Annotated in this window: 60 protein-coding genes, 1 tRNA gene and 1 pseudogene (1 of these 62 running past the window's edge); 29 read left to right on the top strand and 33 right to left on the bottom strand. The window is 33.3% G+C overall.

Translation table 11 applies throughout. From position 1 onward, the window contains the following. The 7 genes from Q0K76_RS04375 to hinT all read right to left on the bottom strand — a co-directional run. On the bottom strand, positions 1 to 295 hold the start of the coding sequence (locus tag Q0K76_RS04375; protein WP_294611999.1) for a glycosyltransferase family 2 protein. It extends 455 nt beyond the left edge of the window; only the first 295 of its 750 coding nucleotides appear in the window; its start codon is at positions 293 to 295; its stop codon lies beyond the left edge, outside the window. A 63-nt stretch (positions 296 to 358) separates the two neighbouring features. After that, complete coding sequence (locus Q0K76_RS04370) at positions 359 to 1,357, bottom strand: WavE lipopolysaccharide synthesis family protein (protein WP_294611996.1); 999 nt, start codon at positions 1,355 to 1,357, stop codon at positions 359 to 361. Positions 1,358 to 1,423: 66 nt separating this feature from the next. Next, positions 1,424 to 2,434, bottom strand: a complete 1,011-nt coding sequence (gene rfbB / locus Q0K76_RS04365; protein WP_294611993.1) for a dTDP-glucose 4,6-dehydratase — start codon at positions 2,432 to 2,434, stop codon at positions 1,424 to 1,426. A 17-nt stretch (positions 2,435 to 2,451) separates the two neighbouring features. Beyond that, the gene (locus tag Q0K76_RS04360) at positions 2,452 to 3,693 is read right to left on the bottom strand and encodes a sigma 54-interacting transcriptional regulator (protein WP_294611990.1); all 1,242 of its coding nucleotides are present in this window, start codon (positions 3,691 to 3,693) and stop codon (positions 2,452 to 2,454) included. Further along, entirely contained in the window at positions 3,674 to 4,717 is a 1,044-nt protein-coding gene (gene nagZ, locus Q0K76_RS04355; RefSeq protein WP_294611987.1) for a beta-N-acetylhexosaminidase, read from the bottom strand. The genes Q0K76_RS04360 and nagZ overlap by 20 nt, the downstream gene beginning before the upstream one ends. After that, complete coding sequence (locus Q0K76_RS04350; RefSeq protein WP_294611984.1) at positions 4,717 to 5,343, bottom strand: hypothetical protein; 627 nt, start codon at positions 5,341 to 5,343, stop codon at positions 4,717 to 4,719. The genes nagZ and Q0K76_RS04350 overlap by 1 nt, the downstream gene beginning before the upstream one ends. An 8-nt stretch (positions 5,344 to 5,351) precedes the next feature. Next, positions 5,352 to 5,699 carry a purine nucleoside phosphoramidase gene (hinT, locus tag Q0K76_RS04345; protein WP_294611982.1) on the bottom strand — a complete coding sequence of 116 codons (348 nt, stop codon included), beginning with the start codon at positions 5,697 to 5,699 and terminating at the stop codon, positions 5,352 to 5,354. Positions 5,700 to 6,018: 319 nt separating this feature from the next. On the opposite strand from hinT, the gene rpsF reads away from it, so the two are divergent. Genes rpsF through rplI form a run of 4 tightly spaced genes read left to right on the top strand, consistent with a single transcriptional unit; the run spans position 6,019 to position 7,401 of the window. Continuing rightward, positions 6,019 to 6,402, top strand: coding sequence for a 30S ribosomal protein S6 (gene rpsF / locus Q0K76_RS04340; protein ID WP_294611979.1), 384 nt, complete (start codon positions 6,019 to 6,021; stop codon positions 6,400 to 6,402). Then, positions 6,386 to 6,697, top strand: a complete 312-nt coding sequence (gene priB / locus Q0K76_RS04335) for a primosomal replication protein N (RefSeq protein ID WP_294611976.1) — start codon at positions 6,386 to 6,388, stop codon at positions 6,695 to 6,697. Before rpsF ends, priB begins: the two co-directional genes overlap by 17 nt. A gap of 4 nt (positions 6,698 to 6,701) precedes the next feature. After that, on the top strand, positions 6,702 to 6,929 hold the full coding sequence (gene rpsR, locus Q0K76_RS04330) for a 30S ribosomal protein S18 (protein WP_025314965.1): 228 nt from the start codon (positions 6,702 to 6,704) through the stop codon (positions 6,927 to 6,929). 22 nt (positions 6,930 to 6,951) lie between these two features. Then, positions 6,952 to 7,401 carry a 50S ribosomal protein L9 gene (gene rplI / locus Q0K76_RS04325; RefSeq protein ID WP_065564695.1) on the top strand — a complete coding sequence of 150 codons (450 nt, stop codon included), beginning with the start codon at positions 6,952 to 6,954 and terminating at the stop codon, positions 7,399 to 7,401. Positions 7,402 to 7,557: 156 nt separating this feature from the next. On the opposite strand, the gene ggt is transcribed toward rplI, so the two are convergent. The 9 genes from ggt to Q0K76_RS04280 form a co-directional block, all read right to left on the bottom strand. Then, entirely contained in the window at positions 7,558 to 9,207 is a 1,650-nt protein-coding gene (ggt, locus tag Q0K76_RS04320; RefSeq protein WP_363322397.1) for a gamma-glutamyltransferase, read from the bottom strand. Positions 9,208 to 9,567: 360 nt separating this feature from the next. Then, complete coding sequence (gene celB, locus Q0K76_RS04315) at positions 9,568 to 10,917, bottom strand: PTS cellobiose transporter subunit IIC (protein WP_294611908.1); 1,350 nt, start codon at positions 10,915 to 10,917, stop codon at positions 9,568 to 9,570. Between the two features lie 14 nt (positions 10,918 to 10,931). Then, the gene (locus tag Q0K76_RS04310; RefSeq protein ID WP_294611880.1) at positions 10,932 to 11,399 is read right to left on the bottom strand and encodes a hypothetical protein; all 468 of its coding nucleotides are present in this window, start codon (positions 11,397 to 11,399) and stop codon (positions 10,932 to 10,934) included. A 28-nt stretch (positions 11,400 to 11,427) separates the two neighbouring features. Continuing rightward, positions 11,428 to 11,778: a PTS cellobiose transporter subunit IIA gene (locus Q0K76_RS04305; protein ID WP_294611878.1), complete on the bottom strand. Its 351-nt coding sequence runs from the start codon at positions 11,776 to 11,778 to the stop codon at positions 11,428 to 11,430. Between the two features lie 2 nt (positions 11,779 to 11,780). Beyond that, entirely contained in the window at positions 11,781 to 13,793 is a 2,013-nt protein-coding gene (locus Q0K76_RS04300; protein ID WP_294611876.1) for a PRD domain-containing protein, read from the bottom strand. A 165-nt stretch (positions 13,794 to 13,958) separates the two neighbouring features. Then, positions 13,959 to 14,276: a PTS cellobiose transporter subunit IIB gene (locus Q0K76_RS04295; RefSeq protein ID WP_294611874.1), complete on the bottom strand. Its 318-nt coding sequence runs from the start codon at positions 14,274 to 14,276 to the stop codon at positions 13,959 to 13,961. A 24-nt stretch (positions 14,277 to 14,300) separates the two neighbouring features. Then, positions 14,301 to 15,737, bottom strand: a complete 1,437-nt coding sequence (locus Q0K76_RS04290) for a 6-phospho-beta-glucosidase (RefSeq protein ID WP_294611872.1) — start codon at positions 15,735 to 15,737, stop codon at positions 14,301 to 14,303. A gap of 254 nt (positions 15,738 to 15,991) precedes the next feature. Continuing rightward, a complete protein-coding gene (locus Q0K76_RS04285) occupies positions 15,992 to 16,219 on the bottom strand; it encodes a ChaB family protein (protein ID WP_294611870.1) in 228 nt (75 codons plus the stop codon). Between the two features lie 305 nt (positions 16,220 to 16,524). Further along, positions 16,525 to 17,331, bottom strand: a complete 807-nt coding sequence (locus Q0K76_RS04280; protein WP_294611868.1) for a hypothetical protein — start codon at positions 17,329 to 17,331, stop codon at positions 16,525 to 16,527. 404 nt (positions 17,332 to 17,735) lie between these two features. Between Q0K76_RS04280 and Q0K76_RS04275 the strand changes: the two genes are divergently transcribed. Next, a complete protein-coding gene (locus tag Q0K76_RS04275; protein WP_294611866.1) occupies positions 17,736 to 18,722 on the top strand; it encodes a prolyl oligopeptidase family serine peptidase in 987 nt (328 codons plus the stop codon). Between the two features lie 114 nt (positions 18,723 to 18,836). On the opposite strand, the gene Q0K76_RS04270 is transcribed toward Q0K76_RS04275, so the two are convergent. Beyond that, positions 18,837 to 19,826 (bottom strand): MDR family oxidoreductase, encoded by a 990-nt coding sequence (locus tag Q0K76_RS04270; RefSeq protein WP_294611864.1) that lies wholly within the window; start codon positions 19,824 to 19,826, stop codon positions 18,837 to 18,839. A gap of 204 nt (positions 19,827 to 20,030) precedes the next feature. Further along, positions 20,031 to 20,654: a TetR/AcrR family transcriptional regulator gene (locus tag Q0K76_RS04265; RefSeq protein WP_294611862.1), complete on the bottom strand. Its 624-nt coding sequence runs from the start codon at positions 20,652 to 20,654 to the stop codon at positions 20,031 to 20,033. Between the two features lie 550 nt (positions 20,655 to 21,204). Here Q0K76_RS04265 and Q0K76_RS04260 point away from each other — a divergent pair. Both Q0K76_RS04260 and Q0K76_RS04255 read left to right on the top strand, forming a co-directional pair. Continuing rightward, the gene (locus tag Q0K76_RS04260) at positions 21,205 to 22,122 is read left to right on the top strand and encodes an SPFH domain-containing protein (protein WP_294611860.1); all 918 of its coding nucleotides are present in this window, start codon (positions 21,205 to 21,207) and stop codon (positions 22,120 to 22,122) included. Between the two features lie 97 nt (positions 22,123 to 22,219). Next, complete coding sequence (locus Q0K76_RS04255; protein WP_294611858.1) at positions 22,220 to 22,696, top strand: NfeD family protein; 477 nt, start codon at positions 22,220 to 22,222, stop codon at positions 22,694 to 22,696. Between the two features lie 66 nt (positions 22,697 to 22,762). Here the strand turns inward: Q0K76_RS04255 and yqfB are convergent, their stop codons facing one another. The 3 genes from yqfB to bglX all read right to left on the bottom strand — a co-directional run bounded on the left by yqfB (position 22,763) and on the right by bglX (position 27,723). Continuing rightward, positions 22,763 to 23,080, bottom strand: a complete 318-nt coding sequence (gene yqfB / locus Q0K76_RS04250) for a N(4)-acetylcytidine aminohydrolase (RefSeq protein WP_294612172.1) — start codon at positions 23,078 to 23,080, stop codon at positions 22,763 to 22,765. Between the two features lie 74 nt (positions 23,081 to 23,154). Continuing rightward, a complete protein-coding gene (locus tag Q0K76_RS04245; RefSeq protein WP_294611856.1) occupies positions 23,155 to 24,822 on the bottom strand; it encodes a bifunctional UDP-sugar hydrolase/5'-nucleotidase in 1,668 nt (555 codons plus the stop codon). A gap of 624 nt (positions 24,823 to 25,446) precedes the next feature. Further along, positions 25,447 to 27,723, bottom strand: coding sequence for a beta-glucosidase BglX (gene bglX, locus Q0K76_RS04240; protein ID WP_294611854.1), 2,277 nt, complete (start codon positions 27,721 to 27,723; stop codon positions 25,447 to 25,449). A gap of 251 nt (positions 27,724 to 27,974) precedes the next feature. Between bglX and rsfS the strand changes: the two genes are divergently transcribed. The 10 genes from rsfS (at position 27,975) to Q0K76_RS04190 (ending at position 35,513) form a co-directional block, all read left to right on the top strand. Further along, entirely contained in the window at positions 27,975 to 28,292 is a 318-nt protein-coding gene (rsfS, locus tag Q0K76_RS04235) for a ribosome silencing factor (protein WP_294612168.1), read from the top strand. Between the two features lie 4 nt (positions 28,293 to 28,296). Then, entirely contained in the window at positions 28,297 to 28,767 is a 471-nt protein-coding gene (gene rlmH, locus Q0K76_RS04230; protein ID WP_294611852.1) for a 23S rRNA (pseudouridine(1915)-N(3))-methyltransferase RlmH, read from the top strand. Positions 28,768 to 28,773: 6 nt separating this feature from the next. Next, positions 28,774 to 29,238 carry an rRNA maturation RNase YbeY gene (gene ybeY, locus Q0K76_RS04225; RefSeq protein WP_294611849.1) on the top strand — a complete coding sequence of 155 codons (465 nt, stop codon included), beginning with the start codon at positions 28,774 to 28,776 and terminating at the stop codon, positions 29,236 to 29,238. A 113-nt stretch (positions 29,239 to 29,351) separates the two neighbouring features. Continuing rightward, positions 29,352 to 30,224: a CNNM family magnesium/cobalt transport protein CorC gene (gene corC, locus Q0K76_RS04220; protein ID WP_294611847.1), complete on the top strand. Its 873-nt coding sequence runs from the start codon at positions 29,352 to 29,354 to the stop codon at positions 30,222 to 30,224. Continuing rightward, positions 30,217 to 31,758 carry an apolipoprotein N-acyltransferase gene (gene lnt / locus Q0K76_RS04215; RefSeq protein ID WP_294611845.1) on the top strand — a complete coding sequence of 514 codons (1,542 nt, stop codon included), beginning with the start codon at positions 30,217 to 30,219 and terminating at the stop codon, positions 31,756 to 31,758. Before corC ends, lnt begins: the two co-directional genes overlap by 8 nt. 223 nt (positions 31,759 to 31,981) lie before the next feature. After that, positions 31,982 to 32,890, top strand: coding sequence for a glutamate/aspartate ABC transporter substrate-binding protein (locus Q0K76_RS04210; protein ID WP_294611843.1), 909 nt, complete (start codon positions 31,982 to 31,984; stop codon positions 32,888 to 32,890). 83 nt (positions 32,891 to 32,973) lie between these two features. Next, the gene (locus tag Q0K76_RS04205) at positions 32,974 to 33,708 is read left to right on the top strand and encodes an amino acid ABC transporter permease (protein ID WP_294611841.1); all 735 of its coding nucleotides are present in this window, start codon (positions 32,974 to 32,976) and stop codon (positions 33,706 to 33,708) included. Position 33,709: 1 nt separating this feature from the next. After that, positions 33,710 to 34,411, top strand: coding sequence for an ABC transporter permease subunit (locus tag Q0K76_RS04200; RefSeq protein ID WP_294611839.1), 702 nt, complete (start codon positions 33,710 to 33,712; stop codon positions 34,409 to 34,411). Continuing rightward, positions 34,408 to 35,133, top strand: a complete 726-nt coding sequence (locus Q0K76_RS04195) for an amino acid ABC transporter ATP-binding protein (RefSeq protein WP_294611837.1) — start codon at positions 34,408 to 34,410, stop codon at positions 35,131 to 35,133. Before Q0K76_RS04200 ends, Q0K76_RS04195 begins: the two co-directional genes overlap by 4 nt. A gap of 86 nt (positions 35,134 to 35,219) precedes the next feature. Further along, positions 35,220 to 35,513 (top strand): hypothetical protein, encoded by a 294-nt coding sequence (locus tag Q0K76_RS04190; protein WP_294611835.1) that lies wholly within the window; start codon positions 35,220 to 35,222, stop codon positions 35,511 to 35,513. A gap of 66 nt (positions 35,514 to 35,579) precedes the next feature. Here the strand turns inward: Q0K76_RS04190 and recD are convergent, their stop codons facing one another. The 3 genes from recD to Q0K76_RS04175 all read right to left on the bottom strand — a co-directional run bounded on the left by recD (position 35,580) and on the right by Q0K76_RS04175 (position 41,022). Next, entirely contained in the window at positions 35,580 to 37,436 is a 1,857-nt protein-coding gene (gene recD / locus Q0K76_RS04185; RefSeq protein ID WP_294611831.1) for an exodeoxyribonuclease V subunit alpha, read from the bottom strand. A gap of 25 nt (positions 37,437 to 37,461) precedes the next feature. Then, positions 37,462 to 39,075: a mucoidy inhibitor MuiA family protein gene (locus tag Q0K76_RS04180; protein ID WP_294611828.1), complete on the bottom strand. Its 1,614-nt coding sequence runs from the start codon at positions 39,073 to 39,075 to the stop codon at positions 37,462 to 37,464. A gap of 372 nt (positions 39,076 to 39,447) precedes the next feature. Then, positions 39,448 to 41,022 (bottom strand): DUF4139 domain-containing protein, encoded by a 1,575-nt coding sequence (locus Q0K76_RS04175; RefSeq protein ID WP_294611825.1) that lies wholly within the window; start codon positions 41,020 to 41,022, stop codon positions 39,448 to 39,450. A gap of 230 nt (positions 41,023 to 41,252) precedes the next feature. On the opposite strand from Q0K76_RS04175, the gene nadR reads away from it, so the two are divergent. From nadR to Q0K76_RS04145, 6 genes are all read left to right on the top strand, one after another. Next, the gene (nadR, locus tag Q0K76_RS04170; protein ID WP_294611822.1) at positions 41,253 to 42,488 is read left to right on the top strand and encodes a multifunctional transcriptional regulator/nicotinamide-nucleotide adenylyltransferase/ribosylnicotinamide kinase NadR; all 1,236 of its coding nucleotides are present in this window, start codon (positions 41,253 to 41,255) and stop codon (positions 42,486 to 42,488) included. A gap of 2 nt (positions 42,489 to 42,490) precedes the next feature. Further along, complete coding sequence (gene pnuC / locus Q0K76_RS04165) at positions 42,491 to 43,180, top strand: nicotinamide riboside transporter PnuC (protein ID WP_294611818.1); 690 nt, start codon at positions 42,491 to 42,493, stop codon at positions 43,178 to 43,180. A 694-nt stretch (positions 43,181 to 43,874) separates the two neighbouring features. Continuing rightward, on the top strand, positions 43,875 to 44,567 hold the full coding sequence (locus Q0K76_RS04160; RefSeq protein WP_294611816.1) for a TetR/AcrR family transcriptional regulator: 693 nt from the start codon (positions 43,875 to 43,877) through the stop codon (positions 44,565 to 44,567). A gap of 202 nt (positions 44,568 to 44,769) precedes the next feature. Continuing rightward, positions 44,770 to 45,537, top strand: coding sequence for a cyclase family protein (locus Q0K76_RS04155; protein ID WP_294611813.1), 768 nt, complete (start codon positions 44,770 to 44,772; stop codon positions 45,535 to 45,537). A gap of 17 nt (positions 45,538 to 45,554) precedes the next feature. Next, positions 45,555 to 46,751: an MFS transporter gene (locus Q0K76_RS04150; RefSeq protein ID WP_294611809.1), complete on the top strand. Its 1,197-nt coding sequence runs from the start codon at positions 45,555 to 45,557 to the stop codon at positions 46,749 to 46,751. Positions 46,752 to 46,765: 14 nt separating this feature from the next. Further along, positions 46,766 to 47,590: a 3-keto-5-aminohexanoate cleavage protein gene (locus tag Q0K76_RS04145; RefSeq protein ID WP_294611806.1), complete on the top strand. Its 825-nt coding sequence runs from the start codon at positions 46,766 to 46,768 to the stop codon at positions 47,588 to 47,590. A 39-nt stretch (positions 47,591 to 47,629) separates the two neighbouring features. Here the strand turns inward: Q0K76_RS04145 and Q0K76_RS04140 are convergent, their stop codons facing one another. From Q0K76_RS04140 to Q0K76_RS04115, 6 genes are read right to left on the bottom strand one after another with little or no spacing between them, the layout of a single operon-like run. Further along, positions 47,630 to 48,256, bottom strand: coding sequence for a protein-L-isoaspartate(D-aspartate) O-methyltransferase (locus Q0K76_RS04140; RefSeq protein WP_294611803.1), 627 nt, complete (start codon positions 48,254 to 48,256; stop codon positions 47,630 to 47,632). 5 nt (positions 48,257 to 48,261) lie between these two features. Beyond that, a complete protein-coding gene (gene truD / locus Q0K76_RS04135; RefSeq protein WP_294611799.1) occupies positions 48,262 to 49,287 on the bottom strand; it encodes a tRNA pseudouridine(13) synthase TruD in 1,026 nt (341 codons plus the stop codon). Between the two features lie 11 nt (positions 49,288 to 49,298). Further along, a complete protein-coding gene (gene ispF / locus Q0K76_RS04130; protein WP_294611797.1) occupies positions 49,299 to 49,793 on the bottom strand; it encodes a 2-C-methyl-D-erythritol 2,4-cyclodiphosphate synthase in 495 nt (164 codons plus the stop codon). A gap of 6 nt (positions 49,794 to 49,799) precedes the next feature. Then, positions 49,800 to 50,504: a 2-C-methyl-D-erythritol 4-phosphate cytidylyltransferase gene (gene ispD, locus Q0K76_RS04125; RefSeq protein WP_294611793.1), complete on the bottom strand. Its 705-nt coding sequence runs from the start codon at positions 50,502 to 50,504 to the stop codon at positions 49,800 to 49,802. 8 nt (positions 50,505 to 50,512) lie between these two features. Next, a complete protein-coding gene (gene ftsB / locus Q0K76_RS04120) occupies positions 50,513 to 50,809 on the bottom strand; it encodes a cell division protein FtsB (protein WP_294611790.1) in 297 nt (98 codons plus the stop codon). Between the two features lie 21 nt (positions 50,810 to 50,830). After that, a complete protein-coding gene (locus Q0K76_RS04115) occupies positions 50,831 to 51,148 on the bottom strand; it encodes a TusE/DsrC/DsvC family sulfur relay protein (protein ID WP_363322396.1) in 318 nt (105 codons plus the stop codon). Between the two features lie 196 nt (positions 51,149 to 51,344). Here Q0K76_RS04115 and Q0K76_RS04110 point away from each other — a divergent pair. The 6 genes and pseudogenes from Q0K76_RS04110 to Q0K76_RS04095 all read left to right on the top strand — a co-directional run bounded on the left by Q0K76_RS04110 (position 51,345) and on the right by Q0K76_RS04095 (position 54,666). Further along, positions 51,345 to 51,432: transfer RNA gene (locus tag Q0K76_RS04110), tRNA-Ser, on the top strand. A 211-nt stretch (positions 51,433 to 51,643) separates the two neighbouring features. Beyond that, positions 51,644 to 51,805 (top strand): RepB family plasmid replication initiator protein, encoded by a 162-nt coding sequence (locus tag Q0K76_RS04105; RefSeq protein WP_294611784.1) that lies wholly within the window; start codon positions 51,644 to 51,646, stop codon positions 51,803 to 51,805. Beyond that, positions 51,789 to 52,046: a replication initiation protein gene (locus Q0K76_RS13005; protein ID WP_363322395.1), complete on the top strand. Its 258-nt coding sequence runs from the start codon at positions 51,789 to 51,791 to the stop codon at positions 52,044 to 52,046. Before Q0K76_RS04105 ends, Q0K76_RS13005 begins: the two co-directional genes overlap by 17 nt. A gap of 37 nt (positions 52,047 to 52,083) precedes the next feature. Continuing rightward, positions 52,084 to 52,149: pseudogene (locus Q0K76_RS13000) on the top strand (hypothetical protein); the annotation flags it as partial. Between the two features lie 462 nt (positions 52,150 to 52,611). Continuing rightward, positions 52,612 to 53,658, top strand: a complete 1,047-nt coding sequence (locus Q0K76_RS04100; RefSeq protein ID WP_294611781.1) for an AEC family transporter — start codon at positions 52,612 to 52,614, stop codon at positions 53,656 to 53,658. A 9-nt stretch (positions 53,659 to 53,667) separates the two neighbouring features. Next, complete coding sequence (locus Q0K76_RS04095) at positions 53,668 to 54,666, top strand: NAD(P)-dependent oxidoreductase (protein WP_294611778.1); 999 nt, start codon at positions 53,668 to 53,670, stop codon at positions 54,664 to 54,666. 292 nt (positions 54,667 to 54,958) lie between these two features. Here Q0K76_RS04095 and Q0K76_RS04090 read toward each other — a convergent pair whose 3' ends face one another. The 3 genes from Q0K76_RS04090 to Q0K76_RS04080 all read right to left on the bottom strand — a co-directional run bounded on the left by Q0K76_RS04090 (position 54,959) and on the right by Q0K76_RS04080 (position 57,416). Continuing rightward, the gene (locus tag Q0K76_RS04090) at positions 54,959 to 55,441 is read right to left on the bottom strand and encodes a hypothetical protein (RefSeq protein ID WP_294611775.1); all 483 of its coding nucleotides are present in this window, start codon (positions 55,439 to 55,441) and stop codon (positions 54,959 to 54,961) included. A 61-nt stretch (positions 55,442 to 55,502) separates the two neighbouring features. Beyond that, positions 55,503 to 55,685, bottom strand: coding sequence for a hypothetical protein (locus tag Q0K76_RS04085; RefSeq protein WP_294611772.1), 183 nt, complete (start codon positions 55,683 to 55,685; stop codon positions 55,503 to 55,505). A 348-nt stretch (positions 55,686 to 56,033) separates the two neighbouring features. Continuing rightward, a complete protein-coding gene (locus tag Q0K76_RS04080) occupies positions 56,034 to 57,416 on the bottom strand; it encodes a hypothetical protein (RefSeq protein ID WP_294611769.1) in 1,383 nt (460 codons plus the stop codon). Positions 57,417 to 57,671: the final 255 nt, after the last annotated feature.

Raw genomic sequence — 57,671 nt, 5'->3', positions numbered from 1 at the left:
CAAAAAATCTCTTAGCAAGTAATGCCGTACAAACCTGGCCTTCAGTAATTCCATCAATACCAATAATTTCAACATGTTTTGAGTACGATTTTAATTTAGGTATCAAATCATATTCATCAATATGTCGTTTTTGACAAATAAAAATAAATCGATGTTCACATTTAGGAGATAAATTATCTACAACAACTTTTATCATTGGTACATCATGAATAGGAATAAATGGTTTTGGTATTGAATAACCAGCATCGGTAAATCTACTTCCTCTACCTGCCATAGGTAATACGATATTTAGCATATATATCTCTTTTTTAATTAATTGAAATTAAATACTAGCTATTTATTTTATCAAATAATAGTGTCAAATTCTTGATATTTTATTTCTAATTTTTTTTCTCAATTTTTTATTTTTTTTCCCGACAATCGGTAATGTAACTAATTTTGCAATTATTTTTAACAAACGATAATAAAGTAAAATTGAATTTAATTTCAACCTTTCCATATTCATCCCCGCAAACTTATTAGGCGTTAGCGTCACATATTTATAATATAATCTTTTCCATTCAATATGAGTTATACATGAAAAATGATCTAATTTACGAAAATTATTTAATTTAGCAGGAGGTATTAAATTAAATAATTTCCAATCTAAAAAAATAAAATTAGAAGTAAAATAACGTTCTGTTTGCATTATATTGTTTTCACTTGCCGGCTCATAATTACTACATGAAACGTTTTTATTGTTTTTTTGTAAAAATGTAATAAAGATATATTGCTCAGGGGCATATTTTCTATCCCATTTACCATCTTTTTTAATATAAAACTCATCTGACTTACTCATTAAAGCAATATCAAATAAATTGAATAAATCATCTTTTAAACCAAAAAAAGCAATATCTGAAGGATGAAACATCAAATTAACTTTTCTAGGGTTTCGTGAAAAATAACTACATGCTAGAATTTTATGCTTGAATATAACGAAATCTGGTTCAACGAGGTCATATCTATCAAAAAACTTTAAAAAAGAACTTCCTTTGAGTATAAAATCACTCCGTATTTTTAAAACATATTTATTTTTTGCAGCTGCAATTCCATTTCTGCTTGAAACAATTAATCGATTAATATTATTAGTTTTTAACTGATTACATTTATGCGTAAATCCCCCAGGGTCATCATTAAGTATCAATTTATCATAATTTAAGCTGTAAACATTAGAACCATGCCATGTTGATAATATAATTTCAGCATTCGGAAGAAAATTCCTAATACTTAACAAATTATGTTCCGTTAAATTTGGATAAATAGGTCCCTGAACAACAACCGATATCTCGTCAGTTCTAATCATTTTATCACCACTCATAATTCATCTTTAATATCACTTAAGTAAAATTTTAACGAAAAACTTAACTATTATATAGATTATTAATTATAAATTGCGTGTTTTTACTATTAATTCAACAGTTTTTCTTAGTCCACTAATAAAATTTTCTTGTGGCATCCAGCCTAATTCCTTTTTAATTTTTGACGAATCAATGGCATATCGATAATCATGTCCAAGACGATCTGGTACAAACTGAATAAGATCTTTATATTGCTTAATACCTACTGGATGATTAGGAACTAATTCCTCTAGAATTGAGCATATTGTAAATATTAAATCAATATTTTTATATTCATTATTACAACCAATATTATATGTTTCACCCATTTTACCTTTTTCTAACACTTTATATAAAGCCTTAACATGATCTTCAACATAAAGCCAATCGCGAACTTGTGAACCATCACCATAAATGGGCAATGGCTTACCATTAATTGCATTATATATAACTAATGGAATCAGTTTCTCGGCATGCTGAAATGGTCCATAATTATTAGTACTGTGAGTAATAATAGTTGGCAAACCGTAAGTTTGATGCCAAGCACTAACTAAATGATCGCTTGACGCTTTTGAAGCGGAATAAGGATTGCTGGGAGCATAAGGCATTGATTCGGTGAAAAATAATTCAGTATTTTCTAAATCACCATAAACTTCATCCGTTGAAACATGAATAAAACGAAAATTATTTTTTGACTTTTCAGATAAAGAGCTCCAATAATATCGAGTTGCTTCAAGCAGAGTGTAAGTTCCTGTAATATTTGTTTCAATAAAATTAGCCGAGCTATTAATTGATTTATCTACATGACTTTCTGCCGCTAAATGAAACACAGCATCAGGTTGATATTGTCTAAAAATACGATTTAACTCTTGCCCATTACAAATATCAATTTGTTCAAAATGATATCTCTCATTATTCGATACCATTTCGAGTGATTTCAAGTTTGCCGCATAAGTTAACTTATCAATATTAATAACATGATTATGTGTAAAGTTAATCAAATAACGCACAACAGCTGAGCCTATAAAACCAGCTCCACCGGTTACTAAAATTTTCATAGCTCTATCTGGCAAAACTACCGCCCTATCCCATAATCTCTTAACTTATTAGCAATGGCGGTATGTGATACGCCTAGCCTTTTGGCGAGTTTTCGGGAGCTTGGGTATTTGTCATATAATTGTAATAAGATCTCTTTTTCAAATTGTTTGGTCATTTCATCAAGAGTTTTATTTTCGATATTTTCTATCCATGATAATTGCGATACGGTAGGTATTGGTAACACAATATCTTTTACAGTTAATACGTTTGCAGTCAATTGTGCTAGTGCAGAATAAAGTACGTTTTTGAGTTGTCTTACATTGCCTGGCCATGAGTAATGCGATAAGTAATCAACCACCGCATTGTCAATTGTTGGTGGCGTAATTCCTTGTTTGCTTGCAAATTCATTGACAAACATAGTAGTAAGTGGAGCAATATCATCTTTACGTTCTTGCAGTGAAGGTAAATTTAATGATAATACATTAAGTCGGTAATAAAGATCTTTTCTGAATTTACCTTGTTCAACCAGCAGTGCCAAATCGACTTTTGTGGCACAGATAATTCGCACATCGACATACACTTCGTTATCATCGCCCACACGGCGGAAATAACCATCATTGATAAACCTGAGTAGTTTAGTTTGCATTTGAAAGGACATTTCATCAATGCCATCAAGTAAAACTGAACCTCCATTGGCTTGTTCAAAAAAACCTTTTTTACTTTCAACTGCACCAAGGTAAGCACCAGCAGCATGACCATACAGTTCACTTTCAACAACATCATCAGGCATAGCGGCACAATTTAAACCTAAAAAAGTTTGATCCCCCCGTGGACTATATTGATGGCACGCATTAGCGAGTAAATCCTTACCCGTTCCGGTTTCGCCTGAAATCAATAATGGTTCTCGTTGCATTGAGAAGGCTTTTGCTTGAGCAATTAATTTTTGCATTGCTTGACTTTGAGTGGCAAAAATATCAAATGCATGACTCCCTACCACATTAATTTTCGATAGGCGTTTTTTTAGGTATTCAATGGGTTGTAAAATAAAAATTGTTTTGGATGATTCAATAACTTTTTGTAATAAAAAATACTGAGCATTTAAAACAATGATTGTATCATCTTGTTTTTCTAGATTAACGTTATTATCCAAATTAAAAAAATTATAATAATCAAAATGATGATTTAACTTTAGCCAATCAGAAGAGAACAACGCTTTCGCTGCATTATTATATGCAACTAGCTGTTGATTAAGATCGATTTCAATGATTGCTGCTTGCATATTTAATCCATTTATCATTTAGTTTGGTTAAATTATTGTGACGACACTGCCAATCATGGTTTTGAGTTAATTCAGTATAAGTAATGTGTGTATTTTTCAATAATCGCTTAGCTTTGTTGGTGGCTAAAGATTGCTGTTTATTTAAAATAACCAACTGTTCTAATATGGCTAAAGTACCTTGCCTATTGTTACAAGCTAATAGCAAATCACAACCCGCGGCTAATGCTGCCTGAGCTCGTTGGGCATGATCACCTAATACGGCTGCGCCTTCCATGGATAAATCATCAGAGAATATAATGCCATCAAACTGTAACTGCTGACGAAGTATTGTTTTAAGCCAGTACGGGGAAGCACTAGCCGGTTTATCATCAAAAGCTGGATAAATAACATGAGCTGGCATAACAGCATCAAGTTTATTGCTTTTAATTAGTTTGGCAAAAATTTGCATATCTTGCTCAATTAGCGATTTATCGCGATGATCTATCGGCGTTTCTTGGTGTGAATCAGCGATAACATGACCATGACCTGGAAAGTGTTTACCTGTGGTTTTCATTCCAGCAGTATGCATGCCATCAATCATTGATGTAGCAACTTGCAAAGCAATATCGGCATTTTCATGAAAGGAACGGGTACCTATGGCCAAACATTCATGACCTAAATCCAAAACAGGGGCATAACTGATATCAATATCAAAGGCAATAAGTTCCATGGCTAATAACCAGCCAGCGTCAAAAGCTAATGCTTTGGCTTGCTCTAGGTCATTTAGTGCTGCAAATGATTGAGCAGGAGGAATAAGAGTAAACCCTTGTTTAAACCGCTGAACTCGTCCGCCTTCATGATCAACTGAAATTAGTAATCGCTCAGTTGATATAGAGCGAATCTCTTTAATTAGTTCGCTTAATTGCGTTTGATTTTCAAAATTACGACTAAACAAAATAACGCCAGCAATTAATGGGTTTTGCAAAAGTTTTTTATCATCATTAGTTAATGATGTTCCTTCAACATCAATCAATAATGGTCCCATTATTCAGTAACCTCTTTAACATTTTCAGCATTTTGATTAACAGCTTTGGTTAATTCTTGCGAGGTTACTCGTTGCAAAATTTCTCCAGTTTGGGTAGATAGTAATTCCATCGCTAAATTAGCATCATGATTTTCACTTGGTAGTTGGTAAAGTGTTGTAAAAAGGACATAACCAGCATTTATCGATTTAGCAATTCCAATCATTTTACCGCGGGAAACGAGTTTGTCGTCAGATGAAATACCTAATGCTTGTTTAGCTTGATTTATTGATTGTCTATCAGCCACAGAAAAAATATTTTGATTTGCCATTAATTGATGCAAAACTTCATCAACTTGGCTTGTTACTACATAGTCACCACTGCGATTTTGAATATCGCTAATTAAAACTACTTTATTACCATCGTAGACCGATGATGGCTGTAATATTTTATTTACAAATGGTGATAAAATCGAATTCCAATCAGTTTTTTTGACTATAGGTGGTGGTGTTTCAATCACGCCATCAGTGGGTTTTATTATATCAACAGGCTCTTCATTTCCTTTATTTTCATGTCTAGTTAGCATCGGACAACCCGTTAATAAAAAAATCATCGTAATAGTCAGTAATATTTTTTTTGTCTGTTTCATAATATTGATTAACCTAATAATCGGCCTAAGTTTTTGCCACCTAATAAATGCATATGAATATGAAAGACTTCTTGTCCTGCATCTTTATTGCAATTCATAATTAAGCGATAACCATTAGCGTCAATACCCTCTTGTTTTGCTATTTTCGCTGCCACGGTTATCATGTGACCAAGCATGGCTTCATCTTGTTCGGTCACATCATTAATAGTTGGAATTAATTTATTCGGAATAATTAAAATATGGGTTGGTGCTTGAGGAGAGATATCTCGAAAAGCAGTAACCTTATCATCTTGAAAAACAATATCTGCTGCGATTTCACGTCGAATAATTTTGCTAAAAATAGTTTCCTCTGCCATTATCTTTCTCCTTATTTTTATATTCACGTAATAAAAAATATATTACAGCAAGCATAACATATTTTTAAAATAAAAATGTATAGATATCGTTACATTTGACAGATGATAATATTTTTTGTTAAAAAGTTTCAGGTTAGCTATACGTTTTAGTATAAAACGTCACCGACAATCATTAAATAAACTTAATATATTCATTTGTTAATTACTTTAGGTTGATATATAATGCCCCGTCGATTTCAACCGCCTATTTTCATGTTCCTTGCTTTCAATGGGTTGCGGTTGCCCCGACAGAAAGCTGATTAATCCGTAGGGAGCGATAATGCGTCATTACGAAATAATATTTATGGTTCACCCTGACCAGAGTGAACAAGTACCTGGTATGATTGAACGTTATACTGGTACCTTAACTACTGATGGAGGTAAAATCCATCGTTTAGAAGATTGGGGTCGTCGTCAATTAGCCTATCCTATCGAAAAACTGCATAAAGCACATTATGTGCTAATGAACGTTGAAGCAACTCAAGAAGCTGTTAATGAACTTGAAGATAATTTCCGTTTTAATGATGCGGTGATTCGCAGTTTAATTATGCGCACTAAACATGCTGTAACTGAAACTTCACCTATGTTAAAAGCGAAGGATGAACGTCGAAATCCTGAAGAAGATTTTAACGAACTAAATTTGGACGATGATTCCGACGAATAATCGTTTAATATTATCGGGTGTGGTGTCCAAAAATCCGATACGCAAAATTAGTCCCAGTGGAATTTCACATTGTCAATTTTATTTAGAACATGTTTCTAAGCAAATTGAAGCTGAACTCACAAGACAAGCATGGTGCATTATGCCTGTAATTGTCAGCGGACAAAAAGAATTAAGTTACAGTATAAAAAAAGGCAGCAAAGTTTTAGTTAGTGGTTTTATTAGCACACATACTAAACGTAATCAAACAAGCCAACTTGTGTTACATGCTGACCAAATTAAACTATTAGGAGAATAGCCAAATGGCACGTTATTTCCGTCGTCGCAAATTCTGCCGTTTTACAGCAGAAGGCGTTAAAGAAATTGATTATAAAGATGTTTCTTTATTAAAAAGTTATATCACAGAAAGTGGTAAAATCGTACCAAGCCGTATTACTGGTACTAGCGCAAAATATCAACGTCAACTAGCTCGCGCAATCAAACGCGCTCGTTACTTGGCATTATTACCATATACTGACAACCATCAGTAATTAGCAACAGAGGGAACATATAATGCAAATTATTCTACTCGATAAAGTTGCTAATTTAGGCAGCTTAGGTGATCAAGTTAATGTTAAAGCAGGCTATGCACGTAACTTTTTGATCCCACAAGGTAAAGCAGTACCTGCGACTAAAAAGAATGTTGAATTCTTTGAAGCTCGTCGTGCTGAATTAGAAGCTAAACTTGCTGAAACATTAAAAGCCGCTGAAGAACGCGTTGCTGAAATTAATGCACTTGGTAAAGTAACCATTACTTCTAAAGCGGGTGACGAAGGTAGATTGTTTGGTTCAATTGGTACTCGTGACATTGCAGATGCAGTTAAAGCACACGGTGTTCAAGTATCGAAAAGCGAAGTTCGTTTACCAAACGGTGTATTACGTACAACTGGCGAACACGAAGTGTTATTCCAAGTACACAGTGAAGCTTTTGCCAAAGTTATTGTTGATATTATTCCTGAATAATAAACTAAACAATAATACCAATAAAAAACCCGTCAATTTTTGTACGGGTTTTTTTATTAATCAACTTGCTACAGTAAAACTAACTATTTAATTTATTTAAAAAATAGCCATTAGCCAGTTTTAGAATTGATAGAAACTTCTATCAATCAATTTCACCTATTGAATAATAATTGATTTTCCTCTACCTCGAATATCAGAGACTGCTTCAGGTTTGTTATTAGTCATTTTTATAGCTTGAATATCACCACTAAAATCTTGTTGGTAAAAACTATAACCCATTTTTTCAAGTTTATTTTTTAAATCTACAGGTACATTTTTTTGAAAACTTTCGATATAGATAAGGTTAATTGGTAACAACTGATGGTGATAACGTGGCGCATTAACTGCATCTTTTAATGACATATGATTATCAAAAACATTTGCCACCACCTGAAATATTGAAGTGAATATTCTTGAACCACCTGGCGTTCCAATAACCATTTTAACAGTATTATCTTTAATAAAAATACTCGGTGACATAGAAGATAAAGGACGTTTATTTGGCTCAATAGCATTAGCATCTTTACCCACTACACCAAATTGGTTAGCTACACCAGGCTTACTACTAAAATCATCCATTTCGTTATTAAGTAATATACCTGTGCCATCAATCACTACTGCTGAACCAAACCAGCCATTAAGTGTGTAAGTGTTAGATACCGCATTACCCCATTTATCGACAATAGAAAAATGTGTAGTTTGTAATTTCTCGCGATCATTATCTAAACCAGGTTTTACTTGTTCAGTAACGGAAATCGATTGTGGACTGACTTGTTTGGCTCGCTTTGCTAAATATTTTTCATCTATCAATTTTGCTACAGGCACGGTTACAAAATCTGGATCACCCATATATTCCGCTCGATCAGCAAAAACACGTTTTTCAATTTCGGCAAGTAAATGGATATATTGTGGCGAATTAGCTTTAATTCCGGCAAAATCCTTAGCTAGATTTTGTTTCATTAATAATAATTGAATTAAACCAATACCACCTGAACTAGGCGGTGGAGCCGTCACAATCTGCATTCCTTGCCAATTAGCAATTAAAGGATCTCGCCATTTAATTTGATAATTAGCTAAATCAGTTTCAGTGATTAAACCATCATTTTTTGCCATCTGTTGAGCAATTAATTTAGCAATTTCACCTTTATAAAAACCATCTTTACCTTGATTAGCAATACATTCTAATACGTTACCTAAATCAGGTTGCTTAAATACTTTGCCTTCTTGCATCGTGCTAAAATACTTTTTAAAGTTACCGTTACTCGGCGCTAACGCTTCTACTTCTTGATAACGTGTCACTAATGGTTTTTCAACCTTGAAGCCTTCCTTAGCGAATCGAATAGCTGGAGCCATAACATCTTGCCAAGTTAGCTTACCAAATCGTTGATGAACTGCCCACATACCGGCAACAGTTCCGGGAACACCCGAAGCTTTGTGAGAATATAAGCTCAAATCAGGAATAACATTTTTATTATCATCAAGATACATATCTTTATCAGCTTTTTGAGGAGCAACCTCTCGATAATCAATAAAATAGGGTTTGCTATCCATCCAAAGGGTCATAAATCCACCACCACCAATATTACCAGCTTCAGGATAAGTAACAGCAAGTGTAAATGCAGTAGCCACTGCAGCATCAACTGCATTACCACCTTTTTCTAACATCTCTTGAGCAGCTATTGCACCATAATAGTCGGGTGATGCCACCGCACCTGCCACAAATTTCTGTTTTAAATTTTCAACGGCAAGTATTTGTTGGCTTATCATTAAAAACAAAATAAAGCAGCAATACTTCATCAATTTATGTTTAAGATATAACATTTTGTACCTCCTAATTAATATATGATTATCTTCTTTCTTTTCCTTAACATAAAAATATGCAAAATTTAGACCACAATGATGTTAACGTTGTAAAAAGGAGGAAGTGATGAATATATCATCGCAACTTTTGATTTTGAGCGAATAATATCTAATAAGAATTAAAATACTCAACCTTGACAGCAAGGTTCAATCACACATTATTCTTATAATTGAAAAAAAGAGAGTTTTGATTTCTTCAATACTCTCTTTTTTTGAAATGATTATTCTAATTGATGATTATAAATTTTAACGTTTCAATCTTATTGACTAAGCTGTTTGAACTTGACTATCTGCTTTCCCTTGTTCTTCTTTATAAAGCTTATTGTCATAGAATTTGACAAATGGTAGATAAATTAATAGTGCTAAAATTGCTGACAGTATCGCAACAATTGCGGCTTTATAATCACCACCAGTACCAATAAATGCACCTAATCCCATTGGTGATGGCCATGGAATTAATGCAATAATTGGACTAATGATGCCCGTATTAATAGCAAAATAACCCAATGTACCACACGCCATAGGTGCTAAAAAGAAAGGTAATGCTAAATAAGGATTATAAACGATCGGCATACCAAAAATAATTGGTTCATTAATATTAAAGATGGCCGGCACTGCGGATGCACGACCCAATATTTTTAATTGACTCGATTTAGCAAAAAACGCTATAAAAAAGGTCATAAGCAAGGTTGAGCCAGAACCGCCTAAAATTACCAGTGAATTATTAAATTCCCCCGCAAAAGGAATATGCGCGCCGGCGGCGTTTTCAGTCATATTGGCTAACATAATTGGGGTTATAAAGGCACCAATAATACTTGCACCATGGATACCAACTACCCAAAGGGCATGAATTAAAAATAAGATAACCATGATCCCTAACCAACTTTTCGTTAAATTGGTGACAAAAGTAAAAGGTATGCTGACAATATCAAAAATGTCAGTGCCGAAAAAGACTAGCACACCGTTAAGAATAATGACAAAGAAAGCAATAACAAAAGTAGGAATTAAAGCAGTGAAGGATCGAGAAACGCCTAAAGGAACGGTTTCAGGCATTTTTACCACCCAATTACGTCTGACACATAAAAAATACAGATGAGTCGCCAAAATTGCCATCACTATTGCAATGAAAATACCTGAAGTACCTAAACGAAAGATAAACGGTTTTAAACGTAGACCATTGAATACTAAATTACTTTGATCACTAAGTAACATAATAGCATCGTTTTGTATAATCAATTCAGGTAACGTCATGAAAAAAGCAAAAACAGACAACATTGCACCATTTAGTGCATTCACTTTAAGTCCTGTTTCTTCAGCTTCAATTTTGGTAAGTTCATAGCCAACCACAAAATTAAAATAGAGAGCTAAAATACCGATTGTGGCACTATTAGCAACCATATAGAGATCACTTACCCTAAAAAAGGTATGTTCAAAAAATCCTTCTAAACCAGTAAACGTCAATGGTAGCGTATTGAAAACCAAAAACATTGAACCAACAATTGAAAAAGGCACTGATGCCATCCCAGCGGCCATTACAGCTCGTACAATCTTGAATTGGGATATTTTGGCCATTGGGGTCATCAAAAACTTTTGTAAAAACACAAATCCGGTATTCATTTTGTTTTCCTCATTTATTTATTGATTTCTTCGTAAGCACAGATTCTTTGAAAATGTTTATCCGCATTACATTGAATTCTTTTTAATTTCTTCAGCATCAAAAAAGCAATTAATAAACACCCTATCAATAATCCCATAATTGTATTTAAAACCTCTTGAGTATCTTTCAAAAAAGGAAAGAAGAAATGAAACCAAGACGTATACAGCAAAATAATCACTATGCTATAACTTATTAAAATAGTTTGATAAAAAAGCTTGGCATAAGGTAGATAGTTATTATGATTACGATAAAGTTTTATTTGTTCAAACGATGTCAAAATAGCTAATACAAATATAACAATTGGTAAACTAGCCACAAAAGAGTTTGAACCAATCAAAAATACGGCCCAATAAAGATTCAAAAATAAGAAAAAAGCCGTACTATAACGAATTGCTAAAAACCGATTAAAATAGAGATTAGTCAAACTAATTTTTTTATGCATTTTTAATTGTTTTGTCATCATAGATTAATTAGCCAATTATTTTTTTAGATAATTCATGATTTTTTTCGTATAGATATGACATTTCGATAGCCATCTCGCTCATTGTCATAGTTGTCATTAAATGATCTTGCGCATGTACCATAATGATTTCCATCTCGATTTTAGTCCCATTGGCATAAGATTGTAGTAGTTCGGTTTGCGATTTATGTGCTTCTAAAATCTCTTGATTAGCTTCTTCTAGATGTTGATTAGCTAATGTAAAATTGGCCTGTCTCATGGATTTAAATGCTTCATGAATTTTGGTTTTAGCGTTGCCGCTATGCAAAATAATATTAAAAGCAACAAGCTGAATATCTTCTGAGCTCATTTTTTCATTCATTGTTACACTCCTTTTTCAATAAGGTGGATAAAAAGTGATTTAAATTCGGCAAAAGTTTGGCAATGCAGTAATTGGTTTTGCAGATCCAAATCGTCAATTAATGTGACGATTGCTTTTGTCATCAAGGTTAAAGTCGGGTTTTGATAAATAGAGGGGGAAATCATAAAAATAAATTTGATGTGAGGGTAGTTTTCATCCCAAAATAAGCCATCGGGAATAATCGCAATACCAATTTTAGATAATTTCCCCACTGGTATTGAAGGATGTGGCACAACTATCGTATGACTAAAGAAAATATCACCTAACATCATGCGATTTTCCATTTGCTTTATCATTTCTTGTTTATAACCGTCCGCTTCGTTTATAGCCAAACGGTCAAGTAGAAGGTCTAAAAGTTCTTCTTTGCTTAATGGTGGTTGGCATAAATAAAAATAATCAGCCGATAAATCATCAATAACTTGTTCAATATGAGTCAAATAATTTTGTGAATTGGGTGATTTAAATTTCGATATGGAGGAATGATAAGGAGTAGAAGTGAACATTTTGCGTGAGGTCAGGTAACGGCGAATTTTTTGTACATCTTCCTCAGGAAAAAATACCGAAACATGAAAAACGGGTATTTTAAAGACCTTGGTTGAAAGATCGACAGAAGAGATAATAAAATCAATTTCATTTAACATCTCCGGTTCAATTTCATAGTATCCTCGTGTTGCAATGATTTTAATCCGTTCATCAAATTCACATTCCACCCGATTTTTTAATAATTGAGCACTACCAAGTCCGGTGGCACAAATAATTAAGACTTTTGCTTTCTGCTCATTTTTAAGTTTTTCCATTGCCGCTAAAAAATGTAGCGTCAAATAACCCCATTCGCCATCTTGAATAGTGAATTTATTTAAATTAGGAAGTTGACTAAAATAGTGCTTTACTAATTCAAACATGTCTAAACAACAAGTTTTGATTTCATTAAGTAGCGGGTTTTCTAATTTAATATTTTGTTTTAACCGTACTAACATTGGTTTTAAATGTTGAATAAGCCCATTTTTTAATTGTTCATCTTTTACAAACTGATAGCCTGTCTCTTGCTGGATTTGGATAAGTAAATCACTCACGGCTAAACTCAGCTGTGAATCAAAATCATATTGGATGTAATTGGATTTACTCATTAAATGTAAGGTTAAATACATTCGTTCTTCTTTGGGAAAATGAAAACCAATCACCGCTTCAATACGATCGATAATTTTTTTTGCTACCTGATATTCTATGGTTTTATTGGTCGAATCTGGCATATTTAGATTCTGTATTGATAGCCCTGATTGTAAACGTTTGATGCTAAGTGATAGATGTAATACGATATTTTGCATCATTACATCAGATAGTTTTATTTTGGCCTCACGGCATTCATCTAAAATAATAATAGTCAACGTATCAAAGCTAATAGCATCACTAAATGTACTAAGATAGGTTAAACGTTGTAAAAAATTAATCGATTCTTCATGAAAAAAATAACTCATAATGAAATGTCGTTTAGCTTTTTCCGCACCTTCAACATAAAATAATGCTTTATTTTTTTTCAAACTAAGTTCATAAGGTTGGAGTTGACTTTTGATTTCCAACATATCCTTACTTAATTGTGAGGAACTGATAAATAACTGTTCAGATAATGCTTCAATATCAATTTTTTGGCTTTCTAATAATAATAAATTGAGAATATAGTGCTTTCTTTGGTTAACTTCTCGACAATTTGATTGTTCTTCATGGCTATCTAATAAGTGATGTTCAATTAGAAATGAATTGAAAGCGGTTCTGTCTTTGATTTGTAATTGGTAACCATAGCCTTGTTTACTAACAATTATGCCCCCATTTTCTGCAATCAATGTTTTCAAATCGTTAAGATAAGTACGAACGGTTCTATCAGATAATGATAACTCAGTAGCAAGCAACACACTGCTTTTAAACAAATTTTTAGAACGAACTAACAAACTAATGAGTTCGCGTTGTTTGTTTTTTATCATTATCATCCATACCTGTGACTGCTGTAACCATATTATTAATAATTGTGGATGCTCTTATTTATTAGATAAGAGCTTACACTGAGTAAGATAACAAGGTACCGCGCCTTAATAAGATAAATTACGGCACCAAAAACATATGTTTAAAAATAGGATATTGATCTAAATTTAGTTGATATTAACCTCAATTATTTTAGCTAGTTGTTCAATGCCTGATTGAATGGGTATATAAGCTTGAAAAGGAATACTAACTACCGGTTTACCAACTTCTTCACCTAATTTTTCCAATTTATCAAACATCATCATGGTTTGTGGGCTGATTAAAAAAAGTGAAAAATCACTATTTTTAATCATATTGCTACCTTCGGTTGCAGATACTGCATCAACAGTAATAGCTTTATCTTGATTGGCAAAATATTCAGTCACTTTTTTAGCCATTAATGATGAAGACATACCAGCAGCACAAATAATTAATACTTTTTTCATCGCTTCTCCTATTGATAATATTCCTTACAAAACTTCACCATTTGATTCAATCACTTTCTTAAACCAAGCAAATGAATCTTTTCGACTACGTTTTAATGTTCCATTACCTTTATTATCTTTATCAACATAGATAAAACCATAACGTTTTTCCATTTCACCTGTTCCCGCAGAAACTAAATCGATGCAGCCCCAAGGAGTATAACCCATCAAATCGACTCCATCTTCCTCAACTGCTAACTTCATTTGTTTAATATGTGCTCGTAGGTATTCGATACGATAAGAATCGTGAACACTACCGTCAGCTTCAACTTTGTCATAAGCACCAAAACCATTTTCAACAATGAAAAGCGGCAATCGATACATATCAGTTAACCAATTTAGCGTGTAGCGCAATCCCTCAGGATCAATTTGCCAACCCCAGTCAGATTTTTTGACATACTGATTACCAATTAGATCCGTTTTTTCATTATATTCATAATTATCATCACCTGTTTTTTTCCTAATCGCGTTAGACATGTAATAACTAAAGCCGATATAGTCAACGGTTCCTCTTGTTAGTATTTCTAGATCTTGCTTTGTAATATCTAACTTATAGCCTTTATGTTGCCAATATTTTTTAATATGATTTGGATATTTACCATGGACATGTATATCAGTAAAAAAGTATTTACGCTCCATTACCTTTTGTGCCATTAAAATATCACTTGGCTTACAAGTTTCAGGATAAATTGGCACCATCGCAATCATACAACCTATTTGAAAATCAGGATTAATGGCATGACCAATTTGTACTGTTTTGGCACTAGCAACAAGTTCATAATGGGCAGCTTGATACATAATTTGTTCGCGATCATCGCCAGATTTATAGTAAATTCCGGAATTAGTAAACGGTGCAAAATCTTCATCAAAGTTAGCTTGATTATTGATTTCATTAAATGTCATCCAGTACTTAACTTTATTTTTATAGCGGTCAAAACAAACTTCGGCAAAACGAACAAAAAAATCAATTAATTTGCGATTTCGAAATCCACCATATTCAGTGACTAAATAGTAAGGTAATTCAAAATGAGAAAGGGTAACAACAGGTTCAATATTGTATTTTAGACATTCATCAAACAGATCATCATAAAATTTTAAGCCTTCCTCATTAGGCGCGAGCTCATCACCTTTAGGAAAAATGCGCGTCCAAGCAATCGAGGTTCGAAAACATTTAAAACCCATTTCAGCAAATAGCTTAATATCTTCTTTATAGTGATGATAAAAATCGATGGCCTCATGATTGGGATAATACTCACCAGCTATTATACCTTCGGTGATTTTACGATAACTTTTTGGGGAACCAACAGTCATTACATCAGCAACACTCATCCCTTTACCACCGGCTTGCCAAGCTCCTTCTAATTGATGAGCGGCAACTGCACCTCCCCATAAAAAATTTTTTGCTAAACCTTTATTATTCATAATCAAACACCTGTGTTATTGAGAATTCAAATTAAGTATAAAAGGAAAAAAATTGAATTTCTAATCCACATTTTCCGTATTGATAAGGAAAATGTGAGAACATTAGGGTTTATTATTTTTAAACGCTCGATTAATCTAAGTTAGCTAGCAAAAAAGATAGAAAAGATATTGGCAAACTATAATAATCTACATGCTGATTTAAAAAAGCCAACAGCAAGTTGGCTTTAGTCATAGCTTTAATACATCAAAAATGTTCATTTTGGTTGCCATTTACCATTAGCATCTTTGTGATAAACCTTTTCAACCGCTGACCAGGCAACTCTAAAAGCAATTTGTTCTGGCGAACTATTATCACGACGTTTTTTGGGATCTTGATACTCTTTGATGGCACTATTAAAAGCTTCTTTAAAAATATCTTGGGCATGTTCTGGTAAAACATGGCGAACTGAATCCGGTAAATCATTACGTGTTTGATAAGGCATATAACATTTCCTCTATAAATTAATCATGCATGATTGAAAATTTAAAAATGGTAAAAGTTAAAACTGCGTCAAATCATAATTTTCTCTTTGAATCTAAGATCTTTTTAGCAAGAATACAAGTTTTAATTTCTGCAAGGACATAATTATAGTTCTGATGTAACTAAAGGATAAATTGATTTTTAAATTGCCCCCCTATATGCAAAATAAAGCCGTTTAAAAGTTGAGTTTTCGATTAAATTATTTAATGGTAGATATAATCAATATTAAAATGCGGCACATAATGCACCGCTGGGTATAAAGTAAAATTAATTTTTATATAATTGGTAAGCCTGATCTAATAACTTAATTGCTGGTTGCAACAGCTCTAAAGTTGTAGGTTCAATCTTATCACTATTTTGCGATCCTGACATTGGATTGGTATAAGAATAAGTGACATCTGATGCTACTTTCATTGCTTCTATTGCATCACTGGCATCTTTACCAAAGATAAAAGGGTACTCTGATTGATTGGAAAAAACTTTATTGTCTATGGTAAGTTTTTCAATAGGTTTGAAGATATTTTTATTAATACTAATAATATATCCTTCCGGAATTTCATTAATCTTGGGAGTTTTTTGGATAAAAAATGTACTTCTTTCAATGAAACATCTTTTTATGGTTTTATCACTATCCTTTTTTGGAGAAAAGTGTTCACAAGTTAAATCCCAACTATCCCAACCCTTTTTAATACCGCCTATAACATTAAAACCAGTATGTGAAACACGATATTCATTGTCATTGATTAAACCACTTTCATCAACACTCAATGTTAATTCTTTTCTCTCAGAATTATAATTACTTATTGAACAGCTAACTTTAGCATTTGCAAACAGCGGGCGTTGGCTAAAAGTTGGTTCGGTTGAAACGACTGAAAAACCATTAACGGTTTTTAATTCTTTAGATATTAGATATTCGGTACAATTAAACTGTTTAATTACACTCTGGTTACCCGCCCACGTAATTTCATCTTTTGTCATCTGCCGATAAAAAGTATCAGTATAAGAACTTGCGAAAGCTGATGGAATCAATAGTAAAAATGTGAATAGATTTGTCAATAGATATTTAAAAACCATAAAATTTCCTTCTTTATATTTTTTTAATAATGAGATAGTTACTGCCATGAATTATCTTTCTATGAATATAATACGCTTTAGTAAAAAAAGCGAATATGATTAATAGAAATACAAATTTTTAAATAATAAAAATTATCTTGGTTATTTTATGCTTTTAATAAGAAACATATTAGATTGAATTCTTATTTAGCATATTATTTTACTTAACGTTTTTGTGGTAACCCTTTTTTATTCCTAATTAAGCAACTCTAATAGCAATTAGCTTTGAAAAGCTATCATTGGCTCATTTTTTTAAGCTTATAATAGAATAAAATTATCAATTTTTTAAACGCTAAACTGAATATTTTTTGTTATCATTATTTACCAATTAGATTATAACAACCAAATGAAAGGTAAAGCATTCAATGATCAGAAACAAAATGTACTTATTAACACACACTATTGCAATTACAATAATGTTATTATCGTTACCTGTTTTCGCTGAGAATTCATCTGACAAAATAGATTCTGTTATTCAAAGTAAAATAAGTTTGCAAGAAGCAAGAGCAGGGTTCAAAACTAAAATAGTTAATCCTAATATTTATGATGAGCAACCACCAATTCCTCCTAAAGATATATTTTCATTAGTTTATTATCCGGCCAAAGATGGCAAAATGTCAGCTTATCTTACACCTGATCCTAAGGATGGGGAAAAACACCCAGCTGTAATTTGGATTAGTGGTGGATTTGGCGGTCAAGGTGGTGACTTCTGGTCTCCTGCGCCAAGATCTAATGATCAAACAGGTAGTGCTTTTCGTAAAGCAGGATTAATTCTTATGTTACCTAGCTTTAGAGGTGAAAGTGGTAATCCTGGATATGATGAAATGTTCTATGGAGAAATTGATGATCTAGAACAGGCACGTCAATTTTTGGCAACTCAACCTTATGTTGACCCGAATAGAATTTATCTGGCCGGACATAGCACCGGAGGAACCCGAGTTTTACTGGCTAGTGAGCTTTTAACCGGATTCAGAGCTATCTTCTCTTTTGGTGGCGTGAGTGATGTTAAAAAATGGTGGGGAAATAATGATTTATCTTTTTTTTCATTTGATACAACCGATGCCAAAGAATTTAAACTTAGATCGCCAGGTTATTTTATTGAATCAATCAAAACACCAACTTTTTACTTTGAAGGCGAACAAGATTTTAACAAAGATTTTGATGCACTAGCATCTATTGCACAAAATAAAAATATTCCTTTTCATGTAAATATGATTAAAGGTGGTAATCACTTTACTATTATCTATCCAATAACTGAACTAATCAGCCAAAAAATAATAAATGATACAGGTGAAAAAACAAATATCACTTTTACTCAAGAAGATATTGCCAAAATAGAAAATTCACTTTAAATTGAAATTAAATGGATGTAGATGTATAAAAATATAAATTTTATACATCCTCTTATTTTTAATAAATTAGGAGTAAACAGACTTGCCTATTTTATTGGCTAGTCTGAGTTTAATTTATTGATTCACATCCACTACAAAACGGCCTTTTATTTGTCCTGCTATCATTTTATTGGCAGTATCGACACACTCTGCTAAAGTGATAGTGTTACCAATATGAACTAATATTTCTTCATCAAGATGTTGTGCTAATAAGTCCCATGCGGCAATACGTTTATCGTAACTTGCCATAACACTATCAATACCTGCCAACGTTATCCCACGCAAAATAAATGGCGCTACTGTAGCTGGAAAATCCATGCCTTGCGCAAGTCCACAACAGGCAACTATCCCACCATATTGAGTTTGTGCACACACATTAGCTAAAGTATGTGACCCCACCACATCCACAACAGCTGACCATTGTTCTTTTTGCAGTGGTTTAGCTGCTACTTTTAATGTTTGACTATCAATAATATTAACTGCACCTAATCGGTTTAAATAATTGTTATCATTCATCTTACTGGTTGATGCGGTCACTTGGTAACCGAGTTTAGCCAACAAAGCGACTGCAATTGAACCCACTCCACCACTAGCTCCAGTTACTAATATATTGCCTTGTTCTGGTCTAACCCCAAAATCAACAATACGCTTTACACATAACGCGGCAGTGTAACCAGCTGTACCAATAACCATAGCTTGGTAAGGTGTAAGATTATTAGGTAAAGGGATCAGCCAATCAGATTTTAAATAAGCATATTGCGCTAAACATCCCCAATGGGTTTCACCACAACCCCAACCATTTAAAATAACCATATCATTTTGTTGGTAACGGCCACTATTACATTCCACTACCTTACCAACGCCATCAATTCCGGGCACCATAGGCCATTGTCTAACTATAGGACTTTTATTGGTTAATGCTAATGCATCTTTATAGTTAATACTTGAGTACAGAACCTCAATTAAGGTATCACCTTCTTGAGCTAATAGCTGCTCTTTATTGATGTTCCTTAATGAAAAACCTGTTGTTGTATCTTTTTCTAACAAAATCGCATTAAATGACATGAATACTCCTTATTACATTCCATAACTTACTAGTGCTTATTAACTTAATGAGCAAATGTGAGTGAGATTTAAAAAACTTATTAGTTATTTATAGACGATTGGTCTAAAAATTATAGACCGATCGTCTAGTTAATTGCAATATATAAAAATATAATAATCAACAATTATGCTCATAAGAAAAGAAAAAGTTAAATCTTAAAAAGATTACTGAATGATTTTGTTTAAGAAAAGCCGAATAAAAATATCTAGTGGTTCGGATTTTTTAATTAATTTACTTCGCGTGACCGCCCCTTCCCAACCAATCCAAAAAAACTCTGCCAATTCTTTACAATTAATATCTGTAGCAATTTCGCCCAATTGCTGGGCCTGTAATAAACATTGTTCTATTTTAACTTGCCAGCTAGTTAAGATTTGCTCTAATATTTGATGATAGCCATCGGGTAATAATGATTCTTCTTGGATTAATTCACCAATTAAGCAACCACGATTAAAACCATATTTTGCCATACCCTGTTTGGCATCTTCATAAAAAGCTGAAATTCTTGATAATGGTGAGGCTATGGACTTATTAGTCAAATGTTTATCTAATTTGTAGGCAAAAAAACTATCATAACTAGCAATAATTGCTCGCCCAAAATCTTCTTTACTTTTAAAGTAATAATAAAAAGACCCTTTAGGCACATCCACTTTTTGCAAAATACTTTCAATATTGCAGGAGATATAACCATAAGTTGTCATCAACTCCACCCCACTACGAATTAACGCAGCTTTAGTTTCTTGGCCTTTTTTAGAAAGATTGTTAGCTAAAGTATTTTGACTAGCAAGCATGTTATTTCTTATCCAGTTGTTGCAGGTAATGTATGGTTAAATTGGATTATAAATAATAAATAGTCATGCTAGTAAATGCAATGATATTCTTAACAATAATAAAAGATGATTGTTAAAGCTTCCCTGCTTGCAATGATCAAATAAAATGACAAAGCAAGTTAGTGAACCACTTTGAGAATAATTTGTTTGAGTGCGGAAAAATGGGAAGGTACTAGCTTAGCTGAACAACTGTTGTTATCAACAAAAAATAGATTCATTTTAGTTTTGCTAATAACAAGGATGCTAAAATGCTCTTGCTAGCTTCATTCTAATTAAATAGAGAGTGAATAATTAATAATGACACCTATAAATCCATGTGATCTAATTAAATCTGCAATTACTAACCCTGTTTAATTGATAAAACAACTGATTATTCTGTTATCAATTCAATTTTTGATTTGGTTCTATTTTATATAAAAAACAATTAATTAAACACTGGTCAAAAATATTAATTGGTCTTAAAATAGTCCACTCTTTTTGACTATTTATAATTACGTGAGATTTTTAATTTATGCCATTTCTTATCCTTATCGGTATTATCGTTTTATTAGCGATTGTTACCGTTTTCAAAGCAATTACTATTGTTCCTCAAGGTTACCAATACACCATTGAACGTTTTGGTAAGTACACCCGCACACTTGAACCAGGTTTAAATATTATTATTCCTTTTATGGACAGTATTGGTCGTAAAATTAATATGATGGAGCAAGTATTGGATATTCCATCGCAAGAAGTCATTTCAAAAGATAATGCTAATGTCCAAATTGATGCAGTTTGTTTTATTCAAGTACAAGAAGCTGCCCGAGCTGCATATCAAGTTAATCAACTTGAACGCGCCGTTATTAATTTAATGATGACTAATATTCGTACAGTTCTTGGTAGCATGGAACTCGATGAAATGTTATCGCAACGCGATCATATTAACTCAAAATTACTCAGTATTGTTGATGAAGCAACTAGTCCTTGGGGTATTAAGATTACGCGTATTGAAATTAGAGATGTTCGCCCACCGGCCGAACTTATTGCTGCCATGAATGCGCAAATGAAAGCTGAACGTAATAAACGTGCTGAAATCCTTGAAGCAGAAGGTGTTCGTCAAGCAGCGATTTTGCGTTCTGAAGGTGAAAAACAATCTGAAATCTTAAAAGCGGAAGGTGAACGTCAAGCAGCTTTCTTACAAGCTGAAGCGCGTGAAAGAGCAGCAGAAGCAGAAGCGAAAGCAACGCAAATGGTTTCAGAAGCGATTGCGGCAGGAAATATCAATGCAATTAACTATTTTGTGGCACAAAAATATACCGATGCCTTACAACAAATTGGTTCAGCAGATAATAGTAAAGTCATTATGATGCCTCTTGATGCGGCAAACTTGATGGGTAGTATTGGTGGTATTGCTGAATTAATCAAAGAAGCAAAACCGGGTAACAAATAGTAACAATTTATATTGAAACACATGCTTCTCCTGAAAGATCTTTACAATAAAGAGAAGCATTAGCTCAATACCAAAATAAAATGAAAGGTACCCCATAATGAATGATTTTTTTGCAGCTATTTACTATTCACCACATTGGGTATTTATTGCCTTAGGAGGCATTTTATTAATAGCAGAATTGCTGGGGACCGGTGGTTATGCTTTATGGAGTGGAATTGCAGCAATTATAGTCGGTTTAATCGCTTGGATTTTACCTTTATCATGGCCTATTTTATGGATTTTATTTGCGATTCTAACCTTAATAACAGCCTATCTTTGGTGGCTTTGGCTTAGAAAAAATGGTAAAGATATAGCAAGCAAAGGCGAAATTAACCAACCCCAACAAGATTTAATTGGCATTAAAACTGTGGTAACTCAAGCGGTTATTAATGGTTCCGGACGAGTTAAAATTAAAGATGGTAGCTGGTCTGCTAAATGTGATATCGATTTACCGGTTGGGGAACCAGTTGAGGTAATTGCGGTTAATGGCTTAATATTAACAATTATGCCTATAAATGCTAGTCATAAAAATTGATCCCCCTCTTTGATTACTATTTATAATAAACTAAAAAAACGAGTTGTTAGCTCGTTTTTTTATGCATTAACGTTGAAGCTCGAAATGAATAAGAAACAATGATTCTTCATTAGGGTAGATTGTTGAAATAACCTTTTTTAATTCATCTAAGCTCATATTTTCCTGATTGGCATGCTTTTGAGTAAGTTGCTCAAGCGTAATCGGTGTAACACTTAACACTTTTATCTTACAAAAATATTCATTATCTTCAAATGTACCAACTCGAAGAATATCACCTGATTTATAATGAGATTCGCTTTTATCACGAATCGTAATAACTTTTAAGCCAGTTAGAATGTCAGACTTAAAACGTTGATAAAAAGTAATATCATTTGGCACAACAATTTTCTCTTAAAAAATAGCCAATTTACTAATTGGCTAATTAACGTTTGAATTAAAATAGATAGTTATCAACTAACTTATGGATTGATACCAATAACCTTCCAATTATGATTGGATTCATCAGTAATTTTACCTTGTTTAACCTCAGTGATATATTTTATAGTCATATTACGAATAGTACCGTCTTCATCCCCGATTGCTGTGCGTGAATTCCAGATTGGTTCAACTCGCCTTCCTTCTAATGGACCGCCTTTTTTCACTAGCATTTCATAACGATAGGCATTCATACCTAATTTTATCTTCATATCATCAGTGATTGCTTTGCCATTTATTAATGTTAAATTTTTGATACGATTGCCCACAGGTTCACGCAAATCGACAATATATTTTACACCACCAAACATATCATAAGTCATGTATTTTGATGCGCCACGAACAGAATCATATTGATAATTTTTATCATTGGGCTGGACTTGAGCAAAATAAGCCGCCGACCATTCCATATAATCTTTTAAATCTCTACCGGTTACTTCAAAAATGCTGGTTTCACCAGCAGTATATTGATAATTGTTGGCGATATCTTTACGCGTGATTTTGCCTTTGTTAAGAACGGCTTTTTTATTATCAATTAAAACCGCTGTTACATCTGCTTTACTATAATAAAGCTGTACTGAGTTGAATAAATGCGTTAACCCTGTCTCTTCCATATATACAGCAGGAATGCCGTGAATGGTTTCTTGCGGAACTAAATCACGATCGGTTTCACCAATAACTTGATTAGCAATATCTCTTAATTGCTGATGATATGGTGCATAGATTTTCTCTATAGTAGGATCAGCTGGGTAGGATTTAACAGGTAATGTTGCCGATTTTTTACTTTTTAATCTATTATTTGTTGCATCGGAATCAACCGTTAAATTGACAACTGATACTACGGTGCCATAGCGATGAGGCTCGGTAATAACAACATTGTTAATGATTTTTTCGCTAATATTTTGATGATTATGACCTGCAATAATTACATCAATACCGGGCACTTGCTCAGCAACATCAGCAACGCCAGTGCCTGATTTATTGTTTTCATTATCAAGTCCCATATGCGTTACTAATACAATAACGTCTACAGCTTGCTTTTTTAAATTTGCTACTTGTTTTTGAATTTCGGCAATGGGCATCGTGAATTCCATTTGCTTGACATAACCGGTTTTACTTTCGTACTCGGGTACAAAAGGTGTTGTTGCCCCAATAAAACCAATTTTGACACCCTCTTTTTCTATAATGGTTGTCGCCGGTAAATATGGCTTGCCTGAGTCTTTATAATAAATATTTGCTGCAAGCGTTTTACCTTTAAATTCTGAAATAATCTTATCTACGACCGGAATTCCAAAATTAAATTCATGATTACCCAGCACCATAATATCGTAATTCATGGCATTAAGTGCGGCAATTGCTGGATGATTATCTACGTTGTGGAAACGTTCAATTTGATTATCTTGAATAATATCGCCAGCATCAACAACAATGACATTGTCATGATGACTGCGATAATCGGTAATAAATGAAGAAATTTGAGCATAAGAACCTGATAAGTCCGCTTTATCAGTACCATAATCCCAAGGCACCATTCGGCCATGAACATCTGATGTGGCAAGTATGGATATATTTACTTCCTTAGCCATTGCTGATAATGAGCATGCTAATATTAAAACACTACTCAGTGAAAGTAGCTTTGTGGTAATGGACATTTTTATCTCCCTTAAAAATTACCTAATTTTTCATCCTAATCAAAAAGCAAAACAAATAATGTGATACGTTTCACACTTAGCAAACTTGCTTTCACTTTATAACAAACACCTTTAAATTGACGTTTTATACCTGAAGCTGATCTTTAAAATTATATAAAAAAAACCCAACAATATAACAATATCGTTGGGCGATAGTAAAAGTTGACTATTAATGACACAAAAATACTGATCCGCTAACTTCCCTAGTATCTATTTACAAAACATCAATATGACATTGAGATTTTATACTTTCTTTAACAATTACCATACTAAGAAGTTTCTTTATTAGTTTTGGGTTTATTAGTACGTTACTTTTAATTCTGTTTGAATATCAGTAACGATAATACCATACATAATCACTAAAAAATAGAATATTAAAATGAGTATTTGTGTAATTATTGATGCAAATATGATGCATATTATCACTTAATTCTGGTGATTAAATCACTTCCTTTTAACAACATAACTTTTATAATTTGTTGCCAAGTAAAAAACGGCTAATTGAAGATTGCTGAATCAAATTCAAACATAAAACCAGCATAACAACCTAGCTCCGTTGAAAGTATCAACGGAACGTATATAAATTTATTTATCCAATAAAGTAAAAGACTGCTTATTTTGGGTTGTCGAATCAGATCCTACAAACACATTAAACTTACCAGGTTCTGCCACATATTGCATTTTGTCATTCCAAAATTTTAACATTTCTGGTTTGATAACAAATTTAACTTCACCTTTTTCATGAGGTTTTAAATTAATATTTTCAAAGCCCATTAATTCTTTAACTGGTCTACTTACTGTTGCGGTCACATCTTGCAAATAAAGTTGTACTGTCTGTGTACCTTGTTTATCACCAATATTTTCCACCGTTGCAGTTACCACAATTTCGCCATTTTTAGTCATTTCATTGCTTGAAAGCGAGTAATTTATGGTGAAATTGGTATAACTTAATCCAAAGCCAAACGGGAACAGCGGTTCATTAGGGCTATCAAAATATGAAGTGGTATATTTACCCATATTCACAGTGCCTTTTGGTCGTCCAGTATTTAAATGGCTATAATAAACTGGAATTTGCCCCACGCTCATGGGAAAGGACATCGCTAATTTGCCTGAAGGATTATAATCACCAAATAACACATCTGCTATAGCGTTACCACCTTCAGTACCTAAAAACCATGTCTCAAGCATAGCATCAACTTGCTCAAACTCTTCAGTTAAGGTTAATGGGCGACCATTCATTAAAGCAATCACAAGTGGTTTACCTGTTGCTTTCAATGCTTTAATTAAACGTTTTTGACTAGCCGGTAAAGAGAGATCAGTACGACTTGAAGATTCATGTGCCATACCTTCAGCCTCACCAACAAAAGCAACAACAACATCAGCTTTGTTAGCTTGCTTAACAGCTTCCGCAATCATCGTATCTGCTGGTCTTTCATCATATTTAGCTGTCATATCATATAAATTTAGAAATTTGTATAATTGTTGATCATCGGAAAGATTTGCTCCAAAGGCATAACTAACTAAATTGGGATTTTTTACAGCCTTTTGAATTCCTTCTAATGGTGTAACAGCTAAATTTACCCGACCGGCACCTGACCAACTACCAAGCATATCTCGTTTCGAATCTGCAAGTGGACCAATCACTGCAATTTTTTGATTTTTAGCAAGCGGTAACACTTTGTTTTTATTTTTTAATAATACTATACTGCGGCGCGCCACATCTCTTGCTTCTTCTCGATGTAATCGGTTATTTGCAAACATAGTATCAATATCTAATTGTCGATCTAAATTGCGATGAGGATTAGTAAAAAGTCCCATATCATATTTAAGTTCTAATACATGTCGACATGCTTGATTAATTTCATCGTCTGTGAGTACTCCTTCATTAATCAGTTCAGGTATATATTTTAAAAAATACTCATCATTCATACTCACATCAATACCAGCTTTGATGGCCACTCTAACTGCATCTTTAGGATCACTTGCAACACCATGATTAATAAGTTCACGAATCGCACCATGATCACTAATCACAACACCATCAAAATGCCATTGATGACGAAGTACATCGGTTAGTAACCAATGATTAGCTGTTGCCGGTATACCATTAACTGATGCAAGTGAAACCATTACTGCTCTGCTGCCAGCATCAATAGCTGCTTTATAAGGAACCAGATATTCTTGGAACATTTTTCGTTCACTCATATCCGTTGAGTTATATTCTCGCCCTGCTTCAACTGCGCCATAAAGAGCAAAATGTTTAACGGTTGTCACTAAGGATTTATTATCAGTTAAGATCTGTTTTTGCATGTTCTTTACAAAAATACGCCCAGCTTCAGACGTCAAGTAAGGATCTTCACCAAATCCTTCAGAAACGCGCCCCCATCTTGGATCGCGAGTAATATCGACCATCGGTGACCAAGTAATATTGAGCCCATCAGAAGTGGCTTCATCAGCGGATACTTGAGCAGCTTTACCAATAGCATTACGATCCCATGTTGATGCAATACCTAGATTAATTGGAAATACGGTTCGATGGCCATGAATGACATCAAACCCTAAAAATAAAGGAATCTTATTAGGTGATTTTAATGCGCGATCTTGCATGTTAGACAAATCAGGCTCAACTACCGTATTAAAAATACCACCAATTTCACCCGCTTCAATTTGATCCAACACTTTATCTAAAGTTAAGTTACCACCAACACTAACCAATCGTAATTGGCCTACTTTTTCAGTTATGGTCATTTTTGATAACAGATCGTCAATAAAGGCTTTTTTATCTTCACTATTGGCATTCTCTGCAAATGAGGATATCGGAAAGGCAAGAAAAAATAAAACTAAGATTATTTTTTTCATCATAATAAATTTTTTATAATTAACAAGATAAATAAGTGGATAGAATAACGTATTTACTTGAAAAAATCTCGTTTTTCGACAGATTTGTCTTGACCCATTACGATTTTTAGCTGTTTTTATATGAGGTGGGTGGTGGATCTAAATACTGAAACGTATAGTTAACCTGAAACATTTTGACAAGCAATTTTAGCATAACCGTTATTTTAAAAATTTATGCTATACTATAGTTCTTATTATTAAATAATAGAGAGATTATTTTGCAGCAGTCGTTACAAGATTTTATTTTTGATAAAATTGATGATTTAAAAGGTAAAGATATCGTCACCCTTGATGTCCGAGGTAAGTCCAGTATTACAGACTATATGATAATTTGCACTGGCACATCAAACCGTCACGTTGCTTCAATTGCAGGTCATTTACTTGATGAAGCCAAAAAACAAGGTCATCTAGTATTAGGGAGTGAAGGACAGAATGATGCTGATTGGGTGGTTGTAGATATGGATTCAGTGATTGTTCATATAATGCAAGAAGAAAGCCGTCAATTATACGAACTCGAGAAGCTTTGGGGTTAATCAGGTGAAAATACAGCTTATTGCTGTTGGTACTAAAATGCCAAATTGGGTAACCACTGCTTTTGCAGATTACTGCATGCGTTTTCCCAAAGATATGCCGCTAGAATTAACTGAAATACCTGCTGGCAAACGCACTAAAAATGCTGATATTGTCCGGATTTTAGATAAAGAAGGTGAATTGATGCTTGGCGCTTGTGGCAAAGGTAATCGCATTGTTACCCTCGACATTCCAGGTAAACCTTATACTACCCATGATTTAGCTAAGCAACTTGAACATTGGAAAACTGATGGTCGTGACGTGAGTTTATTAATTGGCGGTCCGGAAGGATTAGCCCCCGCGTGTAAAACTATTGCCGAGCAAAGTTGGTCACTTTCGCCATTAACGCTTCCTCACCCTTTAGTGCGTGTAATTGTGGCCGAAAGCCTATATCGAGCATGGAGCTTAACCACTAATCATCCTTATCATCGAGAATAAATAGTTATGAGTGAAATTATATTAGACTTGCAAATTGCCACAAGCCAAAGTGATAACCTGCCAACTGAACCACAAATTATACAGTGGCTGGAAGTGATTTTGCCACAATTTATGGATAAAGCTGAAATCACGATCCGTATAGTTGATGCTGCTGAGAGCCAACAATTAAATAATACCTATCGGCACAAAGACAAACCGACCAATGTACTTTCATTTCCTTTTGAATCGCCTATTGAAATTGAAGTTCCATTGCTTGGCGATTTAATTATTTGTAAACAAGTGGTAGAAGCTGAAGCTAGTGCACAACATAAATCCTTAACATCACATTGGGCACATATGATTGTCCATGGCTGTTTGCATTTACTTGGTTATGATCATATTGTTGACCAAGAAGCCGAAGAAATGGAAAATATCGAAATTGATATAATGCAACAATTAGGTTTTGATGATCCTTACCAACCTATTGACTAACCAGAACTAGCAATTATATTAATTAATTTTATAATATTAATGATAAAAATATCTATTTAATTTTTAAAAATATAAAAATAAATAATTTACCAACAAGAAGGGACGAGAGCAAAATGAGTGATGATAATCACCGGAGACCGAAAAAAGGTTTGGCATTATGGTTAGATCAGTTATTTAATTCAGAACCAAAAGATAAAGAAGAACTGATAGAAGTTATACGTGAGGCTGAAGAGAATGATCTCATCGATCCTGATACACTAGATATGATTGAAGGTGTGATGGACATAGCTGAACAACGAGTTCGTGATATTATGATTCCCCGTTCTCAGATTGTAACGATTAAGGACAACTACACCCTTGACCAATGCTTAGATATTATTTCAGAACATGGCCATTCCCGTTATCCAGTCATTAGCGAAAATAAAGATCATATTGAAGGTATCTTATTAGCTAAAGATCTGCTTATTTTTATTCGCGAAGGTCTAACCAATTTTGATTTAAAAAAAATCTTACGGCCAACAGTTGTTGTACCTGAAAGCAAACGAGTCGATCATATGCTAAAAGAATTCCGTTTGCAGCGCTATCATATGGCAATAGCTATTGACGAATTTGGTGGTGTTTCTGGATTAGTTACCATTGAAGATATTTTAGAGCTTATTGTTGGCGATATTGAAGACGAATATGATGAAATTGAGGATCGTGATATTCGTCGCTTATCACAAACTGTTTATTCTGTAAGGGCATTGACTCCGGTTGAAGATTTTAATGAAACCTTTGCAACCAACTTTAGTGATGATGAAATGGATACGATCGGAGGGCTGGTTATGCAACATTTTGGTCGTTTACCAGTACGAGGTGAAAGTATTACCCTTGATGGTTATCAGTTTAAAGTTATTATTGCTGATCGTCGGCGAATTATTCAACTCCATGTTACTATTCCAGAAGGGGCAACTGTGCCTAATTTAGAGTTAGTTGATAATGCTTAAACATGTTTTATTAAGTTTAATCGCTGGCGGGATAGCTGTATTTAGCTATGCACCTTTTCATATTTGGCCTTTGTCATTTATCTCATTTGCGGTATTTTTATGGCTAATTGCTGATAAATCTAAAAAACAAGCCATGCTGATTGGTTTAAGTTGGGGGATCGGTTATTTTGCCGCTGGCATTCATTGGGTTTATATCAGTATTAAACAATATGGTGAATTACCAATACCAATCGCTGTAATCATTTTAGGATTTTTAATCCTCTATCTCTCATTATATCCGATGTTATTTAGCCTATTACTGAGAGCAATAGATCGATTGGCTCCCAAATTTTCGTTTAAACAATTGGTACTTTCTGCGCCTATCGTTTGGCAGTTAACCGAGTTTTTACGCGGTTACATTTTAACTGGCTTTGCCTGGCTACAGTTAGGTTACAGCCAACTTGATAGCCCACTACGTGCTTATTTTCCAATTATTGGAATAGATGGTGTGAATTTACTGACCACCATTTTATGCGGTTTAGCGATTTATAGTTTTTATCACATCAACCACGCCGCACAAAAAAAGCACACATTTAGTGCTATAATTGCACTATTGGTGATCTTTATTGCACCATTTTCATTCAAAAATATTGAATGGACTAGCGTGAATAGTCAACGTTCAGCTAATTTTTCATTAATTCAAGGAAACATTACTCAATCCTTACGCTGGTCAAGTCAGCAATTAAACAATACATTAAATACCTATGCTGAACTTACTAAAGCAAACCTTAGTAATAATAAGATTATTATCTGGTCGGAAGCAAGTATCACTGATTATGAGTTAAATCACCAACCTTTTTTACAATATTTAGATAATGAAGCAAGAGCTAATAATGCTGAAATTGTTGTTGGTATTATTGACTTTCGCCCAGCAGATAGAGTACATGAAACAAAAAACAATATTTATAATACTTTACTCGTGTTAGGTGAAAAAACACCTTATCAATATCCAACCACTAATCGTTATCAAAAACATCATTTAGTACCGTTTGGGGAATTTACACCTTTTTCAGCTTTATTAGAACCCGTTGCGGAACTACTCGATATCCCTATGTCATCGTTAACCGCTGGAGAAGAAAAACAATCACCACTAACAATTAAAGGCTTCAAATTCACTACGGCTATTTGTTATGAAGTTATTTTATCTAAATTGTTATGGCAAAACTTTACAGATGATACCGACTTTTTACTTACGGTTTCAAATGATGCATGGTTTGGTGATAGTATTGGTCCTTGGCAACATTTACAAATGGCTCAAGCACGTGCCTTGGAATTTGGTCGCCCATTAATTCGTAGTACTAATACAGGTATTACTGCCGTTATTGATCATCATGGTAATATTATCCAGCAATTACCTCAATTTAAAACAACAGCATTAAATCAGACATTATCACCTACCGTTGGCTTAACTCCTTATGCTAAATGGGGAAATATACCTTATTTTGTAATCATGATTTTACTGTTTAGTTTCCTTTTTTATAAAAAAAATACTTAATCAGTGATACTGGCATAATTATTGCTTAAATATATATTGTGACAAACTAAATGGGCGTTCCCAATATGCATTTTAACCTCAAATATTGGGGGTGTTTGGTTCTAATGATATATAAATAAACAGTAAAAAGTACTTTTATGCATAAAAATAAGTTATAATATAGCCCCTTTGTAAAAATATTAAAATTATTTAATATGATACAAATAAACAGTAGGAGATTAGTATGAACAAAAAGACAAACTTTACCAAATTAGTGTTATCATTTGCAATGATAAGTCTAATGACTGGAACAGCAGTTGCAGAAGAACTAAGTGGTACATTAGCTAAAATCAAAGAGAGTGGTGTTATTGTTGTTGGTCATCGTGAATCTTCTATTCCATTTTCTTATTATGGCAAAAATCAAGATGTAATTGGTTACTCTCAAGATTATTCTAATTTAATTGTTGATGCTGTTAAGAAAGAATTAAATTTACCTAATCTTCAAGTGAAATATTTACCGGTTACATCCAAAACTCGTATTCAATTACTTAACAACTATACCTACGATTTTGAATGTGGTTCTACCACTAATAATCTGGAACGCCAAAAAACGGTTGGTTTTTCTGATAGCATTTTTGTTGTTGGTACTCGGTTTTTAGTTAAAGCTGATAGCAATATTAATAGCATTGAAGATCTTAAAGGTAAAAATGTGGTTACAACAGCAGGTACCACATCAGAAATTCGTTTAAATCAAATTAATAGCAAAGAAAACTTAGGTATTCGTATTATTACCCCTAAAGATCATGGTGATGCTTTTAATGCTCTAGAAACAGGTCGTGCGGTTGCATTTCTAATGGATGATGCCTTACTTGCTGGTGAACGTTCTCGTGCAATTAATCCTAGTGAATGGAAAATTGTTGGAGAGCCTCTTTCTTATGAAGCTTATGGTTGTATGTTAAGAAAAGATGATGTTCAATTTAAACAATTAATGGATAAAACCATCGCAGAAGCACAAAAATCAGGAAAAGCTTTAGAATCCTATAACAAATGGTTCACTCAGCCTGTTCCACCAAAAGGTGCTAACATGGCACTTGAAATTTCGCCTAAGATGGTTGAGCTTTTTGCAAATCCTAATGATAAAGCATTAGATTAATACTTTTCTTGTCTTTCTAATCTTATGTACTAAATATCTTACTATATTTGGTGCATAACCTAATTTAATGAATTAAATATATTATGAGTTTTAATTGGACATTATTTTTTGATCCCACCCCATACGGTGATGGAATATACTTAAACTGGCTACTAGACGGTGTCATTGTAACCACTTCCTTAGCGGTTACAGCGTGGATTATCGCCTTTTTGCTTGGATCATTAGTAGGGATCTGTAGAACCTTAGATAACAAATTTTTACAAAACTTTGCGGCTAGTTATATTCAGCTATTTCGTAATATTCCTTTATTGGTGCAAATGTTTTTGTGGTATATGTTATTACCTGAGTTATTAACAGGTAGTTTGAAAACTTGGTTTGTATCAGGTTTATCGCCTAATGTAAGTTCATTCATTACCGCCGCACTAGCTTTGGGACTCTTTACCTCAGCGCGTATAGCTGAACAAGTTAGAACCGGAATTCAAACATTACCGAAAGGGCAAAAATATGCAGCCACTGCTCTTGGGTTAACAAATCGACAGGCTTACCAACACATTTTGTTACCTAATGCCTATCGACGTATAATTCCACCATTAACATCAGAAATGACGAATATTATTAAAAACTCATCGGTAGCCTCTACCATTGGGTTAATAGATTTAATAGGGCAAATTGATCGCATTAATGAATCAACAAATAGTATTATTGAAATTTTATGTGGTGTGACTATCGCATTTATGCTGATTAACTATGCGGTACTGGCTATCATGCGAATAGTTGAAAAACAGACTCGCTTACCTAATATGAATCATGGAGGATAAAATGCAGTTATTAGATTGTATTGCAAATATACCTTCACTGGTATCAGATAATTATCATTTATTATTAAGTGGATTATGGTTAACCACTAAAATCACCTTAAATGCCGTTATCTTCGGTATTATTTGGGGTACGGTATTAGCATTAATGCGCCTATCCAATAATAAATTACTTAATATTTTTGCTAAATGTTATGTTAATTTATTCCGATCCATTCCATTACTACTAGTATTGTTATGGTTTTATTTAGCGTTACCTCAAGTAATTAAGCATTTATTTAATCTTCCTCCATATGCTGATGTTCGCATAGTTTCAGCCATGATTGCGTTTGCTCTTTTTGAAGCGGCCTATTATTCTGAAATAATCCGCGCTGGTATTAACGCTGTAACTAAAGGTCAATACCATGCCGCTTATGCATTAGGTATGACCAAAAGCCAATCCATGCGCTTAATTATTTTACCTCAAGCATTTAGGTCGATGGTGCCTTTGTTATTAACACAAGGTATCATCTTATTCCAAGATACCTCATTAGTTTATGTCATGAGCTTAATCGACCTATTTGGGGCTAGTGTGACACAAATTGGTAATGTACAAGGTGGCACCGTTAAATATTCAATGATTATTTTTGCAGCAGCAAGTTATTTTGTGATTTGTTTTACTGCTTCACGTTTAGTTAATTATTTCAAGAAAGGGATAAATCGATGATCTCCTTAAAAAAAGTATCAAAATGGTATGGACAATTTCAAGTATTAAAAAACTGCACGACAAAAGTCGGTAAAGGCGAAGTTGTGGTAGTTTGTGGTCCGTCAGGTTCAGGTAAATCAACACTAATTAAAACTGTAAATGGTTTGGAGCCAGTTCAAATAGGACAAATTATTATCGATGGTACCGAAGTAACCAGTAAATCAACTAATTTGGCAAAATTACGTTCCAAAGTGGGGATGGTTTTCCAACATTTTGAATTGTTCCCACATTTAACAATTTTAAAAAATCTAACCTTAGCACAAATTAAGGTATTAGGACGATCTGATGCAGAAGCACGCGAAAAAGCACTGACTCTACTTGATCGAGTAGGGTTACTTGCTCATGCCGACAAATACCCAGCACAGCTTTCTGGCGGTCAACAACAACGTGTGGCTATTGCTCGCGCGCTCTGTATGGATCCAATTGTTATGTTATTTGATGAACCAACTTCTGCGCTTGATCCGGAAATGGTTAATGAAGTATTAGATGTTATGGTTGAACTGGCTTATGAAGGCATGACCATGATGGTAGTGACCCACGAGATGGGCTTTGCACGTAAAGTGGCACACCGCGTGATCTTTATGGATGCGGGTGAAATTATTGAAGATACATCAAAAGAACAGTTCTTTACTAATCCTCAATCCGATCGCGCTAAAGACTTTTTAGCTAAGATTATTCATTAATTGATCATGCAAAATAAAAGTACCTTGCTAAACTAGCGGGTGCTTTTTATAATAACATTTTTTCTATATCCTAAAAGAAGAGAAACATGAAGTTAAGTCACTCATTTAGTGGTGCATTAAGAACGTTTGTCTATTTTATGGCAAGCGGTACGCAATATACTTTAGAAGGAATTGATTATTTACCACTTTATGGTGAAGACCCCACTGCTATAGAACAAGTATTTGCTATTTATGCTAATGTAATTGAACTTGATGAACATGGCGAAGTTCTCAATGCAAAATATGCAGAAAAACGTGCTACAGATTATCTTCAACGTTATTTTAATCCAGATTATGTTATTGATCCACCTTACGAAGATTGGGAACTTGAACTCTATTAAGCATAACCTCTGATTTTAATGAGTTACAAACTATATTTATAAAAAATATAAAAAGCTTAATAATAATTAAGCGTTAGTGTCTGGTTTAATCTGTTGCCTTAAACCACTTTCTCGATGTATCTGACTCTTTACTGCTTGTTTTAGGATTTTCGCTTCTGCATAAATCGACACTGTCTTTTTAGCTCGTGTAATTGCGGTATACAACAATGAGCGATTAAGTAAAGGTGAATAGTCAGTCGGTAAGATAATATTAACATAATCAAACTCAGAGCCTTGCGATTTATGGATAGTCATGGCATAAGCCGTTTCATGTTCAGGTAACCTAAATGGTGAAAATCCTTTAATTGAACCATCGGCAAAAGGGAAATAAACTCGTAATTTTGATTCATCATGTTCGGAAGCTAGCGTTATACCAATATCACCATTATATAGCCCTAATGATGTACTATTACGTAAAATCATAATTGGGCGACCAATGTACCAATCCTCTTTATTTTTTAGTTCAATTAATTTATCTTTAGCTAGTAATAATTCAATTTGTTTATTTAATCCTTTAACACCAAATGGCCCTTCTTTTACTGCACAAAGCAGACGATATTCGGCAAACTTATCCAAGATTGCAATGATATTAGAATTATTTTGTTGCTTTATAGTTTTTAAATAACGCTTATAATAGTGAACACAATCATTAAGTAGTGCTTGATAAACTTTTGATGAAGATAACGGATAATATTGTATATCTTTGAGTGAGTTATCAATAAGTAACTGGTTAACTATTGAATATTGCCCTGCTTTTACTGCGTTTGCCAATAGCCCAATACCAGATGATTTATTAAATCGGTAACTTTTTTGTAACAAACAAATACTATCGGTAATCGTTGCTGCTTGTTTCTGAACTGGGATTTGGAAGCCAGTTAATTGGCTTAATTCATCTGCCCTATTTTTACTGTAACCTGTAGATATAAAAGCACATAAATCACCAAATACCGCACCAGCTTCAACTGATGAAAGTTGATCTTTGTCACCTAATAAAATTAACCGCGCTGAAGACGGTAATGCCTCAATTACTCTAGCCATCATATTTAAATCGACCATAGAGGCTTCATCAATCACTAATACATCAATATGTAATGGATTATTTTTATGATAAGTAAATGATCGATTATCAGCTTTTGCGCCTAATAAACGGTGTAAAGTAACAGCTTCTATCTTTACATTTATTGATTCAAATGAGAGCTGATCAATGGCTCGGCTAAGAGATTCAGTCAACCTCGAAGCCGCTTTTCCAGTTGGCGCTGCAGTAACAATTCGAGCGTTAGGAGTAGTTAACATAATTCCAGCTAAAATTTTGGCAACAGAGGTGGTTTTACCTGTACCTGGGCCACCAGAAATAATGGCTACTTTACGCGTCAATGCAACTGCAACCGCGATCTTCTGCCAATCGATAGTTGTTTCATTATTAATAAAAAGTTGATTAAGAATATTCTTTAGATTCGCTTGGCAAAACGGTGTCTGATCTAATGTAGTATGATTAAAATAGTTAGCAACTTGCTGTTCATCGAACCACATACGCTGAAAATAGAGTCTATTTTGGGTAAAGATGAGTGGTGATAGTTCTTTGCCATTACTCACAACTTGTTTATTTTTAGCTGCCTCAAGTGCAATTATCCAATCTTGTTCGCTTGGTGATAATAAATCTAACCAGATTTGAGGTGTAATGTTTTGTTGATTTAAGTAAGAGAGATCTAGGCAAACATGCCCCTCTCTTACTTCCATACTAAGTGATAACACCATATAGCTAAATCGTTTAGCAATAATTTCATCATTTAATTGAGCTTTATTTGTTAAGAAGTTTGCTAAATGTATATCGAGCAAACTTACTTGACTATATTGCTTAAACTGATTTAGCCATTCTGATAACATGCGATTTTCTTTCTATTAATTTTGTCTATAAGCCAATAACTTCGTCAACTTTGTCTTTTGGATAAGACACCTTAAAACTGAGATTAAGATTTTTAGCTTCACTTGGCTGTAATGCCAGCGTCCAGGTTAGTAATCCTGTTTCTTTATTTAAATCAGCCCCATCATATTTAGCATCTTCAAGCGTTATAGCTTTATTTAAAATCACCGGTAACTGATCATAAATAGCAATGTCGATTGGCAACGGTTTAGTATTTTTAACATCGATGGTATAGGCATATTTTTGCGAAATATCATCACCAAAGAATGAAGGTTTTGATGTCTCTTTAATATTACGTTTACGTGAAATTAAAATATTTTTATCGCGACCTAATGATAGTTTCAGCGTATCTTGCACACCGTTAGTGGTAATAAAACTTTCACCTATATAATTACCATTAAAAAATACAGTTGCTTTACCGGGTAACAAGTTAAGCTTATCCCAATCAGTAATTTGGGCTTGCAAGTACACATTACTGTCGAGTTTAGGAGTTGAAATATAACGGTATTTAGCCTCAACCGGTTTTTCTTGTAAGATTAATACATTATCTTCACTACCAGATTTAATAGTAAAAGGTAACTTAACATCAAAACGAGTATCAATACCACTATTATTGATCAATACGTTATTATTTGGTAGTTGAGAAATTGCACTTCCCATTTGCACAGCAGTAAGATCGTTACTACTCATACTCATACCAACATCAAACATTTGGCTTTGTTTATTTCTTTGAGGTGCAAAACGATATTTTTCGGCATTATACAAATCAATATGCCATGGAGTCGTAAAGATAGGTGCGGTAATGCCTTCACTTGGATTAGCGGTAGACAAACTAAAATCAACATTTTGCCAATCGATGCCACTTTGTTGGAAAACATTAGCTTTATAAGTTAATTGCACTGGAGAATTAATATCAGCTACCCGCACATCATAAACCGGTTGCCAACCAGCCTCAGTGATCACATAAGAGACCGTCACCGGCACTGTCACATCTTTATCGGCAAGCACTTTTAGTGTAATTGCATTATTCAAACTATGTGCAGCCGCCTGTTGTTGATCTATTTTTTGTTGGCAATCATTAAGCTGCTGTTTGAGGCTATCCAACTCTGTTTGCAACGCATATTGTTCATTCAAGGCATTAACTAAATTAGTTTTAATAAACTCTAAAGTATCTTGCATATCTTTGGTTTTAATTAAGCCATCTAAACGATTACCTTGCAACAGTGCCACGGTTTCAGAAGTTGCTTGATATTGAATATTAGTAGTGGCGTACTTTTCTTGTATTTGTTTTAATTGCGTTAATAATGGCTGAAGATCGCTATTGTCAGGTTTATTTGCCTTAGTATTATTCTGTAAACTAGTCGATAAAATCTTCACTTTGCTGTCAGCCCCAAAACCTACTGCAATAGAATTCGGATTAACATTATCAGCAATACCCGTTAATACAATTTCACTCTCTCCCTTGGTCAAAGTAACCTTGGCTTGCCCTTGTAATTCAGCCCCATTCAAAAACAAAGTCACTTTATTTAAAGTGACATTGTTATTGGCTAAAGCCGAGCCTGAAATAAAGGCGATTAATAGTGCTAATTTTTGAATTTTCATTGTTTTATCCTTTTATTAAATAGCTATGACTTCAACCATAAGTATGAAATATTTACCCAGTTCAAGCGAACTAAGGCACCACTAATCACTTATGTAAAAGTGCCCATGTTGATTTTCATTATATTAAATAGTCCCAATAAAAACACATTAATTTTTGTTTAATATATTGAGTGTTATGTAAAGCTATATACTTTCAGTTAAGGACAGGAAACACCACAATAAGTAATGTTTATAAGTAAGTGCAGCGGCTTAAATAACTTAAGGTTTTTTAAGTCGTAGGCTGAATGATAAAATCCAAATGCCAAATCATTTAGCTTAAACTAATGATTTGACCATTTGGATAATTTACACAATGCTAGGTTAACGTTTTGATTATAAACCAATTATATAATTCTCTTTATCTTGAGGATAGGTTAACTTAAAACGCAGATTAAGATTTTTAACTTCACTTGGTTGTAATGATAGTTTCCAGGTTAATAATCCTGTTTCTTTATTGAAATCAGCGCCATCATATTTAACATCTTCAAGGGTTATAGCTTTATTATGGATAACCGGTAACTGATCATAAATAGCAAGATCTATTGGTAATGATTTGCTATTTTTAACATCAATAGTATAAGCATATTTTTGTGAAATATCATCGTCAAAGAAGGTAGGTTTTGAAGTCTCATTAAGGTTACGTTTACGAGCAATAAAAATATTTTTATCTCGGCCTAATGATAGATTAAGTGTATCTTTCACACCGTTAGTAGTAATAAAACTTTCACCGATATAATTGCCATTGAAAAATACCGTTGATTTACCAGGTAATAAACTTAGTTTATCCCAATCAGTAATTTGTGCTTGTAAGTACACATTACTATCCAGTTTTGGAGTAGAAATATAATGGTATTTAGCTTCAACTTGTTTATCTTGCAGGATTAATACATTATCTTGAGTGTTAGTCTTAATAGTATAAGGCAACTTAATCTCAAACCGAGTATCAATACCATTAGCATTAATCCATGTATTATTAGCCATCGGATTTACCGATTTAGATATTTTAGCACTCATATTATCATAGTCTTTTTCGCTCTTAGAAAAAAAGAAACTACTTTTCCCACTGTTATACATATCAATCTGCCATGGTGATAATATTGGTGCAGTAATGCCTTCACTTGGATTGGCTGTAGACAGACTAAAATCAACATTTTGCCAATCTATGCCACTTTTCTGATAAACATTAGCTTTATATGTTAATTGTAGCGGCGAATTAATATCAGTCACGCGCACATCATAACTCGGTTGCCAACCCGCCTCCGTGCTCACATAAGAAACCATAACTGGCAAGGTTACGTCGTTATCGGCATACACTTTTACTGTAATTGCATTATTTAAACTATGAGTAGCCGCCTGTTGTTGATCTATTTTTTGCTGGCAATCATCGATTTGCTGTTTTAAGTTATCTAACTCAGTTTGTAATGCATATTGTTCATTCAATGTGTTAACTAAATTAGTTTTAATAAAATTTACTGCTTCTTGCAAATCTGTAGTTTTAATTAAGCCTTCTAACCGATTACCTTGCAAGAGTGCTATTGTTTCCGAAACAGCTTGATATTGAATATTAATGGTGGTGTACTTTTGTTGTAATTGTTTCAATTGTGTTAATAATGGCTGAAGATCACTATTGTCTGGCTTATTTGCTTCAGTTTTATTTTGCAAACTAGTCGATAAAATCTTTACGTTACTATCAGTCCCAAAGCCAACTGTAATAGAATCAGGGTTTACACCATTGGCAATGCCCGTTAATACAATTTCACTTTCACCCTTGGCAAGCGTAACCTTGGCTTGTCCTTGTAATTCCGCACCTTTTAAAAACAAAGTTACTTTATTTAATGTAACATTATTATTGGCAAAAGTTGAACCGGAAATAAATGCGGCTAAAAATGCAATTCTGCGAATTTTCATTGTTTTATCCTTTTTCAGTAAAATTATAATTCTCAGTCTTTTGACCAAGTCAACTTTAATTACACAACATATAACTTATTGGTTTATGCTGACAATTAAAAAAATTTGTATTTTATTATATTTAAATAACCAAAATAAAAAACAAAATATTTTTGTTTAATATATTGAACAATTATTTATTATGCATTATATTTAGTAAAAAATAAAAAACAAAAGTATAAGGAGTCACCATGAATAGTTTTAGTTATTTAAAAAAGGTAATAAAACGAAAGAATCTATCATTACAAACTGTTGCCGATGCTTGTCAAATGACTAAAGGATATTTAAGCCAACTTATTAATGATAAAATCAAAAATCCAAGTGCCTATAAACTACAAGCACTTCATCAATATTTACAAGTCGAAGAACCGAATAAACATAAAAAAACTGGGGTAATCTTTGGCAAATTTTATCCTTTACATACTGGCCATATTTATCTTATTCAACGTGCAATTAGCCAAGTTGATGAACTTTATGTAATCCTCTGTTCTGATACAACACGAGATATAGCATTATTTGAAAATAGTGCCATGTCACGCCAACCAACCATCAATGATCGAATTCGTTGGTTATTACAAACTTTTAAATATCAGAAAAATATTCATATTGAATTATTAGAAGAAGATGGTATACCTGCTTACCCAAATGGTTGGCATCAATGGAGTGATAGAGTCAAAAAACTATTTAACGAAAAGGGTATTGAACCAAATTATGTTTATTCAAGCGAACCTCAAGATGTTGCCATGTATAAAGATTTGTTTAATTTAGATACGGTGTTAATCGATCCGACTCGACAATTTATGCATGTCAGTGGCACTCAGATCCGTAAAGCTCCACTTAAAAACTGGCAATATATCCCAACAGAAGTAAGACCTTTTTTTGTTCGCACTGTTGCTATATTAGGAGGTGAATCTAGTGGTAAATCAACCCTAGTTAATAAACTAGCCAATGTATTTAATACTACCAGTGCTTGGGAATATGGTCGAGATTATGTTTTTTCTCACCTTGGTGGTGATGAGCGTGCGTTACAATTTGCTGATTATGATAAAATTGCTCTAGGTCATGCACAATATATTGATTTTGCAATAAAACATGCTAATAAAGTATCCTTTATTGATACTGATTTTGTGACCACACAAGCTTTTTGTAAAAAATATGAAGGCAAAGAGCACCCTTTTTTACAAGCGATGATTAACAATTATCGTTTTGATCTGGTTATTCTGCTAGGTAATAACACTCCTTGGGTAGCAGATGGTTTACGTCATTTAGGTAGCCCTAAACAACGAAAAGATTTCCAACAATTACTTATTTCTATATTAGAAAAAAATAATATCAACTACATTAAAATAGATTCGCCTGATTATGAAGAACGTTATCTGTGCTGCATCGATCTAGTTAATCAACTCATCAATGCGGAGGAATATTAATTATGAACAAACTAAACTCTGGTATTATATCAATTGGACGTAATAAATTTTATCCATACTTTTGTGTACTATTTGTTACTTTAGCATTTTTATATACTGATCCTTTTACTACTTTAAATCTACGTTATGCTATATCTTATTTTGGTGCTGTTTGTGGTTTGTTGTGTGTGATTTTACTGGCCAAACGGAAAAATAGTGGTAATGTACTAGGCATGTTTGCTGTAACTGGGGAATGTATTGCCAACTTTTTAGGCGGTAACATAGGCGCAAGTCTACCAACTTTCTATTATTTTGGTTCACACATTTATGGGTTATTTACTTGGCAAAAGAACCAAGATAATGATAAAAATGTTAAAGTTCGTTCCCTTAATGAGCAATCTTTTTTATATACTCTTACTTTTTTAATTGCTGCCGTTTTTTTCAATATTTATTTGACTGATGCCATTGGTGTAGATAATACAATTTATCAACTCATTACTAATTGTTTTATTTTTGGCTTAGGGGTCGTTGCCCAACTTCTGTTAATGATGAGATATTCATTTAACTGGTATTTATGGGTAATTTTGAATGTACTTGTAATAGGATTAAATATTTATACTGATAACTTAATTATAGCAACGCAATACTTAATCTATTTATTTAATGCCATTTATGGAATTTGTGAATGGAAACAATCAGAACGTAAGCAATAAATAATTTACTTTTAAGATAAAATTTTAATTGAGTTCGGTAAAAATCATATTCAAAATTAAGTTATTAACTAAAAGTGGAAAAAGATAGATAGCTTATTTTCTAACTTACAAACCATCAGTGTTAATATTATTTTTAATAATATATCTTATTAAAAATCTTCAAAAAACTAAAATGAGCTAGTCATCTTACTAGCTCAAAAAATCACGTCACAATTAATAAGTTACTCAATATTTAAAAATCAAATTTATTACCAAACTCAGTAATAAAATGGTTTTATTGGTTTGTAACCATTTTATAGCGTAATTGCCACTGTTAAATATATGAATAGGGTAAAAATTATATCTAATTGTAGAGCAACTAAGATGGAAATATTATTTGCCTATCCATACTATGAAATGAATAAAGTGCTAAAAAAATTTCAATACATTTATTAGACAACACTTTGCAAAAAATAGGTTAGTAATGATGATTGAAAGTTGAATTTTACTCTGCTATTAATCAATATTGTCATAAATTTTAATTAGACGATAGCTGTTGAAATAACAATTTTAGCAAAATTTTTAATATAATATTCAATAAATTATGTTAATATTGCAAATAATTAATTGGCTAATAAGTTTAACCAGTAATATTAAAAATTTATAGCCTAATCAAAAATAAATTGAATTACTAAAACAACATTAAAAAAATATTATGAAAAACACAACTGCAGAAAAACTGCTAAATTCAGCTGAACGGCTTTTTGCTGAAACAAGTTATAGTGAAGTGTCAATTCGACAAATTACCGAAGATGCAGGAGTAAAACTAGCATTAGTTCATTACCATTTTGGTTCAAAAGAAGAGTTATTTCGAGCAGTTATACGTAGACGTATTGGCACACTAAGTTCAGACCGTATTCGCCTTCTTAATCATTACAAAAATATTAATGGAAAAAAACCAATACCATTAGAAAAAATTGTCGAGTCATTTTTGGCTCCTTATCTTTACAACACCCTCTACGGTGGTGAAGGGTGGCACTATTATGCGATTAATGTCGCTCGACTTTTATCATCCGGTTCATCATTGGGATTATCCATCTTATGTGATCAATTTGATCCTTATGCAAAGTTATTCATTGCCGAATTAAAACGAACTTATCCAACATCTACGGTTGAACAAATTCATTGGGGGTTTGATTTTCTAGTTGGGCTAATGTGTAATACTTTTGCGGAAGTAGATCGGATTAAATTTCTTTCACATGATATTTGTTCAATTGCAAATCCAGAAATAGCTTGTCAATATCTTTATCATTATTCACTTGCAGGATTAAACGCAGTATTAACCAACTCTAAATACGATTATAAATCGGCATTCGATATTATCAAATCTTTTGCAAAAATTGACTAACTAGTCTAAATAGACAATAAACCATTTCCATATATATATTGTCACTATTACACTCCTTTTTTTAAAATTGAACGTTCAAATTAATTTGTGATCCATGTCATACTTAAAACAAAACAAAATTGAACGCACGTTCAATCAATACTATATTACATCAAATTTTATTGTTTAGATCACAAAAACAAGAAGCATAAGGAGTAACTATATGAAAATAATTGACTTAAGTGTATCAATAGAAGATCAAACCCCTAATGATCCACCATCAATGCCAACTGAAATTGATTATTGGGATCATGCAAAGGGTGCGGAACATATCAAAACATTTTTTCCTACGGCCACCAACAATGATTTACCAGATGGATTAGGATGGGCTATTGAATATATTAAATTAACCACACACAGCGGAACTCACCTTGATGCCCCTTGGCATTATCATCCAACCATGGATCACGGGAAAAAAGCAAAAACTATTGATCAGATGCCTTTAGAGTGGTGTATATCCGATGGTGTTATGCTCAATTTTTCACATTTCCCTGCTGGCTACGTTGTTACCGCCAAAGATATTCAATACGAGTTAGAGCGTATCGGTTATAAATTAAAACCGTTAGACATTGTATTAATTCAATCTGGTGCCCAACAGTATTATGGTTCAAAAGAGTATTTAGTTAAAGGCTGCGGTATGGGGCGAGAAGCAACGCTTTTTTTACTTAATAAAGGAATAAAAGTTGTAGGTACTGATGCTTGGAGTTGGGATAGTCCATTACCTTTAGTAGCGGAAAAATTTAAGGAAACACATGATAAATCCATAATATGGGAAGGACATTTTGCTGGTATAGAAAAAGAATATTATCACTTAGAAAAACTAACTAATTTGGATAAATTACCTGCCTTTGGTTTTACTGTTTCATGCTTGCCAGTAAAAATTAAAAATGCCAGTGCAGGTTGGACAAGAACGGTTGCAATAATGCCTTAATGGAAAAGGATTAAAAAATGAAAACAAATATTTTGAATAAATGGCATGTACTTGTAGGTGGCTTTTTTGGTTATATGTTTGATGCTATGGATATAACTCTATTGGCAGTTTCATTACCAGCAATTATGCATGATCTGAATATGGAAATGTATGAAGGTGGACTACTTGGTACAGCAACCTTATTAGGCGTAGGCTTAAGTAGTGTGATTGTTGGCTGGTTTTCTGATAATCATGGCAGAAGAAAATCACTGATATATAGTTTAATGATTTTTGGCATACTAACTGCTGCCATTTCACTTAGCCCTAATTGGATCGTACTTTTAATTTTACGTTTTGTAGCAGGCTTAGCATTAGGTGGAGTCTGGGGAATTATTGCTGCTTATATAGCCGAATCATGGCCAGCCAAACAAAGAGGTAGAGCAGCAGCCTTTGTACTAAGTTCATTCCCTGCAGGAGCTGGTATTGCAGCATTTCTTGCTTCAGTGATTATTCCTGATTTTGGTTGGAGATCACTCTTTTTAACTGGAGCAGGATCAATTATTGCGGCCCTTTACATTTATTTATTTGTTCCTGAATCAGAGGTATGGAAAAAACAAAAAGATGAAAGAATTGCGAAAGGAGATGTGAGCAATATTCAAATAAAAGAAATCTTTGCGCCTGAATTATTATCAAGAACAATTCTTGCAACATTAGTATCAAGTTTTGCTTTTGTCGCCTATTGGGGATCAACTACATGGATACCAACTTTTTTAATAAAAGTTAGAGGGTTAGATGTAAAAACCATGTCTTTATTTTTCTTAATATTGAATGTCGGGATGTTTATTGGTTATAACTTATTTGGTTGGTTAGCGGATAATATTGGTCGTAAATCAGCCATCATTTTATCTTTTATTGGAACCACCATTACATTACCTATCTATGTAATGGTTGAAGATTCTATGTTGATTTTATTAATGGGCCCTTTTTACGCTTTCTTTATTTCGTTCGTTGGTTTGTTTGGTTCATACTTTGGAGAATTATTTCCTACCCGGGTAAGAACCTTAGGAGCGGGATTTTGTTTTAATGCCGGTAGAGGTATTTCTGCTTTTTCACCATTTATCCTTGGTTTCATTGCAACAAAATACGGACTCACGGTAGGTATTGGTATTTGCGCAATATTTTTCTTTTTATCTGCCGTTACCATGTTCTTTTTACCAAATACAAAAATTGAATAATTAGGATTAATATTATGAAAAATAAAGTTATTATCACTGTTGCAACTACAGGAGCATTTCCAACTAAAGAACATAATCCTGCAATACCGATGACACCACAGGAAATTGCCAATGATGTTTATTCTTGTTGGAAAGCCGGTGCTGCTATTGCTCACTTGCATATGCGAGATGAAAATGGTAAAGGCACTATGAATAGTGAAAAATTTGAAGAAACGGTTTCATTAATTCGGCAAACTGACTGCAATATTATCATTAACTGTACAACATCGGGTGATCTCAATGCCACCGATGAAACCCGAATGATTCACTTATCTAAAGTCAAACCAGAAATGGGGTCTTATGACTGCGGAACAATGAACTGGATGAACTCAACTGTATTTTATAATACACCGCCATTTTTAGAAAAACTCGGGTATTATATGCAACAACAAAATGTAAAACCTGAAATAGAAGTATTTGATGCGAGTTTTATCTATAATGCACTTTACTATTTAAATAAAGGAGTATTAAAAGCACCATTACATTTTCAATTATGTATGGGGGCGCCTGGAGGTATTGCAGCTACTGTTGAAAATCTTGTTTTTTTGAAAAATTTACTACCGAAAGAAAGTACTTGGTCTGCATTTGGTATAGGTTCGAATCATTTATCAACTCTCTATGCAACTATTGCTATGGGAGGGCATATTCGTATTGGAATGGAAGACAATATTTACTATGCCAAAGGTGAATTAGCTAAATCAAACACCCAGTTTGTCGAACGGGCTGTTCGTATTATCCAAGAAGCCGGTAAACAACCAGCTACTCCAGATGAAGCAAGGAAAATATTAAACCTAAATTAATTAAATTGAATAAAACCACCATTTATTGTGGTGGTTTTTTTATTCTATATCACCTTTTAATAAGGGCACAAATTTTACTTTATCTATATTTTTAGTAATAAAATGATCACCCTTACGTTCAATTAATTTTAATACCTGAGTTTGTTCTCCTACTGGAATGACTAAACGACCTTTATCCGCCAATTGCTCTAATAAACTTTTCGGAACTTCTGATGCTGCTGCAGTTACAATAATGCCATCAAAGGGGGCCCTTTCTGGCCATCCATGCCAACCATTACCATGACGCGTAGCTATATTATGAATATCGAGTTGCTTTAAACGTCGTTTAGTATTCCATTGTAAACTTTTAATCCTTTCAACAGAACAAACATGATCCACTAACTTGGCTAAAACTGCCGTTTGATAGCCCGAGCCTGTGCCTATTTCAAGTATTTTAGAAGCAGGTTCCAACTTCAATAACTCTGTCATCTGTGCGACGATATAAGGTTGTGAAATGGTTTGACCACTACCAATAGGTAATGAACGATTATCATAAGCCTGGTGAGACAATGCTTCATCAATGAAATGTTCGCGAGGAATTGAAGCAATTGCAGTTAAGACACGTTCGTCTTTGATTCCTTGCTGACGCAATAATTTAATTAAAGATTGCATTTTTAGAGTTTGCATTTACCTTACTTGTTTCCTATTATCAATTCACGTATTACACTTGTTGCATAACTACCAGAAGGTAAATAAAAGCTTATTTCGATACTATCGTCATTTAACCATTGCCAAACAAATTGCTGCGGACGTAATAACAACGAACGTCTAGCTGTTTTGACCTGCTCTTTCTTAAATAAATCACCAAATTTAGACCAATTTTTCCAACACTCTTGTTCAAATTCTAGCGCAACAGACAAAGTGCCTAAAGGTGAATCCCCCATCATTGGGGCAGTAATATTAATTTCACCTTGAAGTAGACGTTGTTGTAACAACTCTAGTTCTTCTAGTTGTGCAATAAACCAGCTACTGCGTTGAGCCAATTGTAATATATCACCATCAAGCACTTTTTGATGTAGATTGTGCTCAATTCGCTTGCTTACTATATCATTAAAGATCGCACTGCGTGCAGCTGATAAATAGAAGCTTCTTTTTTTTCGATCCTTGACTGAAATTTCACCTTTTGCCCATTTTATGGCTTGAGTAATGTTATTATTATCATGTCCAAACCGTTGTTCACCAAAATAATTAGGCACGCCGTGCTGTTTAATTAATGTTAGTTTAGATTCAATCGCAATTTTGGAGGTTAAATCTCGGAGAATAATATTGAAATAATTACCTTTTAATGCACCTATTTTCAATTTTTTATTATGCCTAGCTATTTGTAATATTTGACATCCTGCTAAATCAAATGCTGAGAAATCGGGAGTTTGTTGTCCTGGCATATGTAAACTAAACCATTGTGTGGTAATAGCCTGACGATCTTTTAAACCAGCATAACTTACCAATTTAGCAGAAATACCCACATATTTAGCAAGTTGTTCAGCTACAAAAACGGTATTACAATCGCTTTTTTGTAGATTAACGAAAACATGTTCACCTTCACCTGTTAGTGCAAAACCGAGATCTTCTTTAACAATAAAATCAGCTAACTGTTGTTTATATTGCCCTATAGTTGTCGGTTTTCCATATAAATAACTCAGTTCTTCTATAAACACTTCTTTGTCCATTACTTGATTGAATTGATCGTCAATTTCTTAGTTAACAACACTACTGCTTCACAAGCAATTCCTTCTTTACGTCCAATAAAGCCTAATTGCTCGGTAGTAGTAGCTTTAATGCTAATTTGATCAAAATGGAGAGTAAGATCTTCAGCTATATTAATCCGCATTTGATCGACATGAGGGCGCATTTTGGGTTCTTGTGCAATAATAGTTGCATCAAGATTAGCCAGCTCATAACCTTTGGCTTGAATAATACTATAAATTTCTTTTAACAAAATTCGGCTATCAATACCTTGATATTTAACATCAGTATCAGGAAATAGCTTACCAATATCCCCTAATGCTAATGCACCAATCAACGCATCGGTAATAGCATGTAATACCACATCGCCATCAGAATGGGCAATAAGTCCACGCTCATAAGGAATTTTCACCCCACCAAGTGTGATCGGACCTTCACCACCAAATTTATGTACATCAAATCCATGCCCTATTCTCATAACTCTTTACCTATCAAAAATGTGATTAGTTAAATAAAACGTAGCTAATGCAATATCTTCCGGGCAAGTAATTTTGATATTATCTCGCCGACATTCAACTAATAATGGATGACCACCACCATACTCGATTGCTGAGGCTTCATCGGTAATGGCAACATGATTGTTTAAAGCTTGCTGTAAGCATGATTTTAACTCAGCAACTTTAAATAATTGTGGTGTTGCTGCTCCCCATAAATAATTACGATCTAGTGAATTTTCAATGACGGTATCATTATCATGAAAGGCGCGTTTAATGGTATCGTAAATACGCATTGCCAATATCCCACCTCGTTGTGAATTTATAACCGTTTCAATTAAGCGACTAATATCTTCTTTATCAACACAAGGTCGCGCTGCATCATGCACTAAAGCCCAGTCATTATCATCAAGCGATTGCAATCCAGCTAAAACAGAATTAGCCCGAGTTGCTCCACCCAAAACAACGCTAATTTTGGGATGGGTTGCAACTGAAAGTGTATTAAATAAGTCATCTTTCGGACTAATTGCTACAATGACTTTATCTATTTTCGGATGATTTAATAATTTATTTAGAGTATGCTCTAAAATTGTCATTGTACCAATTTTAATATATTGTTTTGGGATCTGACTATTCATACGAAAACCGACCCCCGCTGCCGGCACTATTGCTTTGATTTTAATAGCTTTATTCACGTAATACCTTATCTTTTTTGTGCATTAGAATCTATAATAATTCGGTAAAAATATTCATTTGGTTTAACCATGCCTAAATGGCTACGAGCACGCTCTTCTATTGCTTGAAAACCCTGTTGTAAATCATTAACTTCAGCAAACATCTGTTCATTACGAGCCTTTAACTTATTATTATCTTCATGTAAAGCAGCTAGCATTTTCAAATTATTTTGATAATCAAATATGTTATTTTTTCCGAACCATAAAGAATATTGTAAGTAACCAAGTATTGCTAATAATAACAAAGGAAGCTTCCATCTATTCATGAATTTAAAATTTCCTTCTATTTATATGCATTTAACAGGTTTGGGTAATCCAGCTAGTTTGGTTGCTTGTTTGGCAGGTCCTTCAGGAAATAGTCTATATAAATAACGGCTATTGCCCTTATCTGCACCAAACTTCTTTTCCATTGCTTTAACTAAAGCTCTAATAGCTGGTGAAGTTTTATATTCTAAATAAAAATCACGCACAAATAATATGACTTCCCAATGGGCATCAGTTAATTCAATCGATTCTTTTAATGCTAGTTCAGGCACTAAATCAGCAGACCAGTCCTGCCAATTCTTTAAGTAACCGTTCTCATCAGTTGCTATTTGTTCTAACATTTTTCTCAACATACAATTTTATTTATTGGATATTATTATACTCAATTAAATCAATTCCAACAGGAATTTTCAGAATAAAAGTCCGCCAATAAAAAGAATTACAGGCAAAATTGATGAAAATTAAAGCAAACACACTTTTTTTTTTAATTAACTATTTACAAAAGTCCGTCTCTACTTTAATATTCTGCGGCATTGCGGAAGTGTGGCTGAGCGGTTGAAAGCACCGGTCTTGAAAACCGGCGAGGGGCGACCCTCCCAGAGTTCGAATCTCTGCGCTTCCGCCATCCTTCTTATTTGTTACACCTCTAAAGGTGTACCTTTTTATGGTGCTATCCACAGGCTATAACCTTAAAGTGTAAATAATATATATATTTATAGTGTATTATATTTAAAAATATACATTATAGGTGCTTTATCATGAGTAATTTAATTGTTTATAAAGATAATTATCTAGTTGAAGCAAGTTACAAGCTGACGTTAGTCGAGTAACGTTTGATGCTTTACTGTTGTATAGGAATGTTAAACCCACAAGAACCACAGCAAAAGCAAACAATAAGCGTCGAGGACTTTATCAAACAGTTTCCTGATATAAAGCAAAATAATGCATACAAGCAAATAAAAACAGCGATCGACAATCTTTATGAACGTTCTATTTAATGTAAAAGATCCCAAACTAACAAAAAAATTTCGTTGGATTCAATCCGCAGAATATAAAAACAACAATGGATTAGCTATAATTGAGTTTCGCAATGCGGTCATGCCATACCTCTGCCAACTTGAAAAACAATTCACTAATTATCAATTACGCAATATAAGCGGTTTTAACCGTACTTATTCAATTAGACTATTATTATTAGCTATTAACTTAGTAAAGATCTCTAAAATCTCGCACGATTAGCGTGTTAGATTTACGCATTTCGTTATAGCTTAATAATAAATTTGAGGAATACAAAGAACTTAATAGGAAAGTAATTAAACCATCAATCGAAGAAATTAACTAAAAAAGTGACTTAAAAGTAGCTTATAAACCTTTACGGAAAGGGCGTGCAATTGATTTTATAGAGTTCTCTATCGAGGTAGACAATCAAATAAGTCTTCTAGAGCAACAAAGGAAAGTTAAGGAATTGAAAAAAACTTTAAGAAAAGGTATTTAGTAATTAGGTTTAATTATAGTTTATAGCATTAAATAAAAACAATATTATTCAATGAGCCTGTAGCATATTTTGTATAAACATTGTTTTTTATAAATAATCAGTTACTCGATTATCGAATTGAATCATAAACCAATTATGCTGTGTGTATAGAAAATCTATCAAGAAGGAAAAACAAGTAAATAACGCTAAATTCCAATTAAAAATAATATTAATACACTTGGCGAGCGTTGGATCAAGGTTAAAGATCCAAAATATACAAAATTTTATTTTAAATTATTTTAAATTTTTTATTTTAATTATGAGGATGTTATGGAAGGATTAGATTTGTTTCAAATTTTCTCAACAGTGCTAGGGAACAATAGTATTGTTGGGGCAATATCAAGTTCATTATTGATAATTTTATTAGGCTTTTTTTTAACTAAAAAGGAAATTTTTGATGCGAAGATAGCTAAACAGTTAAGCTTAATTATCTTAACTGTTGCTTTACCGGCATTAAGTTTTAAAAGCTTTATGCAAGACATTAGTCCAGAAAAGTTAATGCAAGGGGCTACAGTATTAATTTGGGGTTTTGTGATCCAGGGTTCATTAATTTTCTTAATGAAAATATATTATTTCCGCTATGAAGAACAACGTAAAAAAGCATTAACTGTATTAACTACGTTAGGTAGTACAACATTCTTTGGTATGCCAATTATTGGTGCAATTTATGGTACAGATGGCATACTTTATGCGTCACTATTCAATATTTCTTATCGAATTTTCCTTTATAGCTGGGGATTTATCTCATTTAGTGGTTTAAAAATGACGGCTAATAACATCAAACAAATGGTGTTAAATCCAATTATTATTGCAACGTTTTTAGGTTTATTTATTTGGATTTTCCAAGACTTTTTACCTCAAGTGCATGTTGGCGATAAAACCTATGCATTTTTACGTTTAGACAAAACGGCATATTGGCTATTCAAACCAATGGAATATCTTGCAGTATTAGCCTCTCCACTAGCTTGGTTATCAATTGGTGCTACATTAGGACAAGTGAGTTTAGGAAGTGCATTAACCAACAAAACAGCTTGGTTATATACTTTCACTAAAATTTTATTAGTACCAACACTATCAACTGTTGGATTATTTGTTGCAAATATATTCTTCCCAATTCCATTTATTTCGGTTGCAGTATCAGCAATAATGATGGCAACACCACCTGCAACAGTTGCAGTTGCTTACTCAATTAAATTTGATAATGAAGCAATTACATCGTCAAACTGTAGCTTAATTTCAACAGCTGCTGCTGTGTTTATTATTCCATTTATCATATTAATTTTAGAAATTATTAAAAATTTTAGTATGTTTATGTAAGGACCAGATATGAAAAAAATAAAAATGATTTGTTTTGGAGCACGAAAAAATGAGCAGCCTTATTTCCAATCTTTAAACAAGTATGGATATGAGTTAACACTCGTTGAAGAGCTGCTTACTGAAGATAACGTTGACTTAATCAAAGGTCACAACGCTGTTATGCTACGTGGTAACTGTAATGCGAAGCTTAGAAATTTAGCAAAGATGAAAGAGATGGGCGTTGAATTTTTATTAACCAGAACTGTTGGTGTTGATCATATTGATGTTCCTGAAGCTAAAAAACTAGGTTTTAAATTAGCTCTAGTACCAGGATATTCTCCTAATGCTATTTCTGAGTTAAGTTTAACTTTGGCATTAATGCTACTTAGAAATACAGCATCGATGACTAATTCAACAAGCAATGGAGATTTCACAGTTCACAGCAGCTATTTCAGCCGAGAAGTACGTTTACTTAAAGTTGGTGTGTTAGGTGTTGGGCGCATTGGTTTAACTACAGCTAAACTTTTTAAAGGTTTAGGTGCAGAAGTAATTGGTTATGATATTTATCAAAGCGAAGAAGCTAAAAAAACTATCACATTTATGGAAATGGATGAGGTAGTTAAGCTATCAGATATTATTTTACTTCATATGCCATATATCAAAGATCAAAATCATCATATTGTTAATGCTAATTTTTTAAGTAAGATGAAAGATAATTCGATCTTAATCAACTGTTCTAGAGGTGGACTTGTTGATTTATCTTCGGTTATTACTGCCCTTAAAAGCGGTAAATTAGCGGGATTTGGTGCCGATGTTATCGAAAATGAAAGTACTATTTTCAATAAAGATTTCAAAGGTCAGTCAACAGGTAACCCTGTAATTGACGAGCTTATTTCACTCTATCCTCGAGTATTAATTACACCGCATGTTGGAAGTAATACGGATGAAGCTTGTCGTAATATGATAGAATATAGCTATGATAATCTTCAAGAATACTTAGATACAGGTGACTGTAAAAACAAGATCTAATTAACTAATTATCATCTATTTTTCCGTGTGCATTAACTGCTAATGCACACGAAAAAACTCGCTAAAGCCCTTCGATGGCTGATTCCTCTGTTTTTCAAAAAGACTAATTCTAATCTTTATCAATACTATACTGATCCAAGCTATTTCACTTTACACTCTGTAATATAAAATTATAGTGTAAATACCCCATTCTTAGTACACAATTCACGTAGAAAATTACTCCGGGAGTTTTAGTGTTTTATATTCTCAATCGGCGTCATATTATTTAATGCCTCATGGGGTATTTACAGGATCATTCCTCATTTTCTATGAAGTCTCCACTATCAATAACTAGCAAAGAAAAAGCAGTGAATTTTTGCTTTGCATTTATTGTCTTAGTGATATGATTGCTGCTAGTCATAATTAAGTTAATCCATTCCAATAATTTTTCGTGATCCCTTTCCTGAGTTGCGAAAGCAATAAAATAAACAGCATCATTCTGTGAGGACAAAATATCTGAAATTACTTCGCAATAAGTAAGATAAGGCAATATAATTGCATATGGAATAGCAGGATAGTTGCATAGACAAGTTAAGTCAGAAGATAATAACTTTTGCTGGATTTCATGAGAAATTCTTCCTGGTAATAGCAGGTAGCACCATTCAGATTCTCGTAGTAAAATATCAGGATAGTTTTTGTTGATTTGATATTTAGATATTGTAAAAAGAGATTTTATTTTTTCTTTTTGTTGAGATAAAGTCAAACCTTCATCCCAGAATGGAGTGAATTTAACCATTAATAAAATCCTCTAATATCATGTTTAAATTTCTAAAATTTTGCTCCATGAACCAATAGTTTTAAAAAATCCAACAATATTTCTTTTGCATTTTAAGAGTGGATCGAACATCTAAATTCGGTAGCCTTGCCCTTCTTTGCTCAGAGTACAAAACAATTTGTAATAAAGCTATAGCCATTTCAACATTATTGTCTTTAACAAATTTTTCTATAAGTAAGTTTATAATTTTAGTAGTGCTATTCATGAAACCACCTGATTAGGCTGGGCTTATATTTTATTATAATACGACACAAATTAAATTTTATAAATTGTTATGTTTGCGCATATATAATTAGTCATAAATGCAGTTTTAAACGCATAAAATTTAATCCACTAGATAGTAGAGATTTTTCATCATTCAAAAGATATTCCTGCAAACGTGATTACGGCAGGAGTTCCTTGTAATGTGTTACGACAAATTAGTGATGTTGACAAAACATCATATCTGGCTGATATAAAGATTAACTCAAAATAGAATATACAAGAAACACTGGCAAGTTAAACGTCGTTTATTTAACCGGTAACCGCAAGTGACTACTTTTTAATAAATACATTACGGAGTAATGAGCATGTTCATTAATTTTTGTAACGTGTCATAATCGTCGGCCTTAAGGTCTTGGGGGGAAATGTTGTTTAGTATTTGTGGTGTTTTCTTTACCGAAGGATTGACGTAAGCATAAACCTTATTACCATCGGTAAAAAAGTAATAGTAATCCACAACAACTGAATCTCCCATGCGACTATCGCATGGTTTGATAACATTGACAATTGATCCTAAAAAAATAGGTTTATCTTTAGATATATCGCTACTAAGTTCGTCAGCACCAATAAAAATTCTTTGATTTTGGATTTCAATATAATCCTCAGTAGTTTTAAGATTAATTTTTTTTTCTTGAGGTTGTAGTTGATGTTCATGATAAAGGTATTCCAATACATTGTCAGAAAATACCACCGTGACAGGTCGATGCAGTTCCTCAGGATTCTTAACCACCGCCAGATCAAGTGGCTGGCGTTCTTGAATAAGATCCCAATTATCAGCATAAACTTTATCATGATAAACATATACATCTTTGTACTTATTCAGGTAGGTTGCTTGTATAGGCGTGAAAAAAGAATCCTCCCCTTGAAGCACAGTACTGCGTGCATAAAGCCAGATCAGTCCATCTTTGGTATCAATCGAATCCCCTGAGTAACTAGGGTGAATCTCAGCATTAGTAAAGCCGTCATGCTTGCCTTGCAGATTAAACTGTTTGGTAATGTCTTGGTATATAAATCGTATATTAATTAGGTAAAAGGTATCATCATCATATAAGTAGTGATGTTGCTGATAAAAATCCAGTGACTGAACGAAATGTGTTTGTGAAGGTGAGAGATGCGGTATTTCTTTAAGTCTATTTTCCCCTTCATAATAAATATACACAGCATGATCATCTTTTAATAATATTTCACCACGGTTGAAGTTGGCGATTATTTCGAGATTGCCTTTAAGTTCAGGTATTTTGTGTTTAATGCTTTGCCCATTATATGCTAAAACAACATAATACCAGTCACCGGAAACCAGATAAAACTGGTTAGAGACAATTTTGTTAACTTCGTCCTCACGAAACAATGGGTTAACACCATACTCTTTAACTGTATATAAAGATTTAGGTACAAGATAGTACATAGCATCTGTTAGGAAAAGTATATATTTACCATCATCAGAAATAACCCGAAAATCTTGACCGTTAACACCTTTTAAGAGCTCTTTATCCTGAGATACATAACTGACTTTATTACTATCTTTAATTGTTTCTTGCAAAAACATACCGCCGTTTTCAACCAATAAGTTGTAATAACCTTCGACGATATAGTTATAGCAATGGCTTGCTTGTGCCAAGCTGGCGAATACCAAACAGGTGATAGCTAATAGGATCTGTTGTATAAGATGTTTCATTGTTGATGAGCTTTTGAAAATGTTAACCCTTGGTCATTTTAACAAAGTAATTTACAAAAATTTAGGATTATTTGTATCGCTTTTTCAAACAGGAATAAAGTGTCTTTTGGCTTGTTTAGCAAATTGCTTTTAATAAATATATCCAAGTAGTTTAAACTCAAGCACATTGAAAAATATGATTATAGTTATTTGTCTTAACCCTTGAATTCAAGTACTAAGTGCGAATCTTAACTAAAATAATGGTGACAATAAAAA

The sequence above is a fragment of the uncultured Gilliamella sp. genome, from assembly GCA_945271295.1.
In the GTDB taxonomy this organism is placed as follows: domain Bacteria; phylum Pseudomonadota; class Gammaproteobacteria; order Enterobacterales; family Orbaceae; genus Gilliamella.
The sequence above is the reverse complement of the archived record's forward strand: the minus strand, read 5'-3'. Positions and strand labels throughout refer to the sequence as shown.

Coding starts and splice junctions, on each gene's coding strand:
- rfbB (WP_294611993.1), bottom strand. CDS start 2,434: ATGAAAATTTTAGTAACCGGTGGAGCTGGTTTTATAGGCTCAGCTGTT.
- ggt (WP_363322397.1), bottom strand. CDS start 9,207: ATGATAAGCCAACAAATACTTGCCGTTGAAAATTTAAAACAGAAATTT.
- bglX (WP_294611854.1), bottom strand. CDS start 27,723: ATGATGAAAAAAATAATCTTAGTTTTATTTTTTCTTGCCTTTCCGATA.
- Q0K76_RS04260 (WP_294611860.1), top strand. CDS start 21,205: ATGCCATTTCTTATCCTTATCGGTATTATCGTTTTATTAGCGATTGTT.
- Q0K76_RS04195 (WP_294611837.1), top strand. CDS start 34,408: ATGATCTCCTTAAAAAAAGTATCAAAATGGTATGGACAATTTCAAGTA.
- Q0K76_RS04095 (WP_294611778.1), top strand. CDS start 53,668: ATGAAAAAAATAAAAATGATTTGTTTTGGAGCACGAAAAAATGAGCAG.
- lnt (WP_294611845.1), top strand. CDS start 30,217: ATGCTTAAACATGTTTTATTAAGTTTAATCGCTGGCGGGATAGCTGTA.
- Q0K76_RS04150 (WP_294611809.1), top strand. CDS start 45,555: ATGAAAACAAATATTTTGAATAAATGGCATGTACTTGTAGGTGGCTTT.
- Q0K76_RS04370 (WP_294611996.1), bottom strand. CDS start 1,357: ATGAGTGGTGATAAAATGATTAGAACTGACGAGATATCGGTTGTTGTT.
- Q0K76_RS04350 (WP_294611984.1), bottom strand. CDS start 5,343: ATGAAACAGACAAAAAAAATATTACTGACTATTACGATGATTTTTTTA.
- Q0K76_RS04255 (WP_294611858.1), top strand. CDS start 22,220: ATGAATGATTTTTTTGCAGCTATTTACTATTCACCACATTGGGTATTT.
- Q0K76_RS04265 (WP_294611862.1), bottom strand. CDS start 20,654: ATGCTTGCTAGTCAAAATACTTTAGCTAACAATCTTTCTAAAAAAGGC.
- Q0K76_RS04280 (WP_294611868.1), bottom strand. CDS start 17,331: ATGGTTTTTAAATATCTATTGACAAATCTATTCACATTTTTACTATTG.
- Q0K76_RS04360 (WP_294611990.1), bottom strand. CDS start 3,693: ATGCAAGCAGCAATCATTGAAATCGATCTTAATCAACAGCTAGTTGCA.
- Q0K76_RS04175 (WP_294611825.1), bottom strand. CDS start 41,022: ATGAAAATTCGCAGAATTGCATTTTTAGCCGCATTTATTTCCGGTTCA.
- Q0K76_RS04305 (WP_294611878.1), bottom strand. CDS start 11,778: ATGAATGAAAAAATGAGCTCAGAAGATATTCAGCTTGTTGCTTTTAAT.
- Q0K76_RS04140 (WP_294611803.1), bottom strand. CDS start 48,256: ATGCAAACTCTAAAAATGCAATCTTTAATTAAATTATTGCGTCAGCAA.
- Q0K76_RS04210 (WP_294611843.1), top strand. CDS start 31,982: ATGAACAAAAAGACAAACTTTACCAAATTAGTGTTATCATTTGCAATG.
- Q0K76_RS04115 (WP_363322396.1), bottom strand. CDS start 51,148: ATGTTAGAACAAATAGCAACTGATGAGAACGGTTACTTAAAGAATTGG.
- ybeY (WP_294611849.1), top strand. CDS start 28,774: ATGAGTGAAATTATATTAGACTTGCAAATTGCCACAAGCCAAAGTGAT.
- nadR (WP_294611822.1), top strand. CDS start 41,253: ATGAATAGTTTTAGTTATTTAAAAAAGGTAATAAAACGAAAGAATCTA.
- Q0K76_RS04205 (WP_294611841.1), top strand. CDS start 32,974: ATGAGTTTTAATTGGACATTATTTTTTGATCCCACCCCATACGGTGAT.
- rpsR (WP_025314965.1), top strand. CDS start 6,702: ATGGCACGTTATTTCCGTCGTCGCAAATTCTGCCGTTTTACAGCAGAA.
- ftsB (WP_294611790.1), bottom strand. CDS start 50,809: ATGAATAGATGGAAGCTTCCTTTGTTATTATTAGCAATACTTGGTTAC.
- Q0K76_RS04100 (WP_294611781.1), top strand. CDS start 52,612: ATGGAAGGATTAGATTTGTTTCAAATTTTCTCAACAGTGCTAGGGAAC.
- Q0K76_RS04190 (WP_294611835.1), top strand. CDS start 35,220: ATGAAGTTAAGTCACTCATTTAGTGGTGCATTAAGAACGTTTGTCTAT.
- celB (WP_294611908.1), bottom strand. CDS start 10,917: ATGAATACCGGATTTGTGTTTTTACAAAAGTTTTTGATGACCCCAATG.
- Q0K76_RS04145 (WP_294611806.1), top strand. CDS start 46,766: ATGAAAAATAAAGTTATTATCACTGTTGCAACTACAGGAGCATTTCCA.
- recD (WP_294611831.1), bottom strand. CDS start 37,436: ATGTTATCAGAATGGCTAAATCAGTTTAAGCAATATAGTCAAGTAAGT.
- Q0K76_RS04085 (WP_294611772.1), bottom strand. CDS start 55,685: ATGAATAGCACTACTAAAATTATAAACTTACTTATAGAAAAATTTGTT.
- Q0K76_RS04275 (WP_294611866.1), top strand. CDS start 17,736: ATGATCAGAAACAAAATGTACTTATTAACACACACTATTGCAATTACA.
- Q0K76_RS04105 (WP_294611784.1), top strand. CDS start 51,644: ATGCTTTACTGTTGTATAGGAATGTTAAACCCACAAGAACCACAGCAA.
- Q0K76_RS04245 (WP_294611856.1), bottom strand. CDS start 24,822: ATGTCCATTACCACAAAGCTACTTTCACTGAGTAGTGTTTTAATATTA.
- nagZ (WP_294611987.1), bottom strand. CDS start 4,717: ATGGGACCATTATTGATTGATGTTGAAGGAACATCATTAACTAATGAT.
- Q0K76_RS04290 (WP_294611872.1), bottom strand. CDS start 15,737: ATGAATAATAAAGGTTTAGCAAAAAATTTTTTATGGGGAGGTGCAGTT.
- Q0K76_RS04300 (WP_294611876.1), bottom strand. CDS start 13,793: ATGATAAAAAACAAACAACGCGAACTCATTAGTTTGTTAGTTCGTTCT.
- Q0K76_RS04285 (WP_294611870.1), bottom strand. CDS start 16,219: ATGCCTTATCAAACACGTAATGATTTACCGGATTCAGTTCGCCATGTT.
- rpsF (WP_294611979.1), top strand. CDS start 6,019: ATGCGTCATTACGAAATAATATTTATGGTTCACCCTGACCAGAGTGAA.
- Q0K76_RS04180 (WP_294611828.1), bottom strand. CDS start 39,075: ATGAAAATTCAAAAATTAGCACTATTAATCGCCTTTATTTCAGGCTCG.
- Q0K76_RS04310 (WP_294611880.1), bottom strand. CDS start 11,399: ATGCATAAAAAAATTAGTTTGACTAATCTCTATTTTAATCGGTTTTTA.
- Q0K76_RS04200 (WP_294611839.1), top strand. CDS start 33,710: ATGCAGTTATTAGATTGTATTGCAAATATACCTTCACTGGTATCAGAT.
- priB (WP_294611976.1), top strand. CDS start 6,386: ATGATTCCGACGAATAATCGTTTAATATTATCGGGTGTGGTGTCCAAA.
- Q0K76_RS04295 (WP_294611874.1), bottom strand. CDS start 14,276: ATGAAAAAAGTATTAATTATTTGTGCTGCTGGTATGTCTTCATCATTA.
- Q0K76_RS04160 (WP_294611816.1), top strand. CDS start 43,875: ATGAAAAACACAACTGCAGAAAAACTGCTAAATTCAGCTGAACGGCTT.
- rplI (WP_065564695.1), top strand. CDS start 6,952: ATGCAAATTATTCTACTCGATAAAGTTGCTAATTTAGGCAGCTTAGGT.
- pnuC (WP_294611818.1), top strand. CDS start 42,491: ATGAACAAACTAAACTCTGGTATTATATCAATTGGACGTAATAAATTT.
- Q0K76_RS04155 (WP_294611813.1), top strand. CDS start 44,770: ATGAAAATAATTGACTTAAGTGTATCAATAGAAGATCAAACCCCTAAT.
- Q0K76_RS04080 (WP_294611769.1), bottom strand. CDS start 57,416: ATGAAACATCTTATACAACAGATCCTATTAGCTATCACCTGTTTGGTA.
- Q0K76_RS04090 (WP_294611775.1), bottom strand. CDS start 55,441: ATGGTTAAATTCACTCCATTCTGGGATGAAGGTTTGACTTTATCTCAA.
- corC (WP_294611847.1), top strand. CDS start 29,352: ATGAGTGATGATAATCACCGGAGACCGAAAAAAGGTTTGGCATTATGG.
- Q0K76_RS04270 (WP_294611864.1), bottom strand. CDS start 19,826: ATGTCATTTAATGCGATTTTGTTAGAAAAAGATACAACAACAGGTTTT.
- ispF (WP_294611797.1), bottom strand. CDS start 49,793: ATGAGAATAGGGCATGGATTTGATGTACATAAATTTGGTGGTGAAGGT.
- Q0K76_RS13005 (WP_363322395.1), top strand. CDS start 51,789: ATGAACGTTCTATTTAATGTAAAAGATCCCAAACTAACAAAAAAATTT.
- hinT (WP_294611982.1), bottom strand. CDS start 5,699: ATGGCAGAGGAAACTATTTTTAGCAAAATTATTCGACGTGAAATCGCA.